At 70.4% G+C, this 56569-nt stretch carries 53 protein-coding genes and 1 tRNA gene; 33 read left to right on the top strand and 21 right to left on the bottom strand.

The genetic code is table 11. The features are described 5' to 3' along the window. Positions 1-64 precede the first annotated feature (64 nt). Positions 65-1819 carry a S49 family peptidase gene (locus IE246_RS12460; protein ID WP_189989979.1) on the top strand — a complete coding sequence of 585 codons (1755 nt, stop codon included), beginning with the start codon at positions 65-67 and terminating at the stop codon, positions 1817-1819. A 16-nt stretch (positions 1820-1835) separates the two neighbouring features. Continuing rightward, entirely contained in the window at positions 1836-2327 is a 492-nt protein-coding gene (locus tag IE246_RS12455; protein WP_189989977.1) for a hypothetical protein, read from the top strand. On the opposite strand, the gene IE246_RS12450 is transcribed toward IE246_RS12455, so the two are convergent. After that, the gene (locus IE246_RS12450) at positions 2308-2865 is read right to left on the bottom strand and encodes a cytochrome b (RefSeq protein ID WP_189989973.1); all 558 of its coding nucleotides are present in this window, start codon (positions 2863-2865) and stop codon (positions 2308-2310) included. The two genes, IE246_RS12455 and IE246_RS12450, sit on opposite strands and share 20 nt — an antisense overlap. 213 nt (positions 2866-3078) lie before the next feature. Here IE246_RS12450 and IE246_RS12445 point away from each other — a divergent pair, with 213 nt between their 5' ends. Next, complete coding sequence (locus IE246_RS12445; protein WP_229837007.1) at positions 3079-3765, top strand: formylglycine-generating enzyme family protein; 687 nt, start codon at positions 3079-3081, stop codon at positions 3763-3765. A 20-nt stretch (positions 3766-3785) separates the two neighbouring features. On the opposite strand, the gene IE246_RS12440 is transcribed toward IE246_RS12445, so the two are convergent. Together IE246_RS12440 and IE246_RS12435 are read right to left on the bottom strand one after the other, a co-directional pair. Continuing rightward, entirely contained in the window at positions 3786-4763 is a 978-nt protein-coding gene (locus IE246_RS12440; protein ID WP_189989968.1) for a DUF2806 domain-containing protein, read from the bottom strand. Between the two features lie 30 nt (positions 4764-4793). Continuing rightward, positions 4794-5546, bottom strand: a complete 753-nt coding sequence (locus tag IE246_RS12435; RefSeq protein WP_189989966.1) for a TlyA family RNA methyltransferase — start codon at positions 5544-5546, stop codon at positions 4794-4796. A 223-nt stretch (positions 5547-5769) separates the two neighbouring features. On the opposite strand from IE246_RS12435, the gene IE246_RS12430 reads away from it, so the two are divergent. Both IE246_RS12430 and IE246_RS12425 read left to right on the top strand, forming a co-directional pair. Continuing rightward, positions 5770-6528 (top strand): extensin-like domain-containing protein, encoded by a 759-nt coding sequence (locus IE246_RS12430; protein ID WP_189989963.1) that lies wholly within the window; start codon positions 5770-5772, stop codon positions 6526-6528. 82 nt (positions 6529-6610) lie between these two features. Then, entirely contained in the window at positions 6611-7885 is a 1275-nt protein-coding gene (locus IE246_RS12425) for a tetratricopeptide repeat protein (protein WP_189989960.1), read from the top strand. A gap of 141 nt (positions 7886-8026) precedes the next feature. On the opposite strand, the gene IE246_RS12420 is transcribed toward IE246_RS12425, so the two are convergent. Further along, the gene (locus IE246_RS12420) at positions 8027-8959 is read right to left on the bottom strand and encodes an N-carbamoyl-D-amino-acid hydrolase (RefSeq protein ID WP_189989958.1); all 933 of its coding nucleotides are present in this window, start codon (positions 8957-8959) and stop codon (positions 8027-8029) included. A 104-nt stretch (positions 8960-9063) separates the two neighbouring features. On the opposite strand from IE246_RS12420, the gene IE246_RS12415 reads away from it, so the two are divergent. Then, positions 9064-10086, top strand: a complete 1023-nt coding sequence (locus tag IE246_RS12415; RefSeq protein WP_189989955.1) for an FkbM family methyltransferase — start codon at positions 9064-9066, stop codon at positions 10084-10086. Positions 10087-10141: 55 nt separating this feature from the next. After that, entirely contained in the window at positions 10142-11167 is a 1026-nt protein-coding gene (locus IE246_RS12410; protein ID WP_189989952.1) for an FkbM family methyltransferase, read from the top strand. Here IE246_RS12410 and IE246_RS12405 read toward each other — a convergent pair. Beyond that, entirely contained in the window at positions 11152-12666 is a 1515-nt protein-coding gene (locus tag IE246_RS12405) for a TIGR04372 family glycosyltransferase (RefSeq protein WP_189989949.1), read from the bottom strand. The genes IE246_RS12410 and IE246_RS12405 overlap by 16 nt on opposite strands. Positions 12667-12781: 115 nt before the next feature. Further along, the gene (hydA, locus tag IE246_RS12400; RefSeq protein ID WP_189989947.1) at positions 12782-14242 is read right to left on the bottom strand and encodes a dihydropyrimidinase; all 1461 of its coding nucleotides are present in this window, start codon (positions 14240-14242) and stop codon (positions 12782-12784) included. Between the two features lie 173 nt (positions 14243-14415). On the opposite strand from hydA, the gene IE246_RS12395 reads away from it, so the two are divergent. The 5 genes from IE246_RS12395 (at position 14416) to IE246_RS12375 (ending at position 16611) form a co-directional block, all read left to right on the top strand. Beyond that, positions 14416-14649 carry a RebB family R body protein gene (locus IE246_RS12395; RefSeq protein ID WP_189989944.1) on the top strand — a complete coding sequence of 78 codons (234 nt, stop codon included), beginning with the start codon at positions 14416-14418 and terminating at the stop codon, positions 14647-14649. After that, positions 14649-14876 (top strand): hypothetical protein, encoded by a 228-nt coding sequence (locus IE246_RS12390; protein WP_189989941.1) that lies wholly within the window; start codon positions 14649-14651, stop codon positions 14874-14876. The genes IE246_RS12395 and IE246_RS12390 overlap by 1 nt, the downstream gene beginning before the upstream one ends. After that, positions 14866-15285 carry a hypothetical protein gene (locus IE246_RS12385; protein WP_189989939.1) on the top strand — a complete coding sequence of 140 codons (420 nt, stop codon included), beginning with the start codon at positions 14866-14868 and terminating at the stop codon, positions 15283-15285. Before IE246_RS12390 ends, IE246_RS12385 begins: the two co-directional genes overlap by 11 nt. Next, entirely contained in the window at positions 15275-15493 is a 219-nt protein-coding gene (locus tag IE246_RS12380; RefSeq protein WP_189989935.1) for a hypothetical protein, read from the top strand. Before IE246_RS12385 ends, IE246_RS12380 begins: the two co-directional genes overlap by 11 nt. A gap of 74 nt (positions 15494-15567) precedes the next feature. After that, positions 15568-16611: an FkbM family methyltransferase gene (locus IE246_RS12375; protein WP_189989932.1), complete on the top strand. Its 1044-nt coding sequence runs from the start codon at positions 15568-15570 to the stop codon at positions 16609-16611. Positions 16612-16623: 12 nt separating this feature from the next. Here the strand turns inward: IE246_RS12375 and IE246_RS12370 are convergent, their stop codons facing one another. Continuing rightward, positions 16624-18078: an amidohydrolase family protein gene (locus IE246_RS12370; RefSeq protein ID WP_189989929.1), complete on the bottom strand. Its 1455-nt coding sequence runs from the start codon at positions 18076-18078 to the stop codon at positions 16624-16626. Between the two features lie 246 nt (positions 18079-18324). On the opposite strand from IE246_RS12370, the gene IE246_RS12365 reads away from it, so the two are divergent. After that, positions 18325-19392: a TRAP transporter substrate-binding protein gene (locus IE246_RS12365; protein WP_189989927.1), complete on the top strand. Its 1068-nt coding sequence runs from the start codon at positions 18325-18327 to the stop codon at positions 19390-19392. 309 nt (positions 19393-19701) lie between these two features. Further along, positions 19702-20754: a TRAP transporter substrate-binding protein gene (locus tag IE246_RS12360; RefSeq protein ID WP_189989923.1), complete on the top strand. Its 1053-nt coding sequence runs from the start codon at positions 19702-19704 to the stop codon at positions 20752-20754. Between the two features lie 67 nt (positions 20755-20821). Here IE246_RS12360 and IE246_RS12355 read toward each other — a convergent pair whose 3' ends face one another. Next, a complete protein-coding gene (locus IE246_RS12355) occupies positions 20822-22447 on the bottom strand; it encodes an amidohydrolase (RefSeq protein ID WP_189989921.1) in 1626 nt (541 codons plus the stop codon). Positions 22448-22663: 216 nt separating this feature from the next. Beyond that, the gene (locus IE246_RS12350; RefSeq protein ID WP_189989920.1) at positions 22664-23446 is read right to left on the bottom strand and encodes a class II aldolase/adducin family protein; all 783 of its coding nucleotides are present in this window, start codon (positions 23444-23446) and stop codon (positions 22664-22666) included. A 264-nt stretch (positions 23447-23710) separates the two neighbouring features. On the opposite strand from IE246_RS12350, the gene IE246_RS12345 reads away from it, so the two are divergent. Next, entirely contained in the window at positions 23711-24811 is a 1101-nt protein-coding gene (locus IE246_RS12345; protein ID WP_189989918.1) for an SPOR domain-containing protein, read from the top strand. 10 nt (positions 24812-24821) lie between these two features. Here the strand turns inward: IE246_RS12345 and IE246_RS12340 are convergent, their stop codons facing one another. After that, positions 24822-25985: an MFS transporter gene (locus IE246_RS12340; RefSeq protein WP_189989916.1), complete on the bottom strand. Its 1164-nt coding sequence runs from the start codon at positions 25983-25985 to the stop codon at positions 24822-24824. A 7-nt stretch (positions 25986-25992) separates the two neighbouring features. Next, positions 25993-26712, bottom strand: coding sequence for a hypothetical protein (locus IE246_RS12335; protein ID WP_189989914.1), 720 nt, complete (start codon positions 26710-26712; stop codon positions 25993-25995). A gap of 125 nt (positions 26713-26837) precedes the next feature. Here IE246_RS12335 and IE246_RS12330 point away from each other — a divergent pair, with 125 nt between their 5' ends. Further along, positions 26838-27764 (top strand): DMT family transporter, encoded by a 927-nt coding sequence (locus IE246_RS12330; RefSeq protein WP_189989912.1) that lies wholly within the window; start codon positions 26838-26840, stop codon positions 27762-27764. Positions 27765-27768: 4 nt separating this feature from the next. On the opposite strand, the gene IE246_RS12325 is transcribed toward IE246_RS12330, so the two are convergent. Then, entirely contained in the window at positions 27769-29028 is a 1260-nt protein-coding gene (locus IE246_RS12325; RefSeq protein ID WP_189989910.1) for an MFS transporter, read from the bottom strand. Positions 29029-29270: 242 nt separating this feature from the next. Next, positions 29271-30404, bottom strand: coding sequence for a 4-hydroxybutyrate dehydrogenase (gbd, locus tag IE246_RS12320; protein ID WP_189989908.1), 1134 nt, complete (start codon positions 30402-30404; stop codon positions 29271-29273). Positions 30405-30547: 143 nt separating this feature from the next. On the opposite strand from gbd, the gene IE246_RS12315 reads away from it, so the two are divergent. The 12 genes from IE246_RS12315 to IE246_RS12260 all read left to right on the top strand — a co-directional run bounded on the left by IE246_RS12315 (position 30548) and on the right by IE246_RS12260 (position 41718). Beyond that, the gene (locus IE246_RS12315) at positions 30548-30844 is read left to right on the top strand and encodes a hypothetical protein (protein ID WP_189989905.1); all 297 of its coding nucleotides are present in this window, start codon (positions 30548-30550) and stop codon (positions 30842-30844) included. Between the two features lie 56 nt (positions 30845-30900). Further along, the gene (locus IE246_RS12310; protein ID WP_189989903.1) at positions 30901-31482 is read left to right on the top strand and encodes a YfbR-like 5'-deoxynucleotidase; all 582 of its coding nucleotides are present in this window, start codon (positions 30901-30903) and stop codon (positions 31480-31482) included. Positions 31483-31561: 79 nt separating this feature from the next. Next, positions 31562-32704, top strand: coding sequence for a hypothetical protein (locus IE246_RS12305; RefSeq protein WP_189989901.1), 1143 nt, complete (start codon positions 31562-31564; stop codon positions 32702-32704). Positions 32705-32714: 10 nt separating this feature from the next. Continuing rightward, positions 32715-34088, top strand: coding sequence for a hypothetical protein (locus IE246_RS12300; protein ID WP_189989899.1), 1374 nt, complete (start codon positions 32715-32717; stop codon positions 34086-34088). Positions 34089-34311: 223 nt separating this feature from the next. Further along, a complete protein-coding gene (locus IE246_RS12295) occupies positions 34312-35742 on the top strand; it encodes a sensor histidine kinase (RefSeq protein ID WP_189989897.1) in 1431 nt (476 codons plus the stop codon). An 81-nt stretch (positions 35743-35823) separates the two neighbouring features. Next, a complete protein-coding gene (locus tag IE246_RS12290) occupies positions 35824-36765 on the top strand; it encodes a branched-chain amino acid transaminase (RefSeq protein WP_189989894.1) in 942 nt (313 codons plus the stop codon). After that, positions 36765-37556 carry an alpha/beta hydrolase gene (locus IE246_RS12285; RefSeq protein WP_189989892.1) on the top strand — a complete coding sequence of 264 codons (792 nt, stop codon included), beginning with the start codon at positions 36765-36767 and terminating at the stop codon, positions 37554-37556. The genes IE246_RS12290 and IE246_RS12285 overlap by 1 nt, the downstream gene beginning before the upstream one ends. A 5-nt stretch (positions 37557-37561) precedes the next feature. Then, a complete protein-coding gene (locus tag IE246_RS12280) occupies positions 37562-38557 on the top strand; it encodes a pyridoxal-phosphate dependent enzyme (RefSeq protein WP_189989890.1) in 996 nt (331 codons plus the stop codon). Continuing rightward, on the top strand, positions 38554-38709 hold the full coding sequence (locus tag IE246_RS12275; RefSeq protein ID WP_189989888.1) for a hypothetical protein: 156 nt from the start codon (positions 38554-38556) through the stop codon (positions 38707-38709). Before IE246_RS12280 ends, IE246_RS12275 begins: the two co-directional genes overlap by 4 nt. Positions 38710-38743: 34 nt before the next feature. Further along, positions 38744-39904, top strand: coding sequence for an amidohydrolase (locus IE246_RS12270; protein ID WP_189989886.1), 1161 nt, complete (start codon positions 38744-38746; stop codon positions 39902-39904). A 472-nt stretch (positions 39905-40376) separates the two neighbouring features. After that, on the top strand, positions 40377-41585 hold the full coding sequence (locus IE246_RS12265) for a TauD/TfdA family dioxygenase (RefSeq protein WP_189989883.1): 1209 nt from the start codon (positions 40377-40379) through the stop codon (positions 41583-41585). A 48-nt stretch (positions 41586-41633) separates the two neighbouring features. Then, a tRNA-Leu gene (locus IE246_RS12260) sits at positions 41634-41718 on the top strand. 22 nt (positions 41719-41740) lie between these two features. Here the strand turns inward: IE246_RS12260 and amt are convergent. The 4 genes from amt to IE246_RS12240 all read right to left on the bottom strand — a co-directional run bounded on the left by amt (position 41741) and on the right by IE246_RS12240 (position 45837). After that, a complete protein-coding gene (gene amt / locus IE246_RS12255; protein ID WP_189989881.1) occupies positions 41741-43840 on the bottom strand; it encodes an ammonium transporter in 2100 nt (699 codons plus the stop codon). Between the two features lie 73 nt (positions 43841-43913). Beyond that, positions 43914-44315: a hypothetical protein gene (locus IE246_RS12250; RefSeq protein ID WP_189989879.1), complete on the bottom strand. Its 402-nt coding sequence runs from the start codon at positions 44313-44315 to the stop codon at positions 43914-43916. Then, positions 44312-45064 (bottom strand): enoyl-CoA hydratase-related protein, encoded by a 753-nt coding sequence (locus IE246_RS12245; RefSeq protein ID WP_189989877.1) that lies wholly within the window; start codon positions 45062-45064, stop codon positions 44312-44314. The genes IE246_RS12250 and IE246_RS12245 overlap by 4 nt, the downstream gene beginning before the upstream one ends. Beyond that, positions 45061-45837: a competence/damage-inducible protein A gene (locus IE246_RS12240; RefSeq protein WP_189989875.1), complete on the bottom strand. Its 777-nt coding sequence runs from the start codon at positions 45835-45837 to the stop codon at positions 45061-45063. Before IE246_RS12240 ends, IE246_RS12245 begins: the two co-directional genes overlap by 4 nt. Positions 45838-46175: 338 nt before the next feature. On the opposite strand from IE246_RS12240, the gene IE246_RS12235 reads away from it, so the two are divergent. The 4 genes from IE246_RS12235 (at position 46176) to map (ending at position 51482) form a co-directional block, all read left to right on the top strand. Then, on the top strand, positions 46176-48305 hold the full coding sequence (locus IE246_RS12235) for a methyl-accepting chemotaxis protein (protein WP_189989873.1): 2130 nt from the start codon (positions 46176-46178) through the stop codon (positions 48303-48305). Between the two features lie 67 nt (positions 48306-48372). Next, positions 48373-49083 carry a DNA/RNA nuclease SfsA gene (gene sfsA, locus IE246_RS12230; RefSeq protein ID WP_189989871.1) on the top strand — a complete coding sequence of 237 codons (711 nt, stop codon included), beginning with the start codon at positions 48373-48375 and terminating at the stop codon, positions 49081-49083. A gap of 27 nt (positions 49084-49110) precedes the next feature. Continuing rightward, complete coding sequence (locus IE246_RS12225; protein ID WP_189989869.1) at positions 49111-50415, top strand: NAD(P)/FAD-dependent oxidoreductase; 1305 nt, start codon at positions 49111-49113, stop codon at positions 50413-50415. 260 nt (positions 50416-50675) lie between these two features. Continuing rightward, on the top strand, positions 50676-51482 hold the full coding sequence (gene map / locus IE246_RS12220) for a type I methionyl aminopeptidase (protein WP_189989868.1): 807 nt from the start codon (positions 50676-50678) through the stop codon (positions 51480-51482). Position 51483: 1 nt separating this feature from the next. Here map and IE246_RS12215 read toward each other — a convergent pair whose 3' ends face one another. The 4 genes from IE246_RS12215 to IE246_RS12200 all read right to left on the bottom strand — a co-directional run bounded on the left by IE246_RS12215 (position 51484) and on the right by IE246_RS12200 (position 54776). Next, on the bottom strand, positions 51484-52158 hold the full coding sequence (locus IE246_RS12215) for a cytochrome b/b6 domain-containing protein (RefSeq protein WP_189989867.1): 675 nt from the start codon (positions 52156-52158) through the stop codon (positions 51484-51486). Between the two features lie 4 nt (positions 52159-52162). Continuing rightward, positions 52163-52909, bottom strand: coding sequence for a creatininase family protein (locus IE246_RS12210; protein WP_189989865.1), 747 nt, complete (start codon positions 52907-52909; stop codon positions 52163-52165). Between the two features lie 185 nt (positions 52910-53094). Then, entirely contained in the window at positions 53095-54375 is a 1281-nt protein-coding gene (locus IE246_RS12205) for an amidase (RefSeq protein ID WP_189989863.1), read from the bottom strand. A 2-nt stretch (positions 54376-54377) separates the two neighbouring features. Next, complete coding sequence (locus IE246_RS12200) at positions 54378-54776, bottom strand: secondary thiamine-phosphate synthase enzyme YjbQ (protein WP_444545905.1); 399 nt, start codon at positions 54774-54776, stop codon at positions 54378-54380. 441 nt (positions 54777-55217) lie between these two features. Here IE246_RS12200 and IE246_RS12195 point away from each other — a divergent pair, with 441 nt between their 5' ends. Then, a complete protein-coding gene (locus IE246_RS12195; RefSeq protein ID WP_189989859.1) occupies positions 55218-56567 on the top strand; it encodes a globin-coupled sensor protein in 1350 nt (449 codons plus the stop codon). The last annotated feature ends 2 nt before the right edge of the window (positions 56568-56569 follow it).

Below are 56569 nucleotides of genomic sequence, written 5' to 3'. Positions count from 1 at the left end.
GGTTCGACAGCCTCGGCGGTCGCCGGTAGAGTCGCCGCGTCTCCAGCCAACGAACGGGTCCCCGATGATTCGCCGCTTCCTGGTCGGTTTCCTCGCCACATTCGGCGTCGTGTTCCTGATCGTGCTGCTGGCCGCCGGCGGCGGGCTGTGGTGGTGGATCGATACCTTCGAGGAGCCGGAACCGCTGCCCGACCGGGTCGTGCTGGCGATCGACCTGCACGGCTCGCTCGACGAGGCCTCTCCCTTCGACCCGCTGGCCGGGCTGTTCCCGGAGGAAGCCGGGCTCGGGTTGGTGGACCTGGTCGATACGCTCGACCGTGCCGCCGCCGACCCGCGGGTGACGGGGGCGCTGTTCGACCTGTCCGGCGCGTCGATCGGCCTCGCCCAGACCCAGGAACTGCGCGCCGCGGTGTTCCGGTTCCGGGCCGCCGGAAAGACCGCGGTGGCGTTCGCCGACAGCTACGAGGGCGGCAGCGTCGGCCCGTACTACCTGGCCAGCGCCTTCGACCGGATCTGGATGCAGCCGTCCGGGCTGCTCGGCCTGACCGGGGTGTCCATGGAGATGCCGATGGCCCGCGGCCTGCTCGACGAGATCGGGCTGCTGCCGGAGTTCGAGCAGCGCTTCGAGTTCAAGGGCGCGATGGCGCCGCTGACCGACAGCACGATGCCGCCGGCGGTGCGCGACAACCTCTCGCGGGTCGCCGGCTCGCTGTACGGGCAGGTGGTCAGCGGCGTCGCCAGCACCCGCCGGCTCGGCGGCACGGCGGTCGCCGCGCTGATCGACCGCGGGCCGCTGCTAGCCAACGACGCCCGCAGCAACGGCCTGATCGACGCGCTCGGCTATCGCTCCGACGCCGAGGCGTCGCTGGGGCTGACCGCCGACACCGGGGTCGGCGCCGCCCGCTATCTCGCAAGCGCCGGGCGCCCGAACGCCGAAGGCGCGCGGGTGGCGCTGATCCACCTGGACGGCGAGATCGAGCGCGGCAACGGCGACGGCTTCGGCAATCCCCTGACCGTCGGCGCCGCGCAGATGGCGTCGGTGATCGACGAGGTCCTCGACGACCACGAGGTGCGCGGCGTGATCCTGCGGATCTCCAGCCCGGGCGGCAGCTACGTCGCCGCCGACACCATCCGCCACGACATCGAGCGGCTGCGCGCCGCCGGCCTGCCGGTGATCGTCAGCTTCGCCGACGTCGCCGCCTCGGGCGGCTATTTCGCGGCCCTGCCCGCCAACCACATCCTGGCCCATCCCGGCACCCTCACGGGCTCGATCGGCGCGGTCGGCGGCAAGGTCAGCGGCGCCGGGCTGTTGGACAAGCTGGACGTCACGATCGACCGCATCGAGATCGGCGAGAACGCCGGGATGTTCAGCGTCGCCCGGCCGTTCTCGGACAGCCAGCGCCAGCACCTGCGGCGCATCATGGACGCCATCTACGCCGACTTCGCCGAGAAGGTCGGCGAGGCGCGCGGGCTGTCCGCCAGCGAGGTCGACGCGGTGGCGCGCGGCCGGGTGTGGACCGGCGAGGACGCCCAGCGGGTCGGCCTGGTCGACGGCCTGGGCGGCTACGCCGAGGCCATGCAGCTGACCCGTCAGGCCGTCGGCCTGGCCCCCGATGCGGCGATCGAGCGGGTCCGCTTCCCGCGCGGCCTCGGCTCCATCGGCGACCTGATCGACCTGCTGCGCGCCGGCGAGATCCGCCAGACCTTAACGAAAATGCAGGACGTCGCTATATATCTTGAGACGCTGATGCGGCTCGTGCCGGGCCGCGCAGACGGATTCGCCCGGGCCGAGGCCCCCGCCCTCGGACCGGTGCGATGATCGGGAGAGACCAGCGATGTCCAGGCGATCGAAACCGGCCCGTGCCGCCGTTCTGGCGTCGGCCCTGATGGTCGGCGCGGCGTTCGTGCTCACGCCGTGGTCGGCCGGCCGCGCCTCCGAGGCGAGCTCGACGACCGAGCGCAAGCAGGCCGAGAAACAGCAGAAGAAGAAGGACAAGGAATTCAACCGGGACATCGAATACCGGCGCATGATCGGGCCGAAGGTGCTGGCGCTCGGGCCGTACTCGATCTCGCTGTTCGTGCGCGGCCAGCCGCTGGAGGCCCGGCTGCGGGTCGCCGTGCAGATGACCACCGAGCAGGCCCGGGTTCAGCTCGAGGCCCAGAAGATGGCGGTGAACGGCATCGTCTACCCGCTGGCGGTGCGGCTGTTCGAGCAGGGCCGGCCGACCACCGACCAGATACGCGCCTTCAAGGACGACACCCGGGAGCAGCTCCTGCAGCGCTACCCGGACATGATCGACGAAGTGTTCATCGAGTCGATGATCTAGACCCCGGCAGCATCCGCCGCAGGGTGTCGTCGCGGCGGGCGAAGTGGTGGTGGAGGGCGGCCGCGACATGGACTGCCACCAGCCCGACCAGCACGAACGCCATCGCGAAGTGCAGCTGGAACACCTGCTTGGCGAGCGCGTTGTCGGCCGGCACCGGCAGGGTCGCGGGAACCGTCCACAGGAAGTTGACCGGCCGGCAGCAGGCCGCGGTCGCGGCCCAGCCGGCGATCGGCACCAGGATCATCAGCGCGTACAGCAGCACGTGCGACGTGCCGGCCGCCCAGCGCTGCCAGGCCGGCATCCCCGGAACCGGTTCGGGGGCTCCCAGCCGCCACCGGATCGCCAGCCGCACCAGCACCAGCGCCAGCACCAGCATGCCGATCGACTTGTGGATCTCGTACAGGGCGTTGGTCACCGGCCCCGGCCCGATCCGCGGCAGCGTCAGGCCGACGCCGACCATCACGACGACCAGGATCGCCATCAGCCAGTGCAGCAGCTTCTGCACGCCGGTGTAGCTGGTCGTTTCGCCCGTCGTCATGGTCCGCTCCCAACAGTCGCTTGAACCGACATCGGCGCCGGAGAGCACGACCATCCGGTCTCGTGCGGGCCGATAGTGGAGAAGGTAGGCGCACTGCACCATGTTCTCCAGTGACCCATTCGGAACCGGGAGGGGGGCCGGGCGATGATCCCGTTACCGCGAGCCGCGATCCTGCGGTCGGCAAGCAGCCGGAGCCCGGCTCGAAGCCTGTTGTTGGCCGCCGGACTCGCCGTTGGTGCCGCCATCGGTGCCGCGCCGGCGCGCGCCGCCGAACCGGTGACCATCCAGGGTTTCGCGATCGACGCGACGGAAGTCACGATCGCAGACTTTCGGGCATTCGCCGCCGCGACCGGCCTGCGGACCGCCGCCGAACGCGATGGCGGCGGTTTCGAGTACGCTGCCGGCTGGGAGCGACGGCCCGGCTGGTCGGTCTACCGGCCATACGGGCACGCCCCGGAGACGGATGCCGAGCCGGCGGTTCACGTGTCCTGGGGGGAAGCCCGCGACTACTGCCGCTGGCGCGGCGGCCGGCTGCCGGACCGGGAGGAGTGGCGGCTGGCGGCCTTCACCGAGACCCGGCAGAGCCCGACCGACGGCTTCGAGACCGGCCGGACCTATCGCTACCCGGTCGGCGACGAACCGGAAGGCATGAACGCCCGCGGAGCCGACCCGTGGCCGCGCCACGCCCCGGCGGCGGCGACCCGCCGCGGCGTCAACGGGCTGTTCGACATGGGAGCCAACGTCTGGGAGTGGCTGGCCGATCGGCGGGGCGCCGATGCCCTGACGGCCGGCGGCTCCTGGTGGTACGGCCCGGCACAGACCACCGCCGACGCCCCGCAGTGGAAGCCGGCCGGCTTCTACGCCGTCTATGTCGGTTTTCGCTGCGCCTACGACCGATAGAGGCGAGCGAGCGCCGTCGCTCAGCGCCGCAGCACCGCGATGTCGCAGAACGGCGAGTGCTTGGAGACGATCTGCTCGTCCGAGCGTTCCAGGATGTCGGCCTGGGCGGTGTGGAAGCCCTGGCGCTGCACGGTGCGCACGATCTCGACGATGTAGTCGGTGTCGGCCCGGATCTCGCCCTCCTCGAACAGCGCACGGGCGAGCGTGGTGCCGGCCTCGGTAAGCCGGTAGCACGGCAGGCTGAGCTGCTTGCCCGGGTCGTCGTGGGTGATCCTGAGCGCCTTGTCGGCATACAGCAGGTTGGTCGAGAACCGGTCGCTGCGCTGGCTCTGGAACACCCGGTTCAGGTCGCGGTTGGTCCGCACCAGCCCGTACTCCTCCAGCAGCAGGATCTGGTCGCCGGTGACGTCCTTGCGGTCGAAGAACTCCTGCTCCAGCCGGATGACGAAGTTGCTGATCGCGAAGGCCGCGAACCGGCTGAACAGCCGCAGCGCCTCCTTCGACAACCCCGGCAGCCGCTGCAGGGTGTTCGACGGCACCGCACCCGGGCGCCGGACCTCGATGACCAGCAGCCGCGCCCACAGCCGCGAGAACTCGACGTCGGCGGTGTCCGACACCGCATTGAAGAACCGCGCGGCCCAGTCCAGGTCCGGCGTCCCCTCGTCCACGGTCTCCGGCAGGATGCGCAGGGCGCGCTGCAGGACGGCCTCGATGTTGATCTGCCGGCGCAGCTCGACATGGTCGGTGCGTTCGGCGGCGCGGTCGACCAGGTCGCCGCTACCGTCGCCGGTCGGCCGGGCATGGTACAGCCCGCGCAGCCAGTCGCGCTGGACCGCGCCGAGGGTGACCACGACCATGTCGTTGAGACGGGCGAGCGACGGCGAGGCCTGGCCGGCGGCGGCCGGCCCGGCGGCAAGGCCGGCAGGCTTCGGCAGGCCGAGCGCGGGGATCGCCGGGGTCTCGCGGTCGGCGGCAGAGCTGTCCGGACCGTCGCTCATCGCCCTCTCCTGCACCACACGCGCGCGAGCCTAGCACAGCCGCGTGGCGGCAATCAGGAATTCCACGTTGCCCTCGGGCCCGGTGATCGGCGACCGGGTGAGGCCGTCGACCCGCCATCCCGCCATCGCCCCGCCCGACGCACCGTCGAGCCAGCCGCGGATGTCGGCGCACACCGCCTCGTGCACTGCCGGGTCGCGCACCACCCCGCCCTTGCCGACCTGCTCGCGCCCGGCCTCGAACTGCGGCTTGATCAGCGCCACCAGCCGGCCCCCGGGCCTGGCCAGCGCCATCGCCGCCGGTAGCACGGTCTTCAGCGAAATGAAGCTGGCGTCGCACACCACCAGGTCGACCGGCTCCGGGATCTGCCCGGCCGTCAGGTGGCGGGCGTTGGTCTTCTCCAGCACCACCACGCGCGGGTCCGAGCGCAGCTTCCAGGCGAGCTGGCCGTGGCCGACGTCGACCGCGTAGACCCTGGCGGCGCCATGGGTCAGCAGCACGTCGGTGAAGCCGCCGGTCGAGGCCCCGACGTCGACCGCCACCGCTCCGGTCGGGTCGATGGCGAACTCCTCGAGCGCATGTGCCAGCTTCAACCCGCCGCGCGACACCCAGGGGTGGTCCTGACCGCGCACCTCGATGGCGATGTCCTCGGCGACCTGCTGGCCGGCCTTGTCGAGCCGCCGCTCGCCCGAGAACACCAGGCCGGCCATCACCAGCGCCTGGGCGCGGGTGCGCGACTCCGCGAGGCCGCGGTCGACGATCAGCTGGTCGAGGCGTCGTTTCATCCGGGCACGTCCCATTCTCGGCACGAACCGGCCACCGGGCGGCCGCGTTCGGACCATAGCATCCCTGCCGTCGGATCCGAGGCCCGCGATGGGTCCCGGCTCTGCGCTTCGCTGCGGCCGGGATGAGGACAGAAGGCATCGTCAATCCCCCTCATCCCGGCCGGAGCGGCGAAGCCGAGTAGAGCCGGGACCCACGACGGGAACCGTGAGGGCAACCGGCGGAATGGAGGAGGCCATAGAGCAGCAGGAAGACGCACCCCGGCATGGCCGGCTCGGGCACTGGCTGACGCTCAGCGTCCTGCCGCTGCTGGTGCTGGCGCTGCTGGTGGCGGTCGGCCTGACCCTGCTGCGGCTGCCGGCGATCCCGCCCGAGCACCTGCCGTTCGCCCGCCTCGACCTGGAGCGGCCGGTCGGCCTCGCCACCGGCTTCCAGCTCGCCCGGCTGCGGGCCGACCCGTCACAGTGCCAGGGCGTGCTGGACCTGTCGGCGCTGCAGAGCCGGCCGGTCCCGAGCCGCCGCACCGGGGAGTTCTGCGGCTTCCTGAACGCGGTCGAGGTGACGCGCTCGACCGTCGCCTACTCCGCCCCGGTGCGCCTGACCTGCCCGATGGCGGCGGCGCTGTACCTGTGGGAGCGTGCGGTGGTGGCCCCGGCCGCCGCGAAACACCTCGGCAGCCCGGTCGCCCGGGTCGACCACCTCGGCACCTACTCCTGCCGGCGGATCGGCGGCGGTCCGGCCGGCATGCCGAGCGAGCACGCGACCGCCAACGCCATCGACATCGCCGGCTTCCGCCTCGCCGACGGCCGCCGGATCACGCTGGCCGGCGACTGGAACGACGGCACCGAGGCAGAGCGGGCGTTCCTGCGGGCGGTCCGGGACGGCGCCTGCGACCTGTTCCGCGTGGTGCTCGGCCCCGACTACAACGCCGCCCACCGCGACCACTTCCACCTGGACATGGGGATGTTCCGGGCGTGCCGTTAGGTCGCAGGCCGCCGCGAACCGTTTGAGTTCCGGGTGCGCCGTGCTGACAATGTAGGCACACCAACAAGAACGGACCGCCGTCATGCTCCAGGACCGCTACGGAAACGCCCTCTCCACCTCCTCAGAAGCCGCGCGCGACGCCTATGTCGCCGGCGTCGACCGCTTCCTGGCCGCCCAACCGGGCGTCGAGGACGCGTTCGAGGCCGCGATCGCCGCCGACGAGGGCTTCGCGCTCGGCCACATGGCGCTGGCCCGCGCCCGCCAGGCCATGGGCAAGGGCGACGACCCGAAGCCGGCGATGGCGGCGGCCCAGGCGCTGGCCAGCAGGCTGTCCGGGCGCGAGGCGGCGCATGTCGAGGCCTTGTCGCTGCTGGTCTCCGGCCAGGGGCCGGCCGCCTACAAGGCGATCCGCGCGCACATGATGGAGCACCCGCGCGACGCCCTGGTCGCCCAGACCTGCTGCGGCGTGTTCGGGATGATCGGGTTCAGCGGCCAGCCCGGCCGCGAGGCCGAGCAGCTCGCCTTTACCAGCTCGCTGGTCCCGCATTACGGCGACGACTGGTGGCTGCTCGGCCAGCATGCCTTCGCCCAGGTCGAGGCCGGCCAGACCGGTCCGGCGACCGCCACCATCGAGCGCTCGATGGCGCTCAACCCGAGGAACGCCCACGGCGCCCACATCCGCGCCCACGTCTACTACGAGGCCGGCGAGACCGAGGCCGGCTACCGCTACATCGACGACTGGCGGCAGGACTACGAGCGGGGCGGCCAGCTGCACTGCCATATCAGCTGGCACGTGGCGCTGTGGGCGCTGGAGCGTGGCGATCTCGACACCATGTGGAGCGTGTACGACGACGCGGTGGCGCCGGGTGCGGCCTGGGGGCCGGCGCTGAACGTGATCACCGACTCGGCGGCGTTGCTGTTCCGGGCCGGGCTGGCCGGCGTGGAGGTCCCGGCCGGGCGCTGGAAGCAGGTCAGCGACTACGCCGCCCGGCTGTTCCCGAACACCGGGATCGCGTTCGCCGACGTGCACGCCGCTCTCGCCCACGCCATGGCCGGCAACGGCACCGCACTGGCGAAGATCGTGGCCGAGGCCAAGGGCCCGGCCGGCGACGTGGTGCGCGAGCTGGCCGAGGGCTTCGGGGCGATGGCCGCCGGCGACTGGTCCGGGGCCGAGCGCCACCTGGCGGTCACCATGTCCCAGCACGAGCGCATCGGCGGCAGCCGCGCCCAGCGCGACCTGGTCGAGTACGCCCTGCTGAACGCGCTGCTGCGCCAGGGCAAGGCCGACCAGGCCCGCCTGCTGCTGTCGGTCCGCCGCCCGTTGAAGGTCGGTGCGCACGCGGTGAAGGGGCTTTAAGGCGCTTGGCGCGATAGGTCCCGGCTCTCCACGGCTCCGCCGCTACGGCCGGGATGAGGAACTCAACAAGACCTCATCCCGGCCGTGCGCAGCGCGAGCCGGGACCTAACCGCCGATGTCCGACGGGCCACTCGGCCGCAGCTACTCCGCCGGCTCGACCACCCCGGTCTGCTCGGTGATGATGCCGTAGTGCTCGATCCGGCGGTGCTTGGCGAAGTTGAACACCGTCTCCTTGCCCATCTTCGCGAGGTCGAGGTCGCAGGCGTAGGTGATCAGCTCGTCGCCGACGGTCGAGGCCAGGGCCACCATCTCGCCGGACGGCTGGACGATGCAGGAGCCGCCGATCAGCATGCAGCCGTCCTCGATGCCGGCCTTGGCGGTCGCCACCACGAAGCACGAGTTCTGGTAGGCGCTGGCCTGCATGACCAGGTGGTTGTGGAACATCCGGAGATGGTTCGGCTCCGGCGCCGAGGTGTTCACGTCGGGCGTGTTGTAGCCGAGCATGACGATCTCGACGCCCTTCAGCGACATCACCCGGTAGGTCTCGGGCCAGCGCCGGTCGTTGCAGATGCACATGCCCATGATGCCGCCCATCGAGCGCCACACCGGGAAGCCGAGGTCGCCCGGCTCGAAGTAGCGCTTCTCCAGGTGCTGCCACGGCCGCTTGCCGTCGTACTCGGCATGGCCCGGCAGGTGCACCTTGCGGTACTTGCCGACGATCCTGCCGGTGTCGTCGACCAGGATCGAGGTGTTGAAGCGGTGGCCGTCCTCGGTCAGCTCGGCATAGCCGAGGTAGAAGCCGATGCCGTACTCCTTGGCCTTCTCGAACAGCGGGCGGGTCTCCGGCGTCGGCATGTCGCCGCGCTCGAAGTGGTGATCCATGCGCGAGATGTCTTCCTCGTAGTAGCGCGGGAAGAAGGTGGTGAGCGCGAGCTCGGGGAAGACCACCAGCTTCACGCCGCGGTCCTTGGCCTGCTTCAGCAGCTCGATCATGCGGTTGACGGCGCTGACGCGGCTTTCCTCGGGGGCGATCGGGCCGAGCTGGGCGGCGCCGACGTTGATGATGCGGCTCATGGAGTCCGATCCCTCGTGTGCTGATACGATCCGGTTGGGTACTCTAGGGCGCCACCGGCCAGCGGTGAAGGGTCGGCGATCGTTCGGCGACGGAGTATCTGCGTATGACGACCCCACCGAAGTTGCCCGATGTCCTGGCGGCCGTCGCGTCGCAGCCGGCGCATCCCATGGCGCTCGCGTCGCTGCTGCAGTTCGCCGCCTCGCGCGCCGACATCGCCCGGTCGCTCACCGTGCTGCGCTGGCTGGAGGTCCTGGGGCTTCCGGCCGACTCGATCCGCCGGCAGCGCAGCATGCTTTCGAGAATCGACAAGACCTTCCGGCACCGCGACGCCGTCGCCCAGCAGACCGGGCCGTTCGAGACCCGCGACATCCCCGGGGTCGGATCGCTCAGGTTCAGTACGGCCACTGGCGCGGCCCGCGCCTTCCTGGCGCTGCTGGACCGCGAGGGCGCCGGCTACGAGCCGGGCGTGCTGCGCTATCTGGTCGAGGAGGGCCGCAAGGGCTCGCTGGTCGCCGATGTCGGCGCCCATGTCGGCTACTACACGACGATCCTTGGCGCCGCCGGCGCCCGGGTCATCGCCTTCGAGATGCACCCCGACCTGCTGCTGGAGGTGAAGCGCAACCTGTGGGCCAACCGGCTGGACAGGGCGCACGTGCTCAATGCCGCGGTCGGCAACTACGACGGGCTGATCTTCAACGTGCGCTTCGACCCGACTCCGGGCCTGCGGGTCGAGGACCCGATCACCGCCCCGCCGCCGAATGCGATCGACAAGGCGCTGTACGACCCGGTTCTGAGCGTGAGGCTCGACACCGTGTTCGCCCGCGAGGGCGTCGTCCCCGACCTGATCAAGATCGACATCGAGGGCTACGAGTTCGAGGCCCTGAAGGGCGCGCGGAACCTGATCGCCGGCGGCCGCACCCGGTTCCTGCTGGAGTTCCACCCGCATCTGGTCGGCGCGTTCGGCCACAAGCCGGAGGAGATCCTGACGGTGTTTCCGCCGGACTGGAGGCAGGAGGTGCTGGCGGACGACGGCACCCGCCGGCCGATCGATCCGTCGGGCCGCGACTTCGCCTACGACCCCGACGTCGAGAACATCAAGCTGCTGTTCTGCCCGCCGGGCTCGTAGGGTACTGCCACCGCTGCTAGTCTTCCGGGCGGAGCTGGATGCAAACGGAGCAGGCATGCGCGTTTTCAAGTCGAAGGCCGAGGCCCGATGCCATGCCGTGCAGACGCCGTCCGATCCGGCCGCCCTGATGGCTTCGGTCTGGCCGCCGTTCGCACGCGCCGAGTTCAATCATGTGGTCCGCGTACTGTGCCGCGCGGCGACCCTGCCCGGCGCCGATGGACCGCGCTACTTCATGGCGCGCCTGACCCAGCTCGCCGCGCTGCTGCGCAAGCGGGCGGCGCGCTACGGCAAGACCCAGACCTGGAGCGTGACCGCCCCGAACGGCCGCGAAATCCTGATCCCGCTCGGCGATCCCGGCGCCGTGGCCTTCAAGACGATGGCCGACGGCTACGGCGGCGGCTACGAGAAGGCGCTGATCGACTATGTCTGCGCCCGGCTTGGTCCCGGCGACGTGTTCGTCGATATCGGCGCCCATGTCGGCTACATCGGCGCGTTCGCGGCCGCCGGCGGGGCGACGGTGTTCGCGATCGAGATCCAGCGCGAACTGATCCCGCTGATCGAACAGCTCGCCACCATCAACGGGTTCGACACCCTGCGCGCTCTGCACGCCGGAGCCTCCGACCGCGGCGGGCTCGGCGCGATCCCGAGGATGGACGTGTCGCCGGGCGCCGGCTTCACGGCGCCGGCCCGCAGCATCACCAGCGAGGATCCGCGATCGGTGGCCGACGACTTCGTGCCGATGATCGCGCTCGACGACGCGTTCGGCCGGGACGGCCGCTGGCCGGCTGTCGTCAAGGTCGACGTCGAGGGCCACGAGATCGCGGTCGTCGACGGCGCTCGTCGGATCATCGCCGAGGAGCACACCCGCTTCGTCGTCGAGTTCCACCCCCACCTGGTCGCCAACTACGGCGGCTCGGCCGACCAGCTCCTCGCGGCATTCCCCGTCGGACGCTGGCACCGCTACCAGCTGACCGACGACGGCCTGCGCCCGATCTCGGACATGACCGAGGTCACCCCGGACCCGAACGACCCGAACCCGAAGCTGGTGTTCGAGCCGCGGGGCGCTCAAGCGCCGGTGTAGTAACGCCGCCAGAACCCCGGTGCGATCTGCGGACGGGACTTCAGCGGAGAGGCTGCAAACACCGCCTGCGACGCCTTGAAGAGGCGCGCTGGCAGGCGCAACCGGCCGGTATCGAGGTCAGTTCCGTCGTCCATCAGGCGGGCCGCCTCGGCGATGTCCTCAGGCGCGCTGTCCCGGAACGTCAGGCCGTACAGGTCAGCGTCGCTGCGTTCCAGCAGATGGCCATGGACTCCGCAGTAGTCGGCCAGCGGCACGATCGCGCCGTCGGCATCGAGCAGCAGCTTGGGCAGAGTCACGACACTGGAGGCACAGACCACGTGCGCCATGGTGATCCAGTTCGTGAACAGGACCGGCCGCCCGAAGGCAAGCGGCACGAAGGACATTCCGGAGGAGGTCCCGATGTGGAACCGGCACCGCGCCGCCAGGTAGATGTCCATCCAGTCGGACTTCGCCGCGGTGAACGGATAGTCGACCAGCCCCTCCTGTGGCTCCGCCGGCGTCATGCTGGGGTCGCCGAGCCGAACCACCCGGAGGCCACGGGCGGCGAGTACGGCGATCGCCTCCCTGTAGTCGGCGATCCGAGCGTCGCGCAGGCTCATCGTGTCGGCGATCGCGCTGTTGTAGCCCGCCTCCCGGACATGAAGCGTTACGATCGGCGCGTCGGGCGGCACGCCGAGCGCGGCCAGTGCGGCGTCACCGCGCTGCCGGGTTTCCGCATCGATCTCTGCAAAGGGCCGGTCGCCGGACCAGATCTCCGTCGCCTCGGACACCAGTTCGCTCATCGTCCGCCAGGTGCGATCGGTCGTGAGGTGACGCTTTCGCGCGCTGATCGATTCGACATAGGACACGTTCGGCGGGATGTCCGGGACGACATAAGGCTCCAGCGATTGCCGCAGATACCGGTTGTGCGACGCGCCGGGCAGGATGCCGACCTCCCGAGCAGCGAGCCGGCCGCGTCGCTGCATCTCCACCAGGACGGCCGCGTAGACCAGATGCCCGACATGGGAGAGGAAGCTCGGCGCCAATATCCAGCGCGCCTCGGCTTCGGCGAAGTTGGCGTCGATCATCGCCCGGAGAGCGCCCACCCTGTCGGCCTCCGCATGCGCGCGAATACTTCTCAGGTGGCCCTCCGCCCCATCCAGAATCCGATCCGCTAACGCTATGCCTTGGGGGCTGGAAACCGGCGGCATGGCCAGATCGTCTTCGACGAAGCATTGGGCGATCCAGGCCGAGATCAGCGGATAGTTCCCTCGAGCAAGACCACAGGAGTCACTGTATCTGGAGTCGAAACGTTCGGCCGTGTTCGCCAGCTGATATGCCAATAGATATTCGAATCCCGCCGCCTCTCCAACGCTCAGGAACACAAAACGAAGAAGGTCCCTGAACTGCGGACCTTCCCCCCGTGCCATGAAAAATAGTCTCAGGACGTACCGGGAGACGAGCGTCGTATCATTAAGACTCTGAACGATAAACTTTCGCGCACCCGACCACTCGTCCAATGCGGAGGCTCCTGGATACTGTTGCATCCGACCTTCTGACATACACATCCGAGACGGTAGCGATGCTGACCGCTCAGCCGGAATCTTCGACGACAGTTCTCGGAGAACCCGGCGCCTACCCCTCGATCTTCCCGGTGATCGGGTTGAACGGCGTCGGGAACACGCCGCGCGGCTTGATGTAGTCGTAGGGCTGGCGCGCCAGGAACCGGCCCCAGCCGGCCTGGCAGTCGATTTCGCCCTCGTTCCACACCACGCGGCCGCGCGACAGGGTGACGGCCGGCCAGCCGATCACGTCCATGCCCTCGTACGGCGTGTAGTCGGTGTCGTGGTGCAGGATGTCCTGGGTGATCCGGACCTTCTTCTCGGCGTCCCAGACCACGATGTCGGCGTCGGCGCCGATCGCGATCGTGCCCTTCTGCGGGTAGATGCCGAACAGCCGGGCCGAGTTGGTCGAGGTCAGCGCCACGAACTGCTGCAGGTCGATGCGGCCCTTCACCACGCCCTCGTGGAAGCAGATCGGCATCCGGGTCTCCAGGCCCGGCACGCCGTTGGCGATCTGGCTGAACGGCGCGTTGTCGCCGGACCAGAACTTCCCGTCCGGGGCGTCGATGTTGTACGGCGCGTGGTCCGAGGTGACGTTGCCGATGGTACCGGCGCGGACGTGGTTCCACAGCGCCTGCTGGTCGGCGACCGAACGCGGCGCCGGCGAGCAGATCAGCCGCGCGCCCTCGCGCTGGTCGGCGTCCAGGTCGTCGGCGGTCAGCACGAAGTACTGCGGGCAGGTCTCGGCGAAGATCTTCAGGCCGCGGGCCTGGGCACGGCGGATCTCCTCGGCGGCCTCCTCGCAGGTGACGTGGAAGATCTGGATCGGCTGGTCCATCAGCTCGGCCAGCATGATCGCCCGGGTGACCGCCTCGCGCTCGACCAGCGGCGGCTTGCACCAGGCGTGGTACTTGGTCTGGCCGAGCCCGGCCTCAAGCAGCTTTTCGGTCATGTACATGATCGCGTCGTGGCTCTCGGCGTGCACGCAGACCAGCGCCTGGTGCCGCCGCGCCACCTCGAAGATCCGCAGGATCTCGCGGTCGTCGACCCGGTTCTTCGGATAGGTCATGAACAGCTTGATCGAGCGCAGGCCGGACTCGATCAGCGGCGGCAGCTCGTTCCGGACCACCTCGTCGGTCGGGTCCGACACGATGATGTGGAAGCTGTAGTCGATGCAGGCCTTCTTCGCCTTCTCGTGATAGGCCTGGACCTGGCTCAGCACGCCCTCGCCCTTCTCCTGGCTGGAGAACGCGATCACCGTGGTGGTGCCGCCGCAGGCCGCCGAGCGGGTGCCGCTCTCCCAGGTCTCGGCGTTCTTGCCGCCGGTCGAGGACGGCTGCTCGATGTGGCAGTGGCTGTCGACCCCGCCCGGCATGACATAGCGTCCTGTCGCGTCGACGACGCGCGCCGCCGACCCCGCCAGCGACTCGGCGAGCGCCACGATCCTGCCGTCCTTGACGCCGACATCGGCCCGCATGGTCTCCGACGCGGTGACCACCGTGCCGCCCTTTACGATCACATCGAACTCGCTCATCGACGCCTCTTCCATCCTCTCAGCCGAACCACGGCAGCGAGTTTGGCACGGTCGCGACATCGAAGACAAAGGGCTGCCGACGTAGTACCCATTGAGCGATCATGGTACTTTCTGTCACAATTATTACCTGAAGTTTGCGAATCACGGAAACGCACAACCCAAGGGAGCAGACCATGGCAATCCCCACCCCGGTCAACGGCCAGATCACGGACGCGGTCACCCAGACCAACCTGACGGCGATCGGCTCGCTGCCGGGCCTTGCGGCGGGCCAGCTCGCGACCGCGTTCGCGCACGCGACCGCCCTGATGATGGAGAACGCGGTGGCCGGCCAGCAGACCATGAACACCATTGCCCAGGCCGCCGCCTCCCGCGCGGTCTCCGCGATCCTCGGGCCGCAGGGAAGCTGATGCCCGAGCACAAGGCAGACCCGGCAATGCCGGAACCCGGTCCGGCCGAGCTGCCGCCGGTTCCGGAGCCGGTCGACGCCTTCGCCCGCATGACCACCCCGCTGGCCGAGTTGCTGCTGACGGCGGTGGCCCGGCAGCAGGACTTCCAACTGCGCGCGCAGGAGCACGCGGCCGGCGCCGTGGAGCGGTTGCTGGCCGGCCGGCCGGGGGGAGCCGATGGCCCGTGATCCCTCGACCGGCGGGTCGCCCGGGGCCGATTCGGCCGGTGCGGTCAACGACACGGTCGCCGACGCGGTCGGGCTGTCCGCCGGGCTGCTGAGAGGCGGCTCGGCGCTGACCGCGCGCCAGGCCGCGCACATGGTAGCGGCGCAGGCCGCGGCCCTGACGATCCAGGACGCCGCCGCCCACCTGCGGAACGTCCAGGCGATCAGCGCCGCCGCGCGCGCGGCGGTCCTGGAACGGATCGCCCGAGACCCCGGCTCGGCCGGCAGCCTGGCACCGCTGGTCGAGGCGGCCGAGGCGGCGCTCCGGGACGCCGAGGCGCATGTCGACCGGACCGGCCTGACCGCCCGGCGGTTGCTCGACCGGTTCGATCCGGGAAACCCAGAGCCCGACGAGGTCCAGAATGACGAGTGAGTCCGAAGACACAGCCGGCAGCGCCAAGGCGAAGACGCCCCGCACACCGACCGCTGCGCCGCCCGCGGAGACCCGGGCGGCGGAAACCGGTGCCGACAGCACCGCGGAGGCGGAGGCGGTCGCCGCCGAGGCCCTGGCGATGCAGGCGGAAGTCGATGCCATGGTCGCGGAGGCCGCCAACGCCCACGGCAAGGCGCCGCCCGGCTGACCGCATCGCGCCCGCGCCGCCGGCCTCACCGGTGCACGGTGGCGCCGGGAGACCCGTGGTGCCATAGTCCGGGCATGTCGACGACACAGCGCCCCGGCCTCTCGGCCTTCAATTTCAAGTCGCGCGCCGAAGCGCAACGACACGCGGTCCAGGATCCCGGCGATATCGGCGCCTTCCTGGCGGCGCAGTGGCCACCGTATTCCCGCGAGAGCCTGACGGCCCTGGCCCAGACCCTGCGGATCGGCAAGGTTGAGCCGCACAACATCGCGGCCGGCTATTTCGCCCGCCGCACCAACCGCGTCGCCCAGGCCATCAACAACCGGATGGCCCGCTACGGCAAGACCAACGTCTGGTCCGTCAAGGCGCCGAACGGCCGCGAGATCATGTTCCCGATCAACGACTACTCGTCGATCGAGTTCAAGAAGATGGTCGACAAGTACGACGGGCTCTACGAGAAGACCCTGATCGAGTTCATATCGGCCCGCCTCGAACCCGGCGACGTGTTCATCGACGTGGGCGCCAACGTCGGCTACATCAGCGCGTTCGCCGCCGCCACCGGAGCCGTGGTGTTCGCCCTCGAGATCCAGCGCGACCTGCTGCCGCTGCTCGAGCAGATGGCCACGATCAACAGCTTCGACCTGATCCGCGTCCTGCACGTCGGCGGATCGGCCCGCTCGGGCCTGTCGATGATGCCCAGGATCGAGGCCAATCCGGGGACCCAGCTCGAGGGCCAGACCGTCCGCATCAACCGGCAGGAACCGCGCTCCATCGTCGACGACTTCGTGCCGATGCTGGCGCTCGACGACGCGTTCCTCGATCCGGCGCTGCTGCCGAAGCTGGTCAAGGTCGACGTCGAGGGCCACGAGATCAGCGTCCTGGAGGGGGCCCGCCGGATCATCGAGGCCGGCCGCACGACCTTCGTCGTCGAGTACCATCCGCACCTGATCGCGCAGTACCGACGCCGGCCGGCCGAACTGATCGCGCCGTTCGACCCGGCCCGCTGGAGCTTCTCGCAGCTGACCGACGACGGGTTGCGGGCGATCTCCGGTATGAACGACATCCGGCCGGATCCGCGGGATCCCAACCCGAAGCTGGTCTTCGAGCCGTTGCCCGCGTAGCCGGCCGGTCGCTCAGCCGGCGCCCGGGAACACCATAGGGGCCATCTCGTCGATCGTACGCCCGGCCCAGTCGCGCTGCCGGACCCCCGAGATCGTCACCTGCTGGAACTCGTTCAGCCTGGCGGCGGTGGCGGCGATGTCGACGGTCCGGACCTCGCCGGACTCGACCACCCGGCGACCATGCACGAACACGTCGGTGATCGCCCGGTCGCCGGCCGAGTAGATCAGGCTGCGGATCGGATCGCGCAGCGGCTGCATGTACGGATGTCCGGCGTCGACCAGCACGATGTCGGCCTTGCAGCCCGGCGCCAGCCGGCCGATGTCGTCGCGCCCGATGACCCGGGCGCCCCCGACCGTGGCGGCGTGGAAGATCTGCGCGGTCGAGGCGTTGGTGAAGTCGCCGGACATCAGCCGGCCGGCCACCATCGCGATCTCCATCTCGTGCAGGAAGTTGTGCGGGAAGGTGTCGGTCCCCAGGCCGAGCGGAATGCCGGCGTTCATGTACCGCCCGACATGGTTCAGCGCGATCCCGCGGCGCCAGAACACGTTCGGGCAGTGCGCGACCGCGGCACCTGAACGCACCAGGCGGCCGAAGTCGTCGGCCTGCGGCCAGTGCAGCCAGGGATGGTCGTTGAGGAAGATGCCGTGGCTGACGATGGTGCCGGCGGTCAGCACGCCGAGATCGTCGAGCCACTCGATCGGCGTCATCCCGTGACGGCGGGTCATCTCGTTGAACTCGACCACGCTCTGCGCCGCGTGGATCTGCATGGTGATGCCGCGCTCGCGGGCGACCCGGTGGCTCTCCCGGATCAGCGCCGGCGTGCAGGTGTCGATCTGCGACGGCCCCATCATTCCCGACATCCGGCCGGACGGGTGCCGGTCGGCCTCGTCGATGATCTGCACGGCACGCTCCAGCCCGCGCTCGCCGGCCGCCTCGTCCCAGTCGTAGACCACGGAATGCCCGTCCCTGGTGGTCCAGGTCGCCGACCGGTACATCGGGCACAGCACGCCGCGGATCCCGGTTTCGGCGACCTCCTCGACCCAGCCGTCGCGGGCGCCCGACAGGTCGCAGAAGGTGGTGACGCCGCTGCGCAGCATCTCCCAGATGGCGAACCGGGTGGCGTGCGCCGCGCCCTCCGGCAGCATCCGGAACACCGGCATGTACTCGTACAGCGAGGACTGCCCGAGCCGGGGGGAGCCGAGCTCCTCGTTGAGTCCCTTGTTGCCGGGCTCCGAGCTGGGATGCGAATGGACGTCGACGAACCCGGGGAGCACCAGCCGGCCGGCGCCGTCGATCGTCTCGTCGGCCGGCCCGGCATAGCCGGCGCCGACATGGACGATCTCGTGGTCGCGGAAGACCACGTCGATGCCCTTGCGATAGGCGTGCCCCCCGTCGCCGTCGGCCCCGCCGTTCGGGTCCCAGGCCACCACCCAGTCGGCATTACGGATCACCGTGGTCCGGCTCATGTTCTACCTCGAAGCGTTCGATCGGGCCCCGGGCGGGGCAGTCCGCCGCAGTGTGCGATGGGCCCGTCGAACCGTCAAACCGTCTCGGGCACGGGGCTTCAAGGTGTCAATTCGAGCCAATCTGGCAATTCTGAATCCACTATGTTTTTATTTCGTCGATCAATGCCATGAATAGCATGCCGATGATTGTGTTGATGACAGTCAGCATGACAACTATTTTCCGCAGCTGTGCGGAAGGGAGGAACGATGTCGAATCCCCGCCGGACCCTCGGGCTGAAGCGACTGGCGCTCGCCGGCGCCGCCCTGGCGATCGGCCTGACCGCCACGATCGCCGACGCGCAGGCCGAGCGCGTGCGCTGGAAGCTGCACGCCGCCTATGCCAGCAACATCCCGATCATCGGCGACACGCCGACCATGCTCGTCGACACCATCGAGAAGGCGAGCGGCGGCTCGTTCCGGATCAAGCACTTCGAGCCCGGTGCCCTGGTTCCCGGGAACTCGTACTACGATCCGGTCTCGAGCGGCGCCGTGGATGCCGCGTTCGGCACCCCCGGCTTCAACGTCAACAAGAACTTCGCCTACGCGTTCTTCGCGTCGGTGCCGTTCGGCCCGCGCGCCGGCGAATACCTGGCGTGGATGCGCTACGGCGGCGGCGAAGAGATGGCCCGCGAGATGTACGCCCGGGACAATATCCGGTTCTACGTCTGCGGGATCGCGCCGCCCGAGACCTCCGGCTGGTTCCGCAAGGAGATCAAGACCCTCGACGACCTGCGCGGCCTGAAGATGCGGTTCTTCGGCCTCGGCGCCAAGGTCATGGAGAAGTTCGGGGTCTCCACCCAGCTGCTGGCCGGCGGCGACATCTACCCGGCCCTGGAGCTCGGCTCGATCGACGCCACCGAGTTCTCGATGCCGGTGACCGACAAGGGCTACGGCTTCTACCAGATCGCCAAGCACAACTACTTCCCGGGCTGGCACCAGCAGTCGACCATCAACGAGCTGCTGGTCAACCAGGACGCCTACAAGGCGCTCAGCGACGCCCACAAGGAGCTGCTGGCGGCCGGCTGCGACCGGGCGACCCTCTACATGTTCGTGAAGGGCGAGGCCTCGCAGTACGACGCGATCAAGTTCCACCAGTCGAAGGGCGTGACCATCCACCGCTGGACCGACGAGCAGCTCGCGCAGTTCGAGGCGGCGTGGAAGGAGGTCATCGCCGAGGAGATCGCCGGCAACGAGGATGCCAAGCGGATCTGGGCCTCGTACTCCAAGTTCCGCGAGGACTACGCGGTCTGGCGGGACAACGGCTACCTGAAGTGAGTCCGACCCGGTCAGGGCGGCAACGCCCTGACCACCCCCGGGCCTGACCTGACCGTCAATCGCTTATTGAGGACGTTTCGGAACGAGTCCCTTCTCTGGTTGCCAATTCCGTTGTCGCGAGTCATCTTTAGCATGACAACGATGTTGGTGATGACGGTAAGCATCGCGATTTTGTGCCAGCCAATGGCATTGGCACCCGGTTCCTTGGCTGAAACCTCCCAGTCTCGCCAAGGCTCGGCCGGAGATCGATGACGATCTCCGGCCCTTTTTTCATGAAAAAACGGGGAACGAACGGAGGAGGATGTTCCGATGAAGGGTAAGATGTGGCTCACGCTCGTCGCCGGCGTAATGGCGGCGGTGACTGTCGCGGGGGCGGCCACGGACGCCGACGCCAAGCGGGTCCGCTGGAAGATGCACTCCGCCTTCGGCGGCAAGCTGATCGTGCTCGGCGAGGGCGCGAACAACGTCGCCGACAGCGTCACCAAGATGTCGGGTGGCGACGTCACGATGAAGTTCTTCGAACCGGGGGCGCTGGTCCCGGGCACCGGCTACTACGATCCGGTCTCCAGCGGCGCGCTCGACGCCGCGTTCGGCACGCCCGGCTACAACGTCAACAAGAACAACGCCTACGCGTTCTTCTCGGCGGTCCCGTTCGGTCCGGGCGCCGGTGAGTACCTGGCGTGGATGCGCTACGGCGGCGGCGAAGAGATCGCCACCGAGATGTATGGCCGCGACAACATCCGCTACAATCTCTGCGGCGTCATCGCGCCCGAGTCGTCGGGCTGGTACCGCAAGGAGATCAAGTCGGCCGACGACCTGCGCGGCCTGAAGATGCGGTTCTTCGGCCTCGGCGCCAAGGTCATGGAGAAGTTCGGGGTCTCCACCCAGCTGCTGGCCGGCGGCGACATCTACCCGGCCCTGGAGCTCGGCTCGATCGACGCCACCGAGTTCTCGATGCCGGCGATCGACAAGGAGCTCGGCTTCTTCCAGGTCGCCAAGCACAACTACTTCCCGGGTTGGCACCAGCAGTCGACCCTGAACGAGCTGCTGATCCACAAGCCGGCCTACGACGCCCTGGACGACGCCCAGAAGGCGGTGATCAAGGGCGCCTGCGACGCCAATGTGATGTTCATGTTCACCCGGGGCGAGGGTGCGCAGTTCGCGGCGATGAAGTTCCACCAGGAGAAGGGTGTGACCATCCACCGCTGGTCGGACGACATGCTGGCGAAGTTCGAGGCCGCCTGGAACGAGGTGATCGCGGACGAGATCAAGGACAACGAGGACTCCAAGAAGATCTGGGCCTCGCTGTCGCAGTTCCGCAAGGACTACGCGATCTGGAAGGACAACGGCTACCTCAAGTAAGCCGCCTTCCCGCCCGATCGACGCGGCGGCCGGCCCCTCGGGGCCGGCCGTTCGCGTTCCGGCGCTTTCACATCTGCCCCAGCCGGTCGTACGCCACCGCGCCGCCGACAACCGTCAGGTCGGCCTGCGCGTCCAGCCAGGCCGCCGGCTCGGTCGCGAACAGGTCGGTGTCGATCACCGCGACATCGGCCAGCATGCCGGGCGCCAGGGTGCCCTTGATGGCTTCCTCGAACGAGCCGTAGGCGGAGTTGACCGTGTAGGCGCCGATCGCCTCCTCGAGGGTGAACGCCTCCTCGGCCCCCAGCACGGTCCCCCGGTTGGTCTTCCGGGTGACCATCGAGTAAAGGCCCTGGAACGGGTTGGTCGACGAGACCGGGCCGTCCGAGCTGGCCGACGGCCGCAGGCCGGCGTCCTGCCAGCGCCGCATCGGATAGCTCGCCTCCGGGCGGCCGTGGCCGAGCGCGTCGACGTACAGGTCGCCGAACTCGTACAGGAAGATCGGCTGCGGCGCCGGCAGCACGCCGATCCGCGCCATCCGGTCGATCTGGCCCTGGGTGAGGAACCCGCAGTGCTCGATCCGGTGCCGGCGCTGGGTGTCGACGGTGTTGCCCATCGCCCGCTCGTAGCCGCTCAGCACCTGCTCGATGGCGGCGTCGCCGATGGCGTGGGTGGCGATCTGGAAGCCGCGGGCATGGTACTCCGCGATCATCCCGTGCATCTCCTCGTCGCTGCAGATGAAGATGCCCCGGTTCTCGGAATCGTCGGCGTAGGGCTGCGACATCGCCGCGGTCTTGCCGCCGGCCGAACCGTCGGCGAACAGCTTGATGCAGCCGACCCGCAGCCACTCGTCGCCGTCGCCGGTCATCAGATCCATGTCGACGACCTTGTCGGCCCAGCCGTTGCCGCCGGCCAGCATCATCAGGTACATGCGCACCGGCAGGCGCCCCTGGCGGCGAGCGGCCAGATAGGCCTGCCAGTCCTTGAAGCCCTCGCGCAGGCCGACCCCCGGGTCGGTGCAGCTGGTGATGCCGTAGGACAGGTTGAGCCGGGCCCCGGCCTCGATGCCGGCCACGAAGTCCTCGAAGGTCGCCGCCGGGAACGCCCGGTAGACGAGCTGCTGGGCGGTCTCCTGCAGCAGGCCGGTCAGCTTGCCGTTCTGGGCCTCGACGTGGCCGCCGGCCGGCTGGGCGATGCCCTCGCGGATGCCGGCCAGCTCCAGCGCCTTGGAGTTGGCCACCCCCATGTGGCCGCAGGTGCGCTTGATGTAGACCGGGTTGTCCGGCGCGACCTGGTCGAGTTCCTCGCGCAGCGGGTGGCGCTTCACGTCCAGTTGGAAGTGGTCGTAGCCGCGCCCGAACACCCAGTTGCCCGGGCCGACCTCGTCGGCCTTGGCCTTGACCGCCGCCAGCACGTCGTCGACCGAGCGGATATGGTCGCCCTTCAGGTTCACCTCGAAGGTGCCGAGCCCGACCATCATCATGTGCTGGTGCGCATCGTTGAGGCCCGGGACGGCGAGCCGCCCGGCGAGGTCGATCCGGGTCGTGCCCGGGCCGACCAGGTCGGCGATCTCGGCCGTGCTCCCGGTCGCCAGAACCCGCCCGCCGAAGGTCGCGACCGCCTCCGCGAAGCCGAGGCCGGGGCCGAGAAACACCTTTCCACCGGTCAGGACGGTATCCGCCTGGACGCGTGCCATGCGCAGGAACTCCTTCAGGGTTTCATCGAGTCATTCGAAGTCAGATGCGAACGCCGAGTCCGACCGCGCCATGGATCCCGGAGTCGTCCGCTCCGCGGCCGCACCGGGATGACGAATGGGGAAACGGGCTTTGCCCCTTCCTCCGTCATTCCGGAGCCGCGCAGCGGACTCCGGACTCCATCCAACTGGCCGCCGTGAGCGTCGCCATGCGCGGTCTCAGGCGTCGTAGCCAGGGTTGTGACGGTCCAGCAGCCGCAACATCGCCGGCCAGGCCCGCTCGCCGAACGGGTTGCTGGCGTGGTAGTTCCAGAACTGGTCGGCGGTATGGGCGCAGACGTTCGGCGACGGATGGGTCAGGGGGACCCCACCGGCCTGGGCGGCGATCTGCGCCTCGCAGGCCTTCTCCAGATTCTGCATGATCTCGAACGCCTCGGCGATGGTTCGGCCGCAGGTCAGCAGCCCGTGGTTGCGCAGGATCATGGCGTAGCGGTTGCCGAGATCGGCCTGCAGCCGGGACCGCTCGTCGAGGTCCAGCGCGATGCCCTCGTACTCGTGATAGGCCAAGTGGTCGCCGTAGAACATCATCGAGTTCTGGGTCAGCGGCCGCAGGCCGTCGACCTGGGCCGAGACCGCCATGCCCGGCACGGTGTGGGTGTGGATCACGCATTCGACGTCGTGGCGCGCCATGTGCACCGCCGAGTGGATGGTAAAGCCGGCCTCGTTCACATCGAACGGGCTGTCCATCAGGATCTTGCCGTCGACGTCGATCTTGACCAGCGACGAAGCGGTCACCTCCTCGAACATCATGCCGTACGGGTTCAGCAGGAAGGCACCGTCCTCGCCGGGCACCCGGGCCGAGATGTGGGTGTAGATCGAGTCGATCCAGCCGAAATGCGCGACCAGGCGGTAGCACGCCGCCAGATCCACGCGCGTGCGCCACTCGTCGTCGCTCACCCGATCGCGAACCGGCGGAATCTCGCTCGCAAGCGCCACGGCCATGACAGCCTCCTCGTCTGGGAAGGATCGACGCCGGAACGGCGCCGCGGCAAACTGTGGACCCCGCGGCGGACCGTGGTCAATCGGTCCGAGGGGTGAAACCGACCGGGTCCAGGATATTGCGTATCCTTGACAGATTTCCGCAAAATATTGATGCTTATGGCTGATTCGCTTTCGAGCAAGTTGGAGAGTAGTCCAGCAATGGCGCAAGGTCGGTCGCTCATCGCAGCCGTGATAGGCGCCGCCGCGCTGGCCGGCTGCTCCTCGATGCCCTCCTTGTCCGGCGGCGACTCGGGCTCGAGCCCGGCGGCGCACGGCCTCGCCCCGGCCCCGGCCCCGATCTACTCGCCGGGCGACACCTTCGTGTACGACGACAGCGGCACCGTCACCACCGAGCGGGTCGTGTCGACCTCGCCGGACCGCGTAGTCTGGACCAACGACCAGGGCCTGATCTGGACCAAGGACACCGCGGTCGTCACGCCGCCGCTCATGTGGTCCGACGACCCCGAACTCGGGCGCGGACGGCAGACCCTCATCGGCTCGCCGCACCAGCTGTTCCCGCTGCAGGAAGGCAACGTCATCGCCTACAGCGTGCGCGGATCCTCGGAGAACGCGCCGGCCGGCTGGCAGGACGAGCATCGCTGCGTGGTCGCCGGCCAGGAGGCGGTCGAGGTCAAGGCCGGGCGCTTCGACACCTTCCGGATCGACTGCCAGCGCAAGGACTATCGCGACACCTACTTCTACTCGCCGTCAGTCCAGAACTACGTCCTGCGCGACCGCCAGATCGGCGATCGCACGACCCGCAAGGAGCTGGTCTCGGCCGACCTCGCCAGCAGCCGCGCCGACGCCCAGCCGGGCGCCGCACCGACGCCGCCGGTCGAGACCGCGCCGATGACCGCGCCACACGCCCCGATGCCGACGATCGGCGAGGACGGGACGATGATGCCGGCCCCCGGCGAGCACCAGCCCGGCATGATGATGGAGGGCGAGGACGGCAAGGCGATGACCCTGGTCTCCCGCCTCGAGAACGTGGTGACCCGCCTCGAGAGGCTGGCCGGGGTCGAGAGCGGACAGGACAAGATGGCCAAGCCCGCCGCCAGCCCGTCGGCCGGCGGAAACTGGGCGGTCCACCTCGCCTCGTATCGCTCGCAGAAGGGCGCGACCGACGGCTGGAAGACCCTGCAGCGGCGGTTCCCGCAGCTGAAGGACAAGACCATGCGGACCAGCGAGTTCGACAGCGGCCGCGGCCGGGGCACCTACACCCGGCTGCTCGCCGCCGGCTTCGCCAGCGAGGCCGAGGCCAAGGACTTCTGCCGGCCGCTGGTCGCCAAGGGCCAATTCTGCCAGGCCAAGGGGCCGCTGCCGTAAGGCGGCCGCCTCAACGACGCTGCGCGCCGCGCACCAGCGCGACCGCCACGAAGCCGACGGCCACGACGGTCATCCAGGCCATGAGCCCGTGCGGCGACCACGCCTCCATCGCCCAGCCTGCGGCCGGCGGGCCTGCCAGATTGGCGAGCTCGAAGGTCATCACGAACGCCGCGTTCGCCGCCGCCAGCTCGCCGCCGCGATAGCGCTCGCCCAGCAGGGTCAGGGCGACCGTATACAGCCCGAAGCCGGCCCCGCCCCACAGGAACAGCACCGGGTACGCCGCCGGCGAACCGGACGACAGGGTCCACGCCGCGGCCGCCGGCCCGACGCAGCAGGCCAGCCCCAGGGCGACCAGCAGCGCGCGCCGGTTCATGCGGTCGGCGAGCCAGCCCAGCGGGACCTGCAGCACCACGTTGCCGGCCAGCACCGCAGTCAGCAGGGTGATCGCGGTGTCGTGCGGCAGCCCGACCCGCAGCCCGAACAGCGGGATGAAGGTGAAGAACGCGGAATCGACGAGCCCCACCGCCACCGCCGCGATCGCCACCGTCGGCGCCTCGCGCAGCAACCGTCCGACGCTGCCGCGCTGGCCCAGCGCCAGCACCGGCGCCCAGCGCCGGATCGGCAGCATCGGCAGCGCGGTCGCCGCGATCATGCCGGCGAACAGCGCGAACGGTAGCACCCCCTCGGTGCCCGCCAGGGTCAGGAGGATCGGCCCGACCGCGAACCCGGCCGCGATCGAGGTGACGTAGACCGACATCACCAGGCCGCGTCGCCGTTCCGGGACGATCGCCTGCATCCAGGTCTCGCTGACGACCCACTGGGTGGCGACGCCGAAGCCGGTCAGGAACCGCAGGACCAGCCACAGGCCGAAGCTGTCGGTGAAGGCCAGGCCGACGACCGACACGGTGGTCAGGACCAGCCCCAGGACGATCCCCTCGGCGGCCCCGAACCGCCGGATCATCGACGGCACCAGGGGCGCGCCCACGATCACGCCGAGCGAGCCGATCGCCGAATTCACGCCGATCAGCACCGGGTCGACGCCGCGATGCTCCAGGGTCAGGGCGATCAGCGGCACCATCCCGCCGATCGCGATGCCGATGGACAGCGAGCTGGCGAAATGGGCCGCCAGGCTCCACCCGACACGGCGGGCATCGAGCGCCATGCCAGTCGTCATCGGGCGGTCACGGGTAGGCGCACTTCTCGGCGGCGATCTGCACGAAGCCGGTGGCGCCGGCTCGCAGCTGGAAGCGATGCTCGGCGCCGCCGTGGATGATCGAGGCGTTCAGCGGCAGCCGGCCGCTGATCTCGCGGGACGCGCCGTCGATCCGGGTGATCTGGATGGTCACCGGCAGCTGCGGGTCGAACCAGGCCTGCGGCAGCCCGTCGGCGGTCTTCGCCGACTCGCCGCTGCCGGTCACGACGATGGCGTCGTCGGCGAACGACACCACGGTGTTCTTGCCGTCGTACAGCGGGGTCCTGACCAGGAACCGCTTGCTCTCGACCGATTCGCAGTCGCGCGGCTCTTCGGCCGAGCCGATCAGGAACCCGAGGCGCTCGGCCGACACGCCCGCCTGCAGGCGCTCGGTCGCCAGGTCCAGCATCTGCTTGCGGTCCCCGGTCGGCACGTCGGCGCTGTAGCGCCGTTCCCACTCCTCGACCGCCAGTTTGGCCCGCTCGGCGGCCACCCGCAGGTTTGCGGTCTCCTGCTCGAGCGCGTTCTGGCGGGTCTCCAGCTCGTAGATCTCCTGCTGGTAACCGCGCACCCGGGTCTCCAGGTCCTCGATCCCGAACTGGTAGGACACGATCGCCGTCCCCACGACCAGCGCGGCGAATACGACGACGCGGACCACCCCGCCCCAGAAGCGCCGCCGATAGCGGCGATCGCTGTCGTATAGACTCATCGGCCCCCGTTCCCGGATCCCGGTTGTCGCGTCGTTCCCGGCCCCACCCGACGTCGTTCTAGCCCGCGCGCAGCCGACGGTGAAGATGCATTCCCTTTGCGGCACCCGTGTGTCAGCGTCCACCGATGCCAGCCAGCGAGCCGTCGTCGTCGCGACCCCCCGAAGCCACCCCGGACGACCGTCCGGACAACGCCTCGCTGGGCATCGGCCTGCTGGTGGCGGCGGAGCTGGTGTTCGCGACCTTGGACACGGTCGCCAAGCACCTGTCCCAGGAGATGCCTGTCGGCATGGTCGTCTGGGGACGCTACGCGTTCAACTTCGCCTTCATGCTCCCGTTCCTGCTGCGGCGCCGGCCCGCCGAGGTGCTGCGGGTGCACCGGCTCGGGCTGGTCCTGCTCCGCGGCGTCCAGCTGCTGGCGGCCACCGCCTGCTTCTTCACCGCGATCCGCTACATCCCGCTGGCCGATGCGGTCGCCATCGGGTTCGTCGCCCCGCTGTTCGTGGTCGCGCTGTCGGTCCCGCTGCTCGGCGAGCGGGTCGGGCCGCGACGCTGGACCGCCGTGCTGATCGGCCTGGTGGGCACGCTGGTGATCGTCCGGCCGGGCTTCGCCGAAGTGCACTGGGCCTATGGCCTGATGATCCTGCTGGCGTTCATCTTCGCGACCTTCGTCATCAACACCCGGGTCCTCACGCGCACCGAGCGGCCGCTGGCGATGCTGTTCTATACCACGCTGGTCGGGGCCGCCGGCGCCAGCCTGTTCCTGCCCTTCGTGTGGCAGCCCCCGACCCTCCAGCAATGGGGGTTCATGGCGCTGATGGGTGCGCTCGGCGGGTTCTCGCACCTGCTGCTGATCCACGCCTACCGGGTCGCGACCGCCTCGCTGCTGGCGCCGTTCCAGTACGCCCAGATCGTGTTCGCAGGGTTCTACGGCTGGCTGGTATTCGGCGACCTGCCGGACGGCTGGGTGGTCGCCGGCACCCTGATCCTGGTCGGCAGCGGCCTCTACGTCCTGCGGCGCGAGGCCCAGCTCGCCGGCCGGGGCGGGAACTGACCGGTCAGGCCGCCGGGTCGTCGCGCCGACGCTCGCCGACCGCGGTGAAGACGGTCACCAGCGAGACCGCCATGAACGCCGCGACCACGTGGAACACGACGCTCGGCTGGCCCTGGTCGAGCAGGAAGCCGAACAGCAGGGGCGAGACGATGCCGCCGATGCTGAAGCCGGTCGACACGAAGCCGAACACCTTGCCCATGGCGCCCGGCGGCGTGACCGAGCGGACCAGCATGTCCCGGCTCGGCATGATGATGCCCTGGGCGACGCCCTGCCCGACCATCAGCGCGACCAGCAGCCACAACGGCAGCGCCACGCTCCCGACCACCAGCACGGCGGCCGCGGTGAACAGGAAACAGGTCGCCGCGACCCGGTTGTGGTGGCGGGTGCGGTCGGCGATCTGGCCGCCGATCAGAATGCCGCCGGCGGTGCCGAACAGGTAGCTGGTCAGGGCGACCGTCGCCTCCTCCACCGGCGTCCCGTACAGCGCGTTCAGGGCCGATACCAGGAACTGGTTGATGCCGCCCTGGCTCAGCGCCAGCAGGGTGAAGAACACCAGACACATCAGGATCGGCGGGCTGAGCAGGACCGAGGCCGGCGTCGGCCCGGCATCGGCCTTGGCCCCCGGCTTGCGTCGCTTGTCGGCGCCCGGCTCGTGCTTCAGGGAGCGGCCGAATACCAGCAGCGCCGCGGCGGCGGCGATGCCGGCGGCGCCGCACAGCGCCACCCCGACGGCCCAGCCGAACAGGCTGGCCAGCAGGATGATGGTGCCCGGCACCACGGCGCCGCCGAAGAAGCCGGTGAAGGTGTGCAGCGAGAACGCCCGCCCCATCCGCCGTTCCGACACCGAGGCCGACAGGATGGCGTAGTCGGCCGGGTGGTAGACGCCGTTGGCGACGCCGGCCACCCCCATCAGGCCGAGCACCGCCCAGTAGCTGCCGGCGCCGTAACTGCCGGCCAGGCCGATCAGCAGGAACGCCAGCCCCTCCAGCGCCAGGCCGCCGATCAGGATGCCTTTCGCCCCCATGCGGTCGACCAGGTAGCCGCAGACGATCTGGCTGACCCCGGTGGCGCCCGAGAACGCCATCACGAACAGGCCGAGCTCGACGTAGCTGACCCCGAAGGCGTCCTTGAGGATCGGGAACAGCGGCGGCAGCAGCAGGATGTAGAAATGGCTGAAGAAGTGGGCGACGCCGATCAGGCTGATCACCTTGACGTCGTCGCGGAAGCTGCCGGAGTCGTCGACGGCCGGGGAAATGGCGGTCATGGGGTTCGGAATCCTGCCTGATTTTCGGGCAGGTTGTGCCGGGGCCCGCCGACGGTCAAGCCGGCAGCCCGCATGACAGTCATGCCGTGCCGCCGGGGATCCGGCGATGCGGTCTGTGGGTCCCGGCTCGGCCGCGCTACTGCGCGTCCGTCCGGGATGAGGCAGAGAGAGAGAGAGAGAGAGACGTCTCGCTGCCAACCCTCATCCCGGACGCGCGAAGCGCGAGCCGGGACCCACCCGGCTCACCCCATCGCCTCGGCGAACAGCGCCTCGAAGCCGGCCCGGTCGACCGGGCGCGGGTTGGTCGGCGTGCAGTGGTCGTGCTCGGCCTGCTCGGCCGCGACCGGGATCATCGCCTCGGTCACGCCCATCGCGCGCAGGTTCTCCGGCAGCTTCAGGCGCGCGTTCATGTCGGCGATCGCCTGCGGCAGGTCGGCGTTCGACGACAGCCCCATGATCCTGCGCAGGGTGTCGTACTTGTCGCCGACGAAGTCGTGATTGAAGCGCAGCACCGTCGGCATGATCACCGCGTTCAGGGTGCCGTGGTGCAGCCGCGGCTCCGGCAGGGCGCCGAGCGGGTGCGACATCGAGTGCACGGCCCCGAGCCCCTTCTGGAACGCCATCGCGCCCTCCATCGACGCCATCATCATGTTCCAGCGCGCCTCGCGGTCGTGACCGTCCTTCACCGCACGCTCCAGGTGCTTGACCGCGCGCGCCACGCCGTCGAGCGCGATCGCCTCGGCCGGCGGGTTCACCTTCGGGGAGATGTAGGTCTCGATGCAGTGGGTCAGCGCGTCCATGCCGGTGGCGGCGGTCAGCCCGGCTGGCAGGTCCAGCGTCAGGTCGGGATCGCAGATCGCCCGCTTGGGAATCAGGTGCGGCGACACCAGCGCGGTCTTCACGCCGCTGTCCATGACTATGACGGCGCCGCGACCGACCTCGCTGCCGGTGCCGGCCGTCGTCGGGATCGCGATCAGCGGCGGCATGTTGGCGGTGATCTTCGGCACCCCGCCCTTGATCATCGCGTAGTCGTCGAGCGCGCCCGGGTGCTCGACCATCAGCATGACCGCCTTGGCGAGGTCCATGGACGAGCCGCCGCCGACCGCGACGATGCCGTCGCAACCGGCCTCGCGGTACGCCGCCAGCGCCTGCTTGGCCGCCGCCTCGGTGGGGTTGGCCGGGGTGCCGTCGAAGATCGTCGCGGCCTTGTCGTTCGGGATCACGCCGCGGACCGTGTCGATCAACCCGGCCGCCACCAGCCCCTTGTCGGTCACGATCAGCGGGCGCTTCATGCCGAGCGCCTCCATCTCGGCCCCCAGGGTCTTCACCGCGCCATGGTCGAAGGTGATGTTGGTCAGATAGCTGATCAGGGTCACGGGGAACTCCTCGGGAGGTCGTGTGGCGGGAGGGGGAGAATGCGAGCCCGGACCCCGTCCATGCAAGCGGCCGATTGCCGCCGGCGCCCGACAGGGCTATGTCGGGGCGCATGCGACGCCCGGCAGTCCTGATCAGCGCGCTGGTGGCGGCGGTCGTCTGGGCCGTGGGGGCGGGCGTCGTCGCGGTCCGGCAGTGGCCGGCCGCCGGTGCCGCGATCGAGCGCGCCCGCGACGTCGGAATGCGCGGTTGCGCCGGTCGCTATCCCGACCCGGCCGCCCGGGAACGCTGCGAAATCCTGTTCGAGACGCAATACGTGATGGAACGCAACATCGCCCTCTTCACCCGGCTCCTGCTGGTGGCCGGCCCGCTCGCCGGCATCGGCGTCTGGATCGGCCTGGATCGCCGCAAGTCGCCGTCCCGCCGGAGCCGCCGCCGATGAGTTCGCCCGCCCGACGACCCCGGGCCGCGGAGATCCCGCCCCGAGCCTGGCAACGCATGCTGAGCGGCCGCCGCCTCGACCTGCTCGACCCGTCGCCGTTCGACGTCGAGATCGAGGACATCGCCCACGGCCTGTCGCGGGTCGCGCGCTGGAACGGCCAGACCTCGGGGGAGTGGGCGTACTCGGTCGCCCAGCACTCTGTCCTGGTGGAGCGCATCGCCGGGCTGCTGGACCGCGACCTGCCGCAGCGCTGGCGCCTCGCCGCCCTGCTGCACGATGCCCCGGAATACGTGATCGGCGACATGATCACCCCGTTCAAGGCGATCATCGGCGCCGGCTACAAGACCATCGAGGCCGGCCTGATGCGGGCGGTCCACCTGCGCGTCGGGCTGCCGGCCGAACTGCCGGCCACGGTGACCAGGCTGATCAAGCGGGCCGACCGGGTGGCCGCCTACCTGGAGGCGACCCAGCTCGCCGGGTTCGACGAGGTCGAGGCGCGACGGTTCTTCGGCACCCCGCGGATCGGCCGGGACATCGCGATCGAGCCGGTGCGGCCCGACGAGGCGAAGCGACGCTACGTGGAACGGTTCCGGGTGCTCGGCGGGCCCGTCGGTTGCGCGCCTTCGCCTCAGGGGTGACGAGTCCTCCCGCGAATCGATGATGCGTTGTGCCGCGTTTTCGGCGATGGTCGGGACTGAATTGGTTAATGGGGGACCGATGACCGAGGCGGCGAACGGGTCCGGCAGTGCCGACGGCGGCCATCTCAGCACGCGATACTGGCCGGCGACCTTCGAAGAACGGGGCGTGGTCGCCCCCTTCACGACCCCGACGCTGGCGTTCTCCCGCGTCCGGTCCGACCACAACGAGGGACTGGAGATCCTGATACCGGGCATGTCCGGCAGTTCCGGCATCTACGTGATCGCCTGGCCGTCGGTCCGCGACGTGTTCCGGATGACCGTGCACGACCGGGTCCTGCACGAATCGATCGCCGAAGCCAAGGCCACGACGCCCCACGTCATGCGGCGCTGCGCGAACCAGACGGCGATGACCGGGCTCGCCGGGCCGGACGCGGTCGAATGCTCGAAGGCGGCGCTGGAGCAGGAAGAGAACGAGCGCCTGCTCACCAACTTCTACCTGGTCAACTCGGTGGTCGACCGGTTGTCGAGCGCCCAGGCGAAGCTGACCGTGGCCGAGCTGTCGTCGCCGGACGGCAAGCGCAAGGTTCGCTCGGTCCTCGACGACATCGCCCGCCGGATCGGCGCCTCGTCCGAGCAGATCTACCGCAGCCTGGAGGTCTGGTCCGACCTGATCGCGCCGCTCGGCCTGCCGGTCATGCCGCACGAGTGCCGGCTGCGCCGGCTGATGAGGCGGCTCGAAGGATTCCGGATGAACGCCGAGGAGTGGGGCCGGCGCTCGAACGCCGACCCGGACGGCATGTCGTTCCTGGCCGCCGACGTCGTCAAGCTCACCCTGGACATCGGCTATCCGGTGATCGAGCAGGTCGACGCGCACGCCGCCGACCTCGCCGGAACCCTGGCCGCGTGGAAGACCGCCGAGGGAGAGATCCGCGAGCGGGTCGACCGGCTGTCCTGGCTGCTCGACGGCTGGGAGCACGTGCTGACGATCTGGGACGGCGTGCTGGAATCGCCGATCTGGGAGCAGGTCGAGACCATGGAAGAGATCGTCCGGATGCTGCCGCTGGTGCCGAAGAAGGAGCTCGAGCGGCAGATCGGCGACGCCTGGGGCGATCTCGAGAACGCACTTCGGCGCTTCGTGAAGCCGATGCAGAGCTGGCAGTCGGGGGAGCTCGATCTCGACCTGCTGCTGCGCGTCGAGGGCCGCCGCGCCAAGGCACTGTAGGGAGTCCGTCATGCCCGCCTCCCCGCCCGACCGTTCGCTCGATCTTCTGGCCGGCCGCGTCTTCGACATCCCGGAGCCGCAGTTCGTCGACCTGGTCCGCTCGCTGGAAGCGCGGCGGCTCCGCATCGACCAGCGCGCCACAGCGGACGCCGTGCTCAGCCGGCTGCGGCCGCGCATGTCAATGGCCCGACCGGCCCGGCGGCCGACGCCGCAACGGCTGTTCTGCCTGCCCTTCGAGGACCTGCTGTACGACCCGGGCACCCGGCGCAAGGCGGTCGGGCGGATCCCGCGCTCGGCGATCGCGCCGATCTGGGCGCTGTTCGGCGAGCACGCGAGCAAAGGCGCGATCGAGGCCGCGGCCGCCGCGCTGCGAACCGCCGACCCGGAGGACGCGGCCGCCGTGCTGGCCGCCGGCGGACCGTTGTGGACCGAAGGCGCGCGGGTGCTGTCGACGCTCGACTCGACGGCCCGCAAGACCGCCAACGGCCGGGCGCAGCTGCGCGACGCGCTCGGCGGCGAGCCGGTGCTGGCCTCGCTCGACGACATCGTCGTCATGCTGCGCATCGCGCACCCGATCCTGGAGTTGCGCTCGGCGCTGCCGCCGCCGCCGATCGAGACGGTGGACAAGCGCGGCCTGGCCGCCCTGGTCGAGACCCTGAAGACGGTGGCGGCCCTTCACCGCGACGCCGTGCCCTACGTGCTGTTCGCGCTGATGGCCCGCCTGCGCGACCTCGGCAGCCTCGCCGAGCTGTTCGAGATGCTGGCCGGGACCGAGGCCGGCGACCTCGTCCGGGCGGTCAGCGACCAGGCCGGTGAGGCGGTCGTCAGCCAGAGCGAGGACCGGCTGATCGACGTGCGGACCGAACTCGCCGACGAGGACCTGCCGAAGGCCGACGTGGCCCGGGCGCTCGGCCGCGAGGTCGACGCCCTGGAGCGGGCGGCGCGCGCGGTCGGCGGCGGACGGGCCCTGGCCCGGCGGATCGACCGGGTCAAGGCCGAGCTCGGCCGGGTCGCCCGCGAGCACGTGGTGACCGGGGCCGACGAGCAAGCCCTGGCGGCGATCGCCGCGCTCGACGATCCGCTGGCCAGCAACGAGGAGGAGTTGCGGGCCCTGCGCGAGGCCGAGGACCGGATCGTGGCGCTGCGGCTGTGCCGGAAGCTGGCCGACGACCCGGAGACCACGCAGGTGATCGACGGAGCGGTCAAGCGGATCGCCGCCGGCCTCGACGCCCGCGGCCGGGATCTGGTGCAGCGGCTCGACGCCAACGACGTCGAGGTCTCGGTGATCGACCTCTACAACACCGTCCGCCTGGTCGAGCTGGTCGAGGGCTCCGACAAGGCCGACAAGCTGCGCCTGGCCGGCATGAAGGCGATGAAGGGGTAGCCCCGCGGTCGCCCGGCAGCCCTGCTGGCGGGGCGCCGGGACGTCGCTCACGCGCTCGCCGGGAGCGGGTCCGCCGCACGCGGGGCGGTCAGGACCGCGACCCGGCCGACAACCGGTGGTGCAGTACGTAGAATATTAACCGCTGCCGCGTTCTATTGGCTTCGGCGAACGAGAGTCGGCGCTTCATCGGGTATTGGCGCGCGACCAAGTCAGCAGGGGCCGCATGATGCTGTCAAAGAGGTTTGCCTTCGTCGGGCTGCCGGCCGCGCTGCTCGCGGCAGTCCTGCTGATCGCGACCTACCACTTCGCCGTGCTCACCAACCTGAAGAGCAGCGTCGAGGCCGTCGCGGCGTCGATGGCGCAGATCTTCGCCAACACCCTGTGGAGCGAGTACGGCTCGCTGGTCGCCGAGTCCGGCTCCATGGATGCCACGGCGATCCGGCGAGACCCCCGGACGCACGCCCTCGATCGCGAGGTCCGCAAGATCGCCGCCGGGACCAGGGTGCTGAAGGTCAAGGTGTACTCGCCGAACGGCATCACGCTGTACTCGTCGGATCCCGCCCAGATCGGGGGCGACTACTGGAAGGAGCGGAACTTCCAGGTGGCACTCAACGGCGGCATTGCGAGCCGCCTGACCCGCAAGCCGACGTTCGAGGCGCTCGACGGGCCGCGCCGCGATCTGGTGGTGCTCGAGTCCTATATCCCGGCCTGGTCCCGGGACGGTCGATCCAAGATCATTGCCGTTCTCGAGATCTACTCCGACGTGACGGATCTCGAAGCGGCCATCCTGCGTCGACCCGAAGCGCTGGCGGCCATGGCCGTTGTCGTCTCGGTGCTGCTCGCGATCTTCGCCGTTCAGCTGCTCGTACTGCGGCGAGCCGAACGCCGCTGGCTCGACGAGCAGGCCGCCCGGACGAGGATCGCGGCGGAGTACGCGATCGAGTACGAGGCAAGCCGGGCCAAATCGGCGTTCCTCGCCGGCATGAGTCACGAACTGCGGACGCCGCTCAACGCCATTCTCGGATTCGCCGAGATGATCCACGCCCAGATCCAGGGCCCGATCAGCCAACCCCGATACGTCGAGTACGCCGATCATATCCATCGCGCCGGCCGCCATCTCCTCGGCGTGATCGGGAACGTGCTCGACCTGAGCAAGATCGAAGCCGGCAAGACCGAGATCACGCTCGCCGATGTCGATCCGTCGGACATCCTCGGTTCGTCACTGGACATGCTGGGACCGGACGCCGAGCGCAAGGGAGTCACGATCCGCCGCGACATCGCGCCGGACCTGCCGCAGATCCACACGGACGGCGGAAAGCTCCGGCAGGTTGTCCTGAACATCGTCTCGAACGCGATCAAGTACACCGACCGCGGCGGCGCCATCACCGTTTCGGCATCGGTCGACGAACGGTTCGGCCCGGTTCGGCTCGTGATCTCCGACAACGGGGTCGGGATGTCGGAGAAGGATCTCGAGGTGGCCTTGACGCCGTTCGGTCGGGTATCGACCCACGTCGCCGGCCAAGAGACGGGTACCGGCCTCGGCCTGCCGCTGGCCAAGCGGACCGTCGAGGTTCTCGGCGGCACGTTCGACATCGCCAGCGCCCCCGGCAAGGGGACGCGAGTCACGATAACCCTGCCGGCCGTCGCAGCCTGAACCGCCCGACGGTGGGGCTTGCACCCGGTTTCCCCGCGGTCCTACGCTCGGAGATCACTTCCAGCGAAAGGATCCAGGGCCATGGCCCAGCCCCGCTTTGCCTTCCTCGACGACAAGATCGTTCCCTGGGACGAGGCCACCGTCCACGTCTCGACCGGCGCCTTCAAGTACGGTGCCTCGGTGTTCGAGGGCCTGCGCGGCTACTGGAACGAGAAGCAGCAGGAGATGTACGTGTTCCGCATGGCGGAGCACATGGACCGCTTCACCTTCTCGCAGCGCTTCATGCGCTTCGACGAGGTGTTCTCGCCGGACTACGTCACCGAGAAGACCCTCGAGCTGCTGCGCGCCAACGAGTGCAAGGGCGAGAACGTCCACATCATGACCACCGCCTACCTGAAGGGCGGCGCCGCACCGGGCGTGACCGGGCCGGTCGGGCTGGCGATCACCACGCTGGAGCGGCCGCGCATCGCCAAGATCACCTCCGGTGTGTCGGCGCAGGTCAGCTCGTGGGTGCGGGTGGCCGACAACGCCATGCCGATGCGGGTGAAGTGCAACGCCAACTACAACAACGGCCGGCTCGCCAGCATGCAGGCCCAGGCCGACGGCTACGACACCGCGATCTTCCTGAACAGCCGCGGCAAGGTCTCGGAAGGCCCGGGCATGTGCTTCTTCATCGTCCGCGACGGCCAAGCGATCACGCCGAGCACGTCGAACGACATCCTGGAGAGCATCACCCGCACCACCGTGCTGCAGCTGCTCGACGAGCTCGGCATCCCGACGGTGGAACGCGACGTCGACCGCTCCGAGATCGTGGCGGCCGACGAGGCGTTCTTCTGCGGCACCGCCTGGGAGGTGACGCCGGTGACCATGATCGACCGCCTGGCGGTCGGCGACGGCGCCATCGGGCCGATCACCAAGCGCCTGCAGGAGACCTACTTCGACGTCTGCCACGGCTATTCCGGCGCCCATGGCGAGTGGCGGATGCCGGTCTACAAGGCGGCGGCGGCGAAGGCGGCGGAGTAGTGCCGCTCGGCACCGAGCGCCGGCTCGGCCACGCCAGGCTCTGGCACCGCCGGCCGGCCGCGGGCGATCCGCGGCCGCCGGTGCTGCTGGTGCACGGCGGCTATCACGGCGCCTGGTGCTGGGACTACTGGGCGGAGCGGCTGGCCGCCGTCGGTCGCGAGGTCGCCGCCCTCGACCTGCGCGGCCATGGCGGGCTGCCGCAGCCACCGGGCTATGCCGAGGCCGGGGTGATGGACTTCGCCGGGGACGTGGTCGCCGGCATCGACGCGCTCGACCGGCCGGCGGTCGTGGTCGGCCACAGCCTCGGCTGCCTGCTGGTTCCGCTGGCCGCCACGCAGCGGCCGACCGCCGGGCTGCTGCTGGCCTGCCCGTCGCCGCCCGGCAACCTGCCGGGGGCCCGGAAGGTGCCGCTGGTGCCCGAGGGCGCGCCGGTGCCGCCGCTACCGGCCGAAATCGCCCGGACCCGCTACGCCATCCATCTGTCCGACGCCGAGCTGGCCGATCTCGCCGCGAAGCTGTGCCCGGAGAGCCCGCGACTGCTGAACGAGCGCTACGACCTGCGGATCCCGGTCGATCCGGCGGCGATCGGCGCCCCGGTGCTGGTGGTCGAGGGCGGCCGCGACGACCCCGAGCGCCACCCGGCCGGCCAGGACGCGGCGATCGCCCGGTTCTACGGCGGCGACCACATCCGCCTGGACGACGCCCCGCACGACCTGATGCTCGGTCCCGGCAGCGACCGCTGGTTCGACGCTGTCTGGGCCCGCATGGACGCCCTCCTGGCCCGGGCCTGACCGCCATGCTCGAGAACCTGCCGCGGATCGACCTGCTGGACGGCCCGACGCCGTTCCAGCGCCTGCGCCGCCTGGAGGCCGAGACCGGCCACGGCGCGCTGTGGGCCAAGCGCGACGACGTCGCCGCCCTTGGCCTCGGCGGCAACAAGTTGCGCAGCCTGGAGTACTGGGTTGCCGAGGCCGGGCAGCGCGGCTGCGACATGCTGGTGGTGGCCGGGGCGCCGGAATCCAACCAGTGCCGGCTGACCGCCGCGGCCGCCGCCAGGCTCGGCCTGGAGTGCCTGATCCTGCACGGCGGCAACCCGCCGGAGAGCGCGGTCGGCAACCTCATGCTCAACCGCCTGCTGGGCGCCGAAATCCGGTTCCTCGGCCCGGTCGACGAGGACGAGCGCGGCCGCCGCGCCCGCACCGCCGTCGAGGAACTGACGGCCGCCGGCCGCCGCCCCTACCTGGTCGGCGATCCCGTCGTCGGCGCGCTCGGCTATGCCCGGGCGGCCGGGGAGCTGGCGCGGCAGGCCCGCAGCGCCGGTGTGGCGCTGCGCCACGTGGTGCTGCCCGGCTCGATGGGCCCGACCGAGGCCGGCTTCCTGTACGGCTGCGCCCTGCTCGACCTCGACCTGACCGTGCACCTGGTGAGCGTCGAGTACCAGGCCGACGAGTTGCAGGCCCGGATCGCCGGCATCGTCGCCGGGCTGGAGCGCCGTGCCGGCCTGCCGGCCGGCGACTGGCAGCGCCGCATGACGATCCACATGGACCAGCTCGGCCCCGGCTACGGCCGACCGACCCCGGAATCGGTCGCGGCGGTCGCGACCTGCGCCCGGCTGGAGGGCTTCTTCCTGGAGCACACCTACACCGCCAAGACCTTCGCCGGGCTCCTGGCCCTTCTGGACAGCGGCGCGATCCCGGCCGGCGAGCCCGCCTGCTTCCTGCACACCGGCGGCGTCCCGGCGCTGTTCGGGCAGGTGGCGGACCAGCCGGGGCTCGTCGCCGCTGCGCGGTGAGACGCCGGCGCTCCACCCTGCTGGCCTGGCTGATCCGGCTGGCGGTACTGGCCGCCGTCGTCGCCGGGCTCCTGGCCGTGCTGTGGGGCGCGCGGCTGGCCTGCGGGGCCAATCCCGGCTGCCCCTGGTCGACGCTATGGCGGACGCGGTAGACAGGGTCGCGCCGCACAAACGAGGGAGCCCGCGATGTTTCTGAGCAACCAGGACGTGGTCGAGCTGGTCGAGTGGCGGCGCGAGCTGCACCGCCGGCCGGAGCTGTCCGGCGACGAGCGCGAGACCGCGCGCACGGTCCGCGGCTTCCTCGAAGGCACCCGGCCCGACCGCCTCGTCGCCGGCCTCGGCGGGCACGGGGTGGCGGCGGTCTACGAGGGCGCCGAGCCGGGCCCGACCCTGATGTTCCGGGCCGAGCTCGACGGCCTGCCGATCGCCGAGGTCTCGGACATCCCGCACCGCTCGACGGTCCCGGGGAACGGCCACATGTGCGGCCACGACGGCCACATGGCGATCCTGGCGGCGTTCGCCCGCGGCCTCGGCCGCCGGCGTCCGCGGCGCGGCCGGGCGGTGGTGCTTTTCCAGCCGGCCGAGGAGAACGGCGCCGGCGCCGCCGCCGTGGTCGACGACCCGAAGTTCCAGGAGATCCGGCCGGACTTTGCCTATGCGCTGCACAACATGCCGGGGATGACGCTCGGCCGGGCCGGGCTGGCCGAGGGACCGGCCAACTGCGCGTCCCGCGGCATGCGCGTAGTGCTGACCGGCCGGACCGCCCACGCCTCGATGCCGGAGCACGGAGTGTCGCCGATGGCGGCGGTGGCCCGTCTGATGCCGGCCCTGACCGCGCTCGGGACCGGGCTCGGGTCCGACGGCGCGCTCGGGCCGGACTTCACGATGGTGACGGTCACCCACGCCCGCCTGGGCGAGCCGGCCTTCGGGATCGCGCCCGGCGAGGCCGAGCTGTGGTCGACGCTGCGAACCCTGACCGACGGCCGCATGGACGGCCTGGTCGAGCGGGCCGAGCGCCTGGTCATGGACGCCGCGCGGGAGTCCGGCCTCGGTTTCGAAATCGACTACCACGACGTGTTCCGGCACTGCGAGAACGCGCCCGCGGCGGTCGCCCACCTGCGCCGCGCCATGGAAGCCGAGGGCGTGCCCTGCGACCCCGACGTGCCGCCGATGCGCGGGTCCGAGGACTTCGGCCGGTTCGGCGACCACGCCGCCTCGGCGATGTTCCTGCTGGGCGCCGGCGAGGACCATCCGAGCCTGCACAACCCGGACTACGACTTCCCGGACGACCTGATCGCGATCGGCGCCCGGGTGTTCATGCGCACCCTGCGCGACCAGCTGGGATAGGACGGGCGTCGCAGCGGCGGGCGGTTTCCGGCTCGGCCGCGCCGGGACGGCGCACCCGTTCGGAATGACGACGGCAGAGGAAGGGCTCCTTCTCATGACGTCATCCCGGAGCGGATCGCCGCGGGCGGACCGCATCCGGGAGCCGCGACGCGACCTTGGGTATGCGCACATCTGAAAAATGTGAGCTGATTCATTTTGTTGTGCCAAACGACATCGCTGGGTCCCGGCTCTTCGCTGCGCTTCGGCCCGGATGAGTGCTTACAAGACCTCATCCCGGCCGTAGCGGCGAAGCCGCGGAGAGCCGGGACCCAGCTGACGTTGCGAGACTTGTTAATCACGTAGACGACACGATGGGCGCATGCAGCCCTGCCGATGACGCCCCCGCCACACTGCCGCGGCGGTTGCGGGACAGCGCGGGCGGGTGCACCAGGTCACGCTGCTTCCGGCCACCAACCGAAGCAGGGAGGGCCGGATGACCGAGGCACCGCCGCTCACGCCGGACTTCGACGTCTGGCCGGTCGGCCGCCGCCCGGTGTCGGCGACGGTCGCCGGCAGCGACGTGGTGGTGACCTGGGAGGACGGCATCGCCAGCCGGTTCGACTTCTGGTGGCTGATCGACAACTCGCCGATGCCCGAGCACGTCAACCGCACGACGCGCGAGCCGACCCTCGACCTCTCGGCCCTGCCCGACGACTTCCACGCCACGGCCGCGACGGTCGAGGCCGGCGGCGGGCTGTACGTCACCTGGAGCCACGGCGTCTCGGCCAGCCGCTACCACCCCGGCTGGCTGGCGGCCCACGCCTACGACGCCCCGGCCGGCGGCGGGTTCGACGCCGACGACCGGCCGCGACCGGTCACCTGGGACGCCGCCGCCATGGCCGAGCCGCCGAGCTTCGACGGCAGCCGGATCCTGGAGGACGACGCCGCGCTGGAGGCCTGGCTGACCGCCGTCGCGGTCTACGGCTTCGGCCGGCTGCGCGGGGTGCCGGTCGAGCCCGGCACCGTCGAGCGGGTGGCCCGGCGCATCGGCACCGTGCGCGAGACCAATTTCGGCCGGGTGTTCGACGTGCGCTCCAAGGTCGACCCGGACTCCAACGCCTACACCGCGCTCGAGCTGACCCCGCATGTCGACCTGCCGACCCGCGAGTACCAGCCCGGGCTGCAGATCCTGCACTGCCTGGAGAACTCGGCATCCGGCGGCGAGGCGATGATGGTCGACGGCTTCCGGCTGGCCGAGCACCTGGCGGCGGAGGAGCCCGGGACCTACCGGATCCTCTCGACCGAGCGCTTCACCTTCCAGAACCGCGCGAAGACCTCCGACTACCGCTGGCTGTCGCCGGTCATCGTGCTCGACCCGGCGACCGGCAGCCCGACCGAGGTCAGGATCGCCGGGTTCCTGCGCGGGCCGCTGGCGCTGCCGGCGGAGCGCGTGGCCCCGGCCTACCGGGCGCTCAGGCGGGTCTTCGCGCTGTCCCGCGACCCGCGGTTCCGGATCGCCTACGGCTACCGGCCCGGCGACCTGGTGCTGTTCGACAACCGCCGCCTGCTGCACGGCCGCGCCGCCTTCGACCCGGCGGCCGGCGCCCGCTGGCTGCAGGGCATCTACCTGGAGCGCGACGAGTTGCACTCCTGCCTGCGGATACTCCGGCGGCGCAGGCGGCTGGCGGCCGGAACCGACTAGCGGCCTCTTCCCTGCCCGCAACCTCCCAGTGTATCAGGGATCACCGTCGGCCCCGTGGCGGAACTGGTAGACGCACGCGACTTAAAATCGCGAGCCTTCGGGCGTGCGGGTTCGAGTCCCGCCGGGGCCACCACTCGACCGTCGTCGCCGGTCCCCTACTCCGCCGCCTCGGTCGCCTTGCGCAGGGTCCGGTCCTCCGGGAACCGCACGCTGACCGTGGTGCCGTGACCCTTGATCGAGTCGATGGTGAGCGTGCCGCCGTGCAGCCGCACCATCGACTTCACCAGCGGCAGGCCGAGGCCGGTGCCGCCGTAGGACTTGTCGTAGCGGTCGTTGAGCTGGACGAACGGCTCCATCGCCCGGCCGATGTCGGCCCGGTCCATGCCGATGCCGGTGTCCGCCACCACCAGCGCGATCCGCTCGTCCGGCTCCAGCCGCCCGACCACCTCGATCCGGCCGCCCTTCTCGGTGAACTTCACGGCATTCGAGACCAGGTTCAGCAGGATCTGGCGGACCAGCCGCTCGTCGGCGCGCAGCCGCGGCAATTCGGCATCGACGTGGATGTCCAGCGTCAGGCCGCGGCTGCTCGCCAGGTCCTCCATCATCCGGCCGACCCGGCGGACCACCGCCCGCACGTCGACGTCGACCTCGTGCAGCTCGACCTTGCCGGCCTCGATGCGGGAATGGTCGAGCAGGTCGTTGACCAGGGTGAGCAGGTGCTCCCCCGCCATCCGGATGTCCTCGGCATAGGTCTTGTAGCGGGGGTCGCCGAGCTTGCCGAACGGCTCGTTGCCGAGCAGGTCGGAAAACCCGATCACCGCGTTCAGCGGGGTGCGCAGCTCGTGGCTCATATTGGCCAGGAACGCGCTCTTCGCCCGGTTGGCCGCCTCCGCCTCGGACTTCGCCGAGGCCAGCGCCTCGACCGACTGCTCCATGCGCCGGGTGTCGGCCCGCACCCGGGCGACCACGCGGTTGTACTGCCGGGCGATCGGCTCGACCTCGGAGCCGATCTCGACCGGGATCGGGTCGTCCATGCGGCCGGACCGGAAATGGTCCTCCATGGCGACGATCAGGTCCTGCATCGCCGACGAGGCGTCGTGCTCGGCGGCATTCAGGCCGATGCGCTCGCCGTCGGCCGAGATCCGCAGCGGGGTGACCAGGTTGATGCCGCGCAGCACCAGATAGGTCGCCCCGAACGCGAACGCGCCGATGCTCGCCACCCCGAGCGCCTGGACGCCGAGCTGCTCCAGCCAGCCGCGGCCGAGGATCGCCGGGTCGCCGAACAGGGCGACCGCCAGGGTCCCCCAGATCCCGGCGAACAGGTGGACCGGGATCGCCCCGACGGCGTCGTCGATCCGCAGGCGCTCCAGCAGGATCATGCCGAACGGGACGATCGCGCCGCCGACCGCGCCGATGACCGCCGCCTCGCCGGCGTCGACGACGTGGCAGTTCGCGGTGATCGCCACCAGCCCGCCGAGGATGCCGTTCAGCAGGGCGTCGACCCGGGCCCTGCGGGTGATCGCCGCCGCCACCGCCTGCGCCACCAGCCCGCCGAAGCAGCCGGCCAGCATGGTGTGGACGATGATCGGCGCGACCCGGCCGTCCAGCGCCAGGGTCGAGCCGCCGTTGAAGCCGATCCAGCCGAACCACAGCAGCATGGCGCCGATGGCCGCCAATGGCAGGCTGTGCGGCTGCGGGGTCATGCCGCCGTCCTGGAACCGGCCGATCCGCGGGCCGATCACCAGCACCGCCGCCAGCGCCACCCAGCCGCCGACCGAGTGCACCACCGTGGAGCCGGCGAAGTCGACGAAGCCGGCGGCCTCGAGCCAGCCCGCCGGGCCGCCGTCGGCCCCGGCCCAGGCCCATCCCCCGGCGATCGGGTAGATCACCCCGGCGATCATCGCCGACACCGCCACGTAGCCGACATAGCGGATCCGCTCGGCGACCGCGCCGGAGACGATGGTCGTCGCGGTCCCGCAGAACATCAGCTGGAACAGGAAGAACGCGGCCGGCCACCCGATGCCCTCGGCCGACGATAGCGCCGGCGGGGCTCCGAACATCAGGGCGAAGCCGAACGCCCAGAACACCGCCCCGGCCACGCAGAAGTCGATCAGGTTCTTGGCGGCGACGTTGATGGTGTTGCGGGCCCGCACGAACCCGGCCTCGAGCGCGCAGAACCCGACCTGCATCACGAAGACCAGGCCGGCGGCGACGATCATCCAGGCGACATCGAGCGGTGCTGCGTCCGGCGGCATGCCGATTCCTATGACGAATCGACGTTTCCGATCAATCGGTAAGGCGGATCTCGCGGATCGCTACCGATCGGGGCTATCGATCGAGGGGGCGCAGCGGCCGGTCCGGACAGCGCCGAAAGGTCAGCCGGGGCGCCGGCTCCGCGCGCCGCAGGATCCGGCCGACCGGGTCCCAGTCGAACACCTGCCGGGGCTCCGGCCGCTCCAGCGACATCGACGGCGCCACCACCAGGCGGGCGCCGTCGAAGGTGTAGGTCGAGGTTCCGACGACCACGTCCCGCGGCCCCTCGGTGGTTCCGAGATCCAGCAGCGCCTTGGTGTAGCGGCCGTCGCGCAGCACCATGACATGGACGTTGGCGCAGGCGACCGTGTCGCCGTCGGCCACGCCCCAGGTCCCGTCGACCGACGCGGCCGCCGCCGGACCGCAGGCCGCCAGCAGCAGCGCCGCCGTCAGCGTACCGAGGGCGGCGGCCCTCACCCCCGCCGCTCCAGGACCGCCGCCATGCGGCGCCGCGGCGCGTCCGAGGTGAAGCTGGCGGCGAAGGTCGCCACGCTGGCCTCGATCGCCGCGTCCAGCGGCAGGGTGTCCCATTGCCGGCACAGCACCTTCTGGGCGCGCACCGCCGCCGGATCGGCCTCGGCGATCGAGCGGGCGAGCGCCTGCGCCCGGCCGGCCAGCTCGGCGACCGGCACCACCTCCTCGACCAGTCCCCAGCGCTCGGCCGTGGCCGCATCGACGAGTTCGCCGGTCAGCACCAGCCGCGCCGCCCGGCCGCGGCCGATCAGCCGCGGCAGCAACGCCGCCTCGATCACCGACGGCACGCCGACCAGCACCTCCGGCATGGCGAACCGGGCGTCGGCGGCGGCGACCCGCAGGTCGGCCCCGGCCACCAGCTCCAGGCCGGCCCCGACGCAGGCCCCCTGGATCGCCGCGACCACCGGCACCGGGCATTCCATGACCGCGGCGATGGCGTGATGCAGGCCGCGGATGAAGGCCTCGGCCGACGCCGGCTCGAGCGCCGCCATCTCGCGCACGTCGGCCCCGGCGCAGAAGCTCGGCCCGGCGCCGTTCAGTAGCACGACCCGCAGGTCCGGGTCCTCGGACAGCGTCCGGAACGCGTCGGCGACGGCGCCGGACATCGCGCTCGACATGGCGTTGCGCTTTTCCGAGCGCGCCAGGGTGACGGTCGCCAGGCCGTCCTCGCGGTGGACCTCGACCAGGCTCATGCCGCGCTCTCCCCCGACGTATCCGCTTCGATCGGTTCGGCACCCAGCGACCGGACCAGCGCCCGCACCTCGTCGGCGGCCGCCGCCAGCCGGTCGGCGTCGGTCGCGCGCAGGACCAGCGAGGTGCCGAACTGGCCGGCCCGGAAATACGGGTAGCTGCCGATCTCGACGTCCGGGTAACGCGCCTGGATCTCGCCGAGCCCGGCCGCCACCGTGCCCTCGCCGATGGTGCAGGCGACGGTGTGCGACAGCACCGGCGCGCCGCCCGTCAGCCGGCCGGCCAGGCCTTCGAACATCGCCTGCATGATGCGCGGCACCCCGGGCAGCACGTGGACGTTGCCGATGATGAAGCCGGGGGCCGCCGAGACCGGGTTGTCGATCAGCTCGGCGCCGACCGGGATGTCCGCCATCTTGCGGCGCGCCTCGTTGAACTCGATGCCGGTGTTGGCGTAGTGCGCCGTCAGCCGGCGCATCGCCTCGGCGTTGCGCTCGACCTCGGCGCCGAACGCCTTGGCGATGCAGGCGGTGGTGATGTCGTCGTGGGTCGGCCCGATGCCGCCAGAGGTGAACACGTAGGTATAGCGCTCCGACAGGGCCCGCACCGCCTCGACGATGGCGGCTTCGTCGTCGCGCACTACGCGCACCTCGGCGAGGCGGATACCGAGCGCGTTCAGGCGCTCGCCGATATAGGCGAGGTTCTTGTCCTGGGTGCGGCCCGAGAGGATCTCGTTGCCGATGATGCACAGGGCGGCGGTGACGGGCTGGTCGGCCATCGGGGGAACTCCGTAGTCGGCGTCGCGCAACGCGGGCGATGGGAGCCGCCGGCCGTCGCCGAGTCAAGAACGTCGCCGGCAGGCGGGGGCTGCCGGCCGGATCCGCGCGGAAAACGCGCGTCAGGTTGCCGCAAGCCTCGCGCGCCCACACTCAACCTGCGGCATCCGGTAACCGCTTGTTAACCCCGAGCCGACAAGGATTGAACCGTCAGGTGAGGCATGAGCGCCCTCAACCTAAGGGTTGGAAGAATCAAAACGACGCCCGACGGTTCCGTCGAGGCGCCGGAACCCGTGACGCCCGTCCAGGCAGCGGCGGCGTCCGGCAAGGGAGAACTCGAATGACCCTCCGAGTCAAAGTGCCGCTGATCGCGGTCCTGCTCTGCCTCGTCTCGTGCGCGCTGATCGGCGCGCTCGCCTATGTCCAGAGCCGGGACGCCCTCTATCAGAGCGCCGAGGACCGGCTGACCTTCATCGCCGAGACCAAGCGCGACCAGCTGACCCGGTCGCTCGACACGATCGCCAACACCCTGGACGGGATGGCGCGCAGCGAGGCGGTGTTCCAGGGCATCGAGAGCCTGATCGTGGCCGTCGACGCCGACGAGCTCGACATCATCCGCTCGACCTACGCGAACCCCGAGCTGAGCCCGAAGGAACGCGCCGAGATCACCGGCGAGAACGTCAAGGGCATGTACTCGTGGCGCCATGCCGGGCTGCACGCCTCCTTCCTGTCGCAGTGGCGCAGCTCCGACATCTCCGACGCCTATCTGGTGATCCCGGACGGCCGCATCATCTATTCGATCACCAAGTCCGACGGATTCCTCGGCAGCATCGGCGAGCTCGGCGAGAGCCCGCTCGCCAAGGTCGCGCGCAGGGCCCTGGAGGCGCCCCAGGGCGAGCACGTCTTCGAGGACTTCCAGGCCTACGACGCCGGGTCCGAGAAGGTGTCGGCATTCTGGGGGCAACCGGTCTACCGGCTGTCCACCATGGCCGACGGGCAGCCGCCGATCGCCGCGATCCTGTTCCGGACGTCGGCCGAGAAGGTGGCGGAAGTGATCGGCGGCAAGGAGACCGACGGGACCGCCCAGGACAACTCGCTGGTCGGGGCCGACGGCGTGATCCGCTCGAACCGGGTCGCCGGCGACGGGGCCGCGGCGCTGCAGTACACGTTTCCGGCGGCCCTGCAGGAGGCGCTGGCGGCCGGCGGGCCGGGGTATCTCGAGTTCGACGATCCGCTGACCGGCACCATCCTCGGCGCCTTCCAGCCGCTCCAGATCGGCGGCCAGCCGTACCATGTCCTGTCGGCACAGAGCGAGGACAAGGCGCTTGCCGCGGTCGACCGGATGGGCCGCAACATCCTGCTGCTGACCGCTGCGGTCGTCGTCGTGCTCGGCGGCCTGACGGTGCTGCTGGGCGGGCGCCTGACCGGACCGATCCGCAACATGGCGACGGCCGTGCGCCGGCTGGCCGACAACGACCTCGACGTCGAGGTGCCCGGCCTCGACCGGTCCGACGAGATCTCGGACATCGCCAAGGCGGTGCAGGTCTTCAAGGAGAACTCCCAGCGCATCCATCAGATGGAGGTCGAGCAGGCCGAGGCCGACCGCCGGGCCGCCGAGGAGAAGCGCCGCGCCATGGACGAGCTGGCGACCCGGTTCGAGCAGTCGGTCGGCAGCCTGGTCGGCACGCTGGCCAGCAACGTCGACGAGGTCCGCCGGCGCGCCGAGGCGATGAGCCAGGCGACCGACGAGGCCCGCTCCGAGGCCAGCGTGGTGGCCGGCTCGTCCGAGCAGTCGAGCACCAACGTGCAGGCGGTCTCGGCCGCCGCCGAGGAGCTGGCCGCGACGGTCACCGAGATCGGCAGCCAGATGACCCGGGCCGCCGAGATGTCGCGCCAGGCCAACGAGGAGGCCCGGCGCGGCGACGGCCGGGTCCAGGCGCTGGCCGAGACCGCCCAGCAGATCGGCGACGTGATCACCCTGATCCAGGACATCGCCGAGCAGACCAACCTGCTGGCCCTGAACGCCACCATCGAGGCGGCCCGGGCCGGCGAGGCCGGCAAGGGGTTCGCGGTGGTCGCGTCCGAGGTCAAGAGCCTGGCCAGCCAGACCGCCAAGGCGACCGAGGAGATCCGCGCCCAGATCGAGGAGATCCAGTCGGCCAGCCGCGACGCGGTCGAGACCATCAAGGCGATCGCCGAGGTAGTGCAGTCGCTCGAGCAGATGAACACCGCGGTCGCCTCGGCGGTCGAGGAGCAGGGTGCGACCACCCAGGAGATCGCCCGCAACACCCAAGAGGCGGCGTCCGGCGCCAGCCAGGTCTCGGACGGCATCGCCAAGGTGTCGGCGGCGTCGGAGCGCACCGGCGAGGGTGCGGCCGAGGTACTGCACATGTGCAGCGAGCTGGCGGCGTCCACCGACACCCTGGAACGCGAGGTCACGGACTTCGTGGGCAGCATCCGGACCGGCTGAGCCGGCCTGACGACTCCACTCCGGGAGCGGGTGGCGCAGGGCGGCGCATCGCACTACGGTGCCGCCCATGGACCTGCCCCGCCCGCTCCTGGAAGGCCGCCTGGTCAGGCGGTACAAGCGCTTCCTCGCCGATATCGACCTCGGCGGCGAGGTGGTCACGGCGCACTGCCCGAACCCCGGCGCCATGACCGGCCTGAACGCGCCCGGGCTGCGCGCCTGGCTGTCGCGCTCCGACGACCCGAAGCGCAAGCTGGCCCACACCCTGGAGCTGGTGGAGGCGGACGGCGGCCTGGTCGGCATCCACACCGGCCGGCCGAACGCGATCGTCGCCGAGGCGATCGCCGCCGGCACCGTCCCCGAGCTCGCCGGCTATCCGGGCCTGCGCCGCGAGGTCCGCTACGGCACCAACAGCCGGGTCGACCTGCTGCTGGACGGCGACGGCCGCGGCCCCTGCTACGTCGAGGTCAAGAACGTCCACCTGCGTCGCCCGGACGGGCCGAACCCGGGGGCCGCCGAGTTCCCGGATTCGGTGACCGCGCGCGGCGCCAAGCATCTCGAGGAGCTGGCGGCCGCGGTCGCCGCCGGCCGGCGGGCCGTGATGCTGTTCTGCGTGCAGCGCATGGACTGCGACCGGGTGGTGGCCGCCGCCGACATCGATCCGCGCTATGCCGAGGGCCTGGCCCGGGCGGTCGCCGCCGGGGTCGAGGCGATCGCCTGGGATTGCGCGATCACGCCGGAGCGCATCACGCTTCGCAAGCCGCTGCCCGTCATCGTCTGAGGCCTGTCGTCCAGTGAGGATCGAGCCATGACCGAGAGCTACGACGCCATCGTCATCGGAGCCGGGGTGATCGGCGCCGCCGTCGGCCTGGAGCTGGCCCGCGCCGGCCGCAAGGTGCTGAACGTCGACCGCCTGCCGGCCGCCGGCTACGGCTCGACCGCCAACTCCTGCGCCATCATCCGGGTGCACTACTCGACGCTCGACGGCACCGCGCTGGCCTACGACTCCTATTTCGACTGGAAGCGCTGGACCGACTACCTGGGTGCGACCGACGACCGGGGCTACGCCGAGTTCCGGGAATGCGGCTGCCTGGTGATGAAGACCGAGCAGAACGGCCACCTCGCCCGGATCGTCGAGAACGTCTCCCGGCTCGGCATTCCGTTCGAGGAATGGGACGCCGAGCGCATCAGCTCGGCCCTGCCGATCTACGACCTGCAGCGCTACTGGCCGGCCAAGCGGCAGGACGAGCCGGGCTTCGGCGAGCCGACCGGCGGCGCCCTCCAGGGCGGCGTGTTCTTCCCGACCGCCGGCTACGTCAACGACCCGCAGCTTGCCAGCCACAACCTGCAGCGCGCCGCCGAGGCGGCCGGCGGGCGCTTCCTGTTCAACCGCACGGTCGTCGAGATCCCGGTCGCCGGCGGCCGGGTCCAGGGCGTGGTGCTGGACGACGGCAGCCGGATCGCCGCCCCGGTCGTGATCAATGTCGCCGGCCCGCATTCGTCGCGGATCAACGCCATGGTCGGCGCCGACCGCGACATGACCATCACCACCAAGCCGGTCCGGCAGGAAGTGGTCCACGTCGACGCGCCGGCCGGATTCGACGTCGCGCGCTCCGGCATCGTCGTCTCGGACAGCGATATCGCCTGCTATGTCCGCCCGGAGACCGGCAACCACATCCTGGTCGGCAGCGAGGACCCGGAATGCGACCCGCGCGAGGTGGTCGACCCGGACGCCTTCGACCGCGACCTGAGCGACCAGGCTGTCACCCAGGCGATGCGCTATGCCCAGCGGGTGCCGACGCTGCCGGTCGCGACCCGGCCGAAGGGCGTGGTCGACCTGTACGATGTGTCGGACGACTGGATCCCGATCTACGACCGGTCCTGCGTCGACGGCTTCTACATGGCGATCGGCACCAGCGGAAACCAGTTCAAGAACGCGCCCGGCGCCGGCCGCCTGATGGCCCGGCTGGTCGAGCACGTGGAAGCCGGCGGCGACCACGACAACGCGCCGATGCCGTACCGGCTGGCCAACATCGAGCGCACCGTCGACACCGCCACCTTCTCGCGCCGGCGCCGGATCAACCCGGACAGCTCGTTCTCGGTGCTGGGATAGCCGGGGCCCCCGTCGCATCGTGGGTTCCGGATGAGCCGCGCCAAGGCGCGCCTCTCCGGAATGACGAAGGATTTGAGCGTGGCCATCCTCCCGATTTCGTCATTCCGGACCGGAACGCCACAGGCGGGCCGGGTCCGGAACCCACCCGACGGTATGGAGCCAGACGGCGACTGCGGCACACGCCACCCCGCCCCGCATCTTGACCTCCCGGGGTCGCGTGCGCAGATTGGGGGATCGACTTTCCCGATGGAGTAACCCGCATGCGCGAAGCCCTGGCCGAGGCGCGCCAGATCATCCGGCATCGCCCCGAGGATTTCGAGGGCATGCGCAAGGCCGGACGGCTCGCCGCCGAGATCCTCGACATGATCACCGACCATGTCGCACCCGGCGTCACCACCGACGAGCTCGACCGGCTGTGCCACGAGATGACGGTCGCCAACGGCGCGGTGCCGGCGCCGCTCGGCTACAAGGGCTTTCCGAAGTCGATCTGCACCTCGATCAACCACGTAGTCTGCCACGGCATCCCGGGCGACCGGAAGCTGGCCGACGGCGAGATCGTAAACATCGACGTCACCGTCGTGCTGGACGGCTGGCACGGCGACTCCAGCCGCATGTACCTGGTCGGCGACAAGGTGCCGGTGAAGGCCCGGAAGCTGGTCGAGGTGACCTACGACTGCATGATGCTCGGCATCGAGGCGATCAGGCCGGGGGTCCGACTCGGCGCCATCGGCCACGCCATCCAGCAGTACGCCGAGGCCCAGCGCTTCTCGGTGGTGCGCGATTTCTGCGGCCACGGCCTCGGGCGCACCTTCCACGCCCCGCCGAGCGTGCTGCACTACGGCCACCCGGACGAGGGACCGGTGCTGGAGCCGGGCATGTTCTTCACGGTCGAGCCGATGATCAACGCCGGCAAGTACCCGGTGAAGATCCTCGACGACGGCTGGACCGCGGTCACCCGCGACCGCTCGCTGTCGGCGCAGTTCGAGCATTCGGTCGGCGTCACCGAGGACGGGGTGGAGATCTTCACCCTGTCGCCGAAGGGCTACACCAAGCCGCCCTACGTGTGATCTACCCGAGCAGGGTCAGCCCCCAGGCCGCGATCGCACAGCCGACGAACAGCACGGCGGCGATCCAGGCCGGGGTGCGGGCGATCCGCTCCGGTGCCTGCTCGGCCGGGATGGACTTCCAGCCGGTCACCATCGGGCGCACCAGGTCGGTCTTCAGCAGCAGCGCGTAGGCCAGCACCGCCGTCACATGGATGGCGGCGAACGTCAGCACGACGTTGAAGAACAGCTTGTGCCAGCCGGTCAGGCGGATCGCCGTCCCCTCCGAAACTAGGTGCGCCAGCGGCCCCTCGTACAGGATCTCGTCGTTGCCGAAGGTTCCCATGACCGCCTGCACCGCCAGCACCGCCAGCAGTGCCAGCACCGACCAGCCGCCCAGCGGGTTGTGGCCTAGATGCAGCGGGTGCCGTCCGGCCAGGGTGTCGCGCAGATAGCCGAAGGCCGCTTTCGGGCCGCGCACGAAGACGGCGAACCGGGCGGTCTCGCCGCCGACGAAACCCCAGATCAGGCGGAACCCCAGCAGCGCCAGGATGGCCAGCCCGAAGCGTTCGTGCCAGTCGGTCGGCCCGTTCTCGCCGGTGTACCAGGCGCCGGCGAACGCGGCGACCAGCGCCCAGTGGAACAACCGGATCGGCAGGTCCCAGACCTGCACCTTCACCATGTCGCCGCCGCGTGCCATCGCCTCACGCCTCCGCCATGAACGCCTTGTAGTCCTCGATCACCGACGCCGCCGAGGTCGCGACCAGCTTGCCGCCGGCTTCCGGGGTGGCCAGGAAGCTGTCGGCGCCGATCCGGCCGTCCGGATGGATCGAGCGGTAGTCGTCGGCGTCCAGGAACGCCCGCGGCCGCGGGGGTGCGGGCTCCATCGGCACCGACTTGATGTGCTCGGGACAGGCGTACTGGGTGACCGCCACCTCGGACGCGGTGGCATGGCTGCCGTCACGGTCGCCGTACAGCTCCTTGCACAGCGCCGTCACCGGCTGGAAGCCGAACCAGTTGGCCAGCTTGCAGCGGATGTGCGGCCGGCCCCAGCCCGGGTTAAGGCTGGTCTCGGCGTAGATCTCGCTGAACGCCGCCTGGGTGGTGGCGATGTTCCCGCCGTGGCCGTTCAGGAAGTAGAAGCGCTCGAAGCCGTTGCGGGCGAGCGACAGCACGTAGTCGCGGATCACCAGGATCAGCGTGCTCGGCCGGAGCGCGACCGATCCCGGGAACGCCAGGTGATGCTGCGCCATGCCGACCGAGATGGTCGGGCCGATGATGCAGCCCAGCGTCTCGGCGGCCTTGTCGGCGATCACCTCAGGGCAGATCGCGTCGGTGCCGATCAGCCCGATCGGTCCGTGCTGCTCGGTGGAGCCGATCGGCACGATGATGCCCTTCTGCTCCTTCAGGTAGGCCTCGACCTCCATCCAGGTCATGTGCTGCAGGCGCATTCGGTCGTCTCCTCGGTTAGAATATCTCGGCCAGTCGGTCGTTCGGCGCTCACCGGTGGGTCCCGGCTCAAGGCCGGGATGACGACAGGAGAGGGAGCTCGGCCCTACCTACTTTGTCGTCATCCCGGCCGCAGCGGCGGAGCCGCGGAGAGCCGGGACCCACGGTGCAACGGGCATCGCCGCCCCTATTCCAACGCCTTCATCGCGCGTTCCAGCCAGGCGGCCACGGCCAGCGCACGGGCGTCCTCGCCGTAGCCGGCGACGATCTGCACGCCGACCGGCAGCCCGTGGCTGCCGCGGCCCGCGGGAATGGTGACGCACGGCCAGCGCAGCGTGGTCCAGACCTTGTTGAACAGCGGGTCGCCGGTCCACTCGATGCCGGCCGGCGCCTCGCCGGACGCCGGCACGGTGAGGATCGCGTCGATGCCGTCGAGCCGTGCCGCCGCGTCGTTGCGGAACGCATCGGCCTTGCCCTGGGCGTCGTAGTAGGCGGCGTCGTCGATCGCCCGGCCGGCCGCCAGGGTCTCGCGGTAGAAGTCGCTCAGCTTGTCGTAGGCGTTGTCGTACTCCCAGGCGAGCGCGCGCGCCGCACCGGCGGTCATGATGGTGGTGTGGACCTCGTCCATCGCCTCGTAGGCCGTCCAGTCGACCAGCGCCACCACCGAGGCGCGCGCGGTCTGGGCGGCGATCCGGGCCCGCTCCAGCGCGGCGGCCGCGTCCTCGTCGATCCGGTCCGCGAACGGCACGTGGATGGCGAGGCGCGGCGGTGCGCCGTCGAACATGTCGAGCCGCGGCATGGTTTCGCCGCGCAGCGCGTAGTCGAAGAACGCGACGTCCTCGACCGAGCGCGCAAAGGTGCCGACGGTGTCGAGATACTCGGCCAGCAGCTTCACGCCGCGGCGGTCGTGGGTGCCGAAGGTCGGCTTGAAGCCGACGACGCCGCAATAGGCGGCCGGGCGGATGACCGAGCCCGCGGTCTGGGTCCCGAAGGCCAGCGGCGCCATGAAGTCGGCGACCGTCGCCGCCGACCCGCTCGACGAGCCGCCGGGCGTGTGGCCGAGGTCGTGCGGGTTGCGGGTCTTGCCGGGGCGCCGCCAGGCGAACTCGGTGGTGACCGTCTTGCCGATCACCAGCCCGCCGGCCGCCTTGGTCCGGGCCACCACCGCGGCGTCCTCGCTCGGGCGGTGCCCTTCATAGATCTCCGAGCCGTACTCGGTCGGGAGATCGGCGGTGTCGATCAGGTCCTTGACCGCCACCGGCAGGCCGCGCAGCGGGCCGTCGGCCCGGGCTGCACGGGCTGCGGTGCGCACCGCCTCGGCGTCGAAATGGGCGAACGCCCCGACCTCCGGCTCGCGCTCGGCGATCCGGGCGAGGCAGGCCTCGGCCAGTTCCTCGACGGTCAGGGTGCCGGCCTCGATGCGGCGTGCCGCCTCGACGGCGCTCAGGGTGTTCGGCGCTTCGGCCATGCTCAGGCTCCGATCAGATGGAGCACGACCTCGCGGCGATGCGGGGCCGTGCGGTGTTCGAGCAGGTAGACCCCCTGCCAGGTTCCGAGAACGGTACGCCCGCCGGCGACCGGGATCGACAGCGAAGTCTGGGTCAGGGCCGAGCGGATATGCGCCGGCATGTCGTCCGGCCCTTCGGCGGTATGGATGTAGAGACGCGGGTCATCGGGTGCCAGCCGCGCCAGGAACGCCTCCAGGTCCCGCTGCACGTCCGGGTCGGCGTTCTCCTGGATCAGCAGCGACGCCGAGGTGTGCCGCACGAAGGCCGTCAGCAGCCCGGTCGATATCCCGGCGTCGTGCACGAATGCGTCGACCTCCCGCGTGATCTCGGTGAAGCCCCGGCCAGCCGTGCGGACGGTCAAGGCGGACTGGGACTGACGGAGGGCGGCGAGCGGAACGTCGGACATGGGCGCGAGGATAGCGGTCACGGCAGTGCCGGCAAGGGCGCGTGCGGCTGGACCGTCACCCCAGGGACGATCGGTCCGCCGACCAACCACGCTGCCTGATCAGCCCCTGGAGCCGTGCCACCCCGACACGCTCCGCGGGTGTCTCGACGACCCACACGACAACTTGCGATGATCAACATAATTCGCGCTCGAATATGGCTACGTACAACTACCAATGCACTCGCAAAATCGAATCTGCGAGAAATTCGCAGCGATCATCCTCGATGCGCAATACATCGCAAGAGTTGATCGCCGCGTACTTTCGCGAACACCCCGCCCTGTCGCCGCGTTGCGGAAAATACCCCGACATCGCCCCCCTTTCTCTGGAATCCTCACAAGACTCGTGGGAGCTTGAATATGCAGAATGCCGAAGTCAGCGGTGCGAGCGACATCGACGCTCGGCTCGCCTTCATGCAGATCGACGACGCGACCAAGTCGACGCTGCGCGAGGCCTGGCAGTACCTCAAGCCCGAGTTGCCGCGGATCCTCGCCGGGTTCTACAAGCACGTCATGCAGACACCCGTGCTCGCCCGGATGATCGGCGACCGCAGCGCGATGCTGGCTTCCGCGCAGGGCAGGCACTGGGAACGGCTGTTCACCAGCGGGTTCGACCAGGCCTACGTCCACAGCGTGCGAACCATCGGCCTCACCCACAACCGGATCGGCCTGGAGCCGCGCTGGTACATCGGAGGCTACAACTACGTCATGCGCGAGCTGACCCGCGTGATCGTCAAGAAGAACCGCTGGTCCACCGACAGGGCGGCGGCGGCGATGGCCGCCGTCGGCTCGGCCGTCATGCTCGACATGGACTTCGCGATTTCCGTCTACCAGGAGGCCATGCTGGCGGAGCGGCAGAAGCGGCAGGATGCCGTCGAGTCGGCGATCCTGGCGTTCAACGACGCCAGCCAGGGTCTGCTGTCCGAAGTCAGCCAGGCGGCAAGTTCCATGCAGTCGGTCGCGGAGTCGCTGACCGGAACCGCCGAGCGCACGTCCCAGCAGACCACCACGGTCGCGGCCGCCGCCGAACAGGCATCGGCCAACGTGCAGACCGTCGCGACCGCAGCCGAGGAACTGTCGGCCTCGATCGGCGAGATCAGCCGGCAGGTCGGCGAGTCGGCCCGCATCACGACCGACGCGGTCGGTCATGCCGAGGACACGAACGTGCAGATCCAAGGGCTGGCCGATGCCGCCCAGAAGATCGGCGACGTGGTGAAGCTTATCAGCGACATCGCCGGCCAGACCAACCTGCTGGCCCTGAACGCCACCATCGAGGCCGCCCGGGCCGGCGATGCCGGGAAGGGGTTCGCGGTGGTCGCGTCCGAGGTCAAGGCGCTGGCCAACCAGACTGCCCAGGCCACCGACGAGATCTCCAGCAAGGTCGCTGAGATGCAGGCCGCCACGAGCCGATCGGTCGACGCGATCCAGGGCATCACCGGCACCATCCGGCGGATCAACGAAATCGCCACCGCGATCGCCGCGGCGGTGGAGCAGCAGGGAACCGCGACCACCGAGATCGCCCAGAACGTCCAGCAGGCGGCGGTCGGTACCCAGGAGGTCTCGACCAGCGTGGTCGTGATCACCGACGCGGCCGCGCAGACCGGCAGCGGCGCCAGCTCGGTGGTCCGATCGGTCGAGGAGGTCAACAGCCGCTCGAACCGGCTGCGCGAGGAGATCGAACAGTTCTTCGAGCGGATCAAGGCCGCCTGAGG

It is taken from the genome of Thalassobaculum fulvum (assembly GCF_014652915.1).
GTDB lineage: Bacteria > Pseudomonadota > Alphaproteobacteria > Thalassobaculales > Thalassobaculaceae > Thalassobaculum_A > Thalassobaculum_A fulvum.
Note: the sequence above shows the minus strand (reverse complement) of the source record. Positions and strands in the feature narration are given on the sequence as shown.

Coding starts and splice junctions, on each gene's coding strand:
- IE246_RS12225 (WP_189989869.1), top strand. CDS start 49,111: ATGACCGAGAGCTACGACGCCATCGTCATCGGAGCCGGGGTGATCGGC.
- IE246_RS12380 (WP_189989935.1), top strand. CDS start 15,275: ATGACGAGTGAGTCCGAAGACACAGCCGGCAGCGCCAAGGCGAAGACG.
- IE246_RS12390 (WP_189989941.1), top strand. CDS start 14,649: ATGCCCGAGCACAAGGCAGACCCGGCAATGCCGGAACCCGGTCCGGCC.
- IE246_RS12300 (WP_189989899.1), top strand. CDS start 32,715: ATGCCCGCCTCCCCGCCCGACCGTTCGCTCGATCTTCTGGCCGGCCGC.
- IE246_RS12430 (WP_189989963.1), top strand. CDS start 5,770: ATGGAGGAGGCCATAGAGCAGCAGGAAGACGCACCCCGGCATGGCCGG.
- IE246_RS12345 (WP_189989918.1), top strand. CDS start 23,711: ATGCCCTCCTTGTCCGGCGGCGACTCGGGCTCGAGCCCGGCGGCGCAC.
- IE246_RS12280 (WP_189989890.1), top strand. CDS start 37,562: ATGCTCGAGAACCTGCCGCGGATCGACCTGCTGGACGGCCCGACGCCG.
- IE246_RS12245 (WP_189989877.1), bottom strand. CDS start 45,064: ATGAGCCTGGTCGAGGTCCACCGCGAGGACGGCCTGGCGACCGTCACC.
- hydA (WP_189989947.1), bottom strand. CDS start 14,242: ATGAGCGAGTTCGATGTGATCGTAAAGGGCGGCACGGTGGTCACCGCG.
- IE246_RS12385 (WP_189989939.1), top strand. CDS start 14,866: ATGGCCCGTGATCCCTCGACCGGCGGGTCGCCCGGGGCCGATTCGGCC.
- IE246_RS12440 (WP_189989968.1), bottom strand. CDS start 4,763: ATGAGCGACGGTCCGGACAGCTCTGCCGCCGACCGCGAGACCCCGGCG.
- IE246_RS12395 (WP_189989944.1), top strand. CDS start 14,416: ATGGCAATCCCCACCCCGGTCAACGGCCAGATCACGGACGCGGTCACC.
- IE246_RS12210 (WP_189989865.1), bottom strand. CDS start 52,909: ATGCGCCTGCAGCACATGACCTGGATGGAGGTCGAGGCCTACCTGAAG.
- IE246_RS12360 (WP_189989923.1), top strand. CDS start 19,702: ATGAAGGGTAAGATGTGGCTCACGCTCGTCGCCGGCGTAATGGCGGCG.
- IE246_RS12290 (WP_189989894.1), top strand. CDS start 35,824: ATGGCCCAGCCCCGCTTTGCCTTCCTCGACGACAAGATCGTTCCCTGG.
- IE246_RS12215 (WP_189989867.1), bottom strand. CDS start 52,158: ATGGCACGCGGCGGCGACATGGTGAAGGTGCAGGTCTGGGACCTGCCG.
- IE246_RS12410 (WP_189989952.1), top strand. CDS start 10,142: ATGCGCGTTTTCAAGTCGAAGGCCGAGGCCCGATGCCATGCCGTGCAG.
- IE246_RS12310 (WP_189989903.1), top strand. CDS start 30,901: ATGCTGAGCGGCCGCCGCCTCGACCTGCTCGACCCGTCGCCGTTCGAC.
- IE246_RS12240 (WP_189989875.1), bottom strand. CDS start 45,837: ATGGCCGACCAGCCCGTCACCGCCGCCCTGTGCATCATCGGCAACGAG.
- IE246_RS12195 (WP_189989859.1), top strand. CDS start 55,218: ATGCAGAATGCCGAAGTCAGCGGTGCGAGCGACATCGACGCTCGGCTC.
- IE246_RS12365 (WP_189989927.1), top strand. CDS start 18,325: ATGTCGAATCCCCGCCGGACCCTCGGGCTGAAGCGACTGGCGCTCGCC.
- IE246_RS12205 (WP_189989863.1), bottom strand. CDS start 54,375: ATGGCCGAAGCGCCGAACACCCTGAGCGCCGTCGAGGCGGCACGCCGC.
- IE246_RS12455 (WP_189989977.1), top strand. CDS start 1,836: ATGTCCAGGCGATCGAAACCGGCCCGTGCCGCCGTTCTGGCGTCGGCC.
- IE246_RS12330 (WP_189989912.1), top strand. CDS start 26,838: ATGCCAGCCAGCGAGCCGTCGTCGTCGCGACCCCCCGAAGCCACCCCG.
- IE246_RS12295 (WP_189989897.1), top strand. CDS start 34,312: ATGATGCTGTCAAAGAGGTTTGCCTTCGTCGGGCTGCCGGCCGCGCTG.
- IE246_RS12415 (WP_189989955.1), top strand. CDS start 9,064: ATGACGACCCCACCGAAGTTGCCCGATGTCCTGGCGGCCGTCGCGTCG.
- IE246_RS12335 (WP_189989914.1), bottom strand. CDS start 26,712: ATGAGTCTATACGACAGCGATCGCCGCTATCGGCGGCGCTTCTGGGGC.
- IE246_RS12460 (WP_189989979.1), top strand. CDS start 65: ATGATTCGCCGCTTCCTGGTCGGTTTCCTCGCCACATTCGGCGTCGTG.
- IE246_RS12425 (WP_189989960.1), top strand. CDS start 6,611: ATGCTCCAGGACCGCTACGGAAACGCCCTCTCCACCTCCTCAGAAGCC.
- map (WP_189989868.1), top strand. CDS start 50,676: ATGCGCGAAGCCCTGGCCGAGGCGCGCCAGATCATCCGGCATCGCCCC.
- IE246_RS12305 (WP_189989901.1), top strand. CDS start 31,562: ATGACCGAGGCGGCGAACGGGTCCGGCAGTGCCGACGGCGGCCATCTC.
- IE246_RS12265 (WP_189989883.1), top strand. CDS start 40,377: ATGACCGAGGCACCGCCGCTCACGCCGGACTTCGACGTCTGGCCGGTC.
- IE246_RS12270 (WP_189989886.1), top strand. CDS start 38,744: ATGTTTCTGAGCAACCAGGACGTGGTCGAGCTGGTCGAGTGGCGGCGC.
- IE246_RS12340 (WP_189989916.1), bottom strand. CDS start 25,985: ATGACGACTGGCATGGCGCTCGATGCCCGCCGTGTCGGGTGGAGCCTG.
- IE246_RS12435 (WP_189989966.1), bottom strand. CDS start 5,546: ATGAAACGACGCCTCGACCAGCTGATCGTCGACCGCGGCCTCGCGGAG.
- IE246_RS12450 (WP_189989973.1), bottom strand. CDS start 2,865: ATGACGACGGGCGAAACGACCAGCTACACCGGCGTGCAGAAGCTGCTG.
- IE246_RS12325 (WP_189989910.1), bottom strand. CDS start 29,028: ATGACCGCCATTTCCCCGGCCGTCGACGACTCCGGCAGCTTCCGCGAC.
- IE246_RS12370 (WP_189989929.1), bottom strand. CDS start 18,078: ATGAGCCGGACCACGGTGATCCGTAATGCCGACTGGGTGGTGGCCTGG.
- sfsA (WP_189989871.1), top strand. CDS start 48,373: ATGGACCTGCCCCGCCCGCTCCTGGAAGGCCGCCTGGTCAGGCGGTAC.
- IE246_RS12420 (WP_189989958.1), bottom strand. CDS start 8,959: ATGAGCCGCATCATCAACGTCGGCGCCGCCCAGCTCGGCCCGATCGCC.
- IE246_RS12355 (WP_189989921.1), bottom strand. CDS start 22,447: ATGGCACGCGTCCAGGCGGATACCGTCCTGACCGGTGGAAAGGTGTTT.
- IE246_RS12375 (WP_189989932.1), top strand. CDS start 15,568: ATGTCGACGACACAGCGCCCCGGCCTCTCGGCCTTCAATTTCAAGTCG.
- amt (WP_189989881.1), bottom strand. CDS start 43,840: ATGCCGCCGGACGCAGCACCGCTCGATGTCGCCTGGATGATCGTCGCC.
- IE246_RS12350 (WP_189989920.1), bottom strand. CDS start 23,446: ATGGCCGTGGCGCTTGCGAGCGAGATTCCGCCGGTTCGCGATCGGGTG.
- IE246_RS12235 (WP_189989873.1), top strand. CDS start 46,176: ATGACCCTCCGAGTCAAAGTGCCGCTGATCGCGGTCCTGCTCTGCCTC.